At 55.8% G+C, this 57,671-nt stretch carries 53 protein-coding genes (1 of these 53 running past the window's edge); 13 read left to right on the top strand and 40 right to left on the bottom strand.

Going from position 1 to position 57,671, the window contains the following annotated elements; all coding sequences use genetic code 11:
* The 3 genes from F556_RS35325 to F556_RS35320 form a co-directional block, all read right to left on the bottom strand.
* On the bottom strand, positions 1–1,140 hold the 5' portion of the coding sequence (locus F556_RS35325) for an N-acetylglucosamine-6-phosphate deacetylase (protein WP_020620059.1). 45 nt of this gene lie to the left of the window's left edge; the window shows 1,140 of its 1,185 coding nt (coding positions 1–1,140); its start codon is at positions 1,138–1,140; its stop codon lies off the left edge, out of view.
* Positions 1,133–1,924, bottom strand: coding sequence for a glucosamine-6-phosphate deaminase (locus F556_RS0126610; RefSeq protein WP_020620058.1), 792 nt, complete (start codon positions 1,922–1,924; stop codon positions 1,133–1,135). Before F556_RS0126610 ends, F556_RS35325 begins: the two co-directional genes overlap by 8 nt.
* A gap of 99 nt (positions 1,925–2,023) precedes the next feature.
* Positions 2,024–2,881, bottom strand: coding sequence for an AraC family transcriptional regulator (locus tag F556_RS35320; protein WP_020620057.1), 858 nt, complete (start codon positions 2,879–2,881; stop codon positions 2,024–2,026).
* Between the two features lie 297 nt (positions 2,882–3,178).
* On the opposite strand from F556_RS35320, the gene F556_RS0126600 reads away from it, so the two are divergent.
* From F556_RS0126600 to F556_RS0126590, 3 genes are read left to right on the top strand one after another with little or no spacing between them, the layout of a single operon-like run.
* Positions 3,179–3,550 carry a GntR family transcriptional regulator gene (locus F556_RS0126600; RefSeq protein WP_020620056.1) on the top strand — a complete coding sequence of 124 codons (372 nt, stop codon included), beginning with the start codon at positions 3,179–3,181 and terminating at the stop codon, positions 3,548–3,550.
* Positions 3,547–4,443, top strand: a complete 897-nt coding sequence (locus tag F556_RS0126595; RefSeq protein WP_020620055.1) for an ABC transporter ATP-binding protein — start codon at positions 3,547–3,549, stop codon at positions 4,441–4,443. The genes F556_RS0126600 and F556_RS0126595 overlap by 4 nt, the downstream gene beginning before the upstream one ends.
* Positions 4,440–5,120 (top strand): hypothetical protein, encoded by a 681-nt coding sequence (locus F556_RS0126590; RefSeq protein ID WP_020620054.1) that lies wholly within the window; start codon positions 4,440–4,442, stop codon positions 5,118–5,120. The genes F556_RS0126595 and F556_RS0126590 overlap by 4 nt, the downstream gene beginning before the upstream one ends.
* Positions 5,121–5,189: 69 nt before the next feature.
* Here F556_RS0126590 and F556_RS38445 read toward each other — a convergent pair whose 3' ends face one another.
* A complete protein-coding gene (locus F556_RS38445) occupies positions 5,190–5,360 on the bottom strand; it encodes a hypothetical protein (RefSeq protein ID WP_020620053.1) in 171 nt (56 codons plus the stop codon).
* A gap of 223 nt (positions 5,361–5,583) precedes the next feature.
* Positions 5,584–6,537: an aldo/keto reductase gene (locus tag F556_RS0126580; RefSeq protein WP_020620052.1), complete on the bottom strand. Its 954-nt coding sequence runs from the start codon at positions 6,535–6,537 to the stop codon at positions 5,584–5,586.
* A 384-nt stretch (positions 6,538–6,921) separates the two neighbouring features.
* On the opposite strand from F556_RS0126580, the gene F556_RS0126575 reads away from it, so the two are divergent.
* Positions 6,922–7,974: an EamA family transporter gene (locus F556_RS0126575; protein ID WP_245583142.1), complete on the top strand. Its 1,053-nt coding sequence runs from the start codon at positions 6,922–6,924 to the stop codon at positions 7,972–7,974.
* Between the two features lie 215 nt (positions 7,975–8,189).
* On the opposite strand, the gene F556_RS0126570 is transcribed toward F556_RS0126575, so the two are convergent.
* Together F556_RS0126570 and F556_RS0126565 are read right to left on the bottom strand one after the other, a co-directional pair.
* Positions 8,190–8,663 carry a hypothetical protein gene (locus F556_RS0126570; protein ID WP_020620050.1) on the bottom strand — a complete coding sequence of 158 codons (474 nt, stop codon included), beginning with the start codon at positions 8,661–8,663 and terminating at the stop codon, positions 8,190–8,192.
* A gap of 74 nt (positions 8,664–8,737) precedes the next feature.
* A complete protein-coding gene (locus F556_RS0126565) occupies positions 8,738–10,270 on the bottom strand; it encodes a DUF4153 domain-containing protein (RefSeq protein ID WP_020620049.1) in 1,533 nt (510 codons plus the stop codon).
* A gap of 134 nt (positions 10,271–10,404) precedes the next feature.
* Here F556_RS0126565 and F556_RS0126560 point away from each other — a divergent pair, with 134 nt between their 5' ends.
* Entirely contained in the window at positions 10,405–12,093 is a 1,689-nt protein-coding gene (locus tag F556_RS0126560; RefSeq protein WP_020620048.1) for an ABC transporter substrate-binding protein, read from the top strand.
* Positions 12,094–12,199: 106 nt separating this feature from the next.
* Here F556_RS0126560 and F556_RS0126555 read toward each other — a convergent pair whose 3' ends face one another.
* The 6 genes from F556_RS0126555 to F556_RS0126530 form a co-directional block, all read right to left on the bottom strand.
* The gene (locus F556_RS0126555) at positions 12,200–13,090 is read right to left on the bottom strand and encodes a DMT family transporter (protein ID WP_020620047.1); all 891 of its coding nucleotides are present in this window, start codon (positions 13,088–13,090) and stop codon (positions 12,200–12,202) included.
* Between the two features lie 73 nt (positions 13,091–13,163).
* Complete coding sequence (locus F556_RS0126550; RefSeq protein WP_020620046.1) at positions 13,164–14,453, bottom strand: DUF6080 domain-containing protein; 1,290 nt, start codon at positions 14,451–14,453, stop codon at positions 13,164–13,166.
* A 28-nt stretch (positions 14,454–14,481) separates the two neighbouring features.
* Positions 14,482–14,799, bottom strand: a complete 318-nt coding sequence (locus F556_RS0126545; RefSeq protein WP_020620045.1) for a hypothetical protein — start codon at positions 14,797–14,799, stop codon at positions 14,482–14,484.
* Positions 14,789–15,121: an EamA family transporter gene (locus tag F556_RS0126540; RefSeq protein WP_020620044.1), complete on the bottom strand. Its 333-nt coding sequence runs from the start codon at positions 15,119–15,121 to the stop codon at positions 14,789–14,791. The genes F556_RS0126545 and F556_RS0126540 overlap by 11 nt, the downstream gene beginning before the upstream one ends.
* 51 nt (positions 15,122–15,172) lie before the next feature.
* On the bottom strand, positions 15,173–16,057 hold the full coding sequence (locus F556_RS0126535; RefSeq protein WP_040718508.1) for a decaprenyl-phosphate phosphoribosyltransferase: 885 nt from the start codon (positions 16,055–16,057) through the stop codon (positions 15,173–15,175).
* 845 nt (positions 16,058–16,902) lie between these two features.
* Entirely contained in the window at positions 16,903–17,463 is a 561-nt protein-coding gene (locus tag F556_RS0126530) for a GNAT family N-acetyltransferase (protein ID WP_020620042.1), read from the bottom strand.
* Positions 17,464–17,704: 241 nt separating this feature from the next.
* Here F556_RS0126530 and F556_RS0126525 point away from each other — a divergent pair, with 241 nt between their 5' ends.
* The 3 genes from F556_RS0126525 (at position 17,705) to F556_RS0126515 (ending at position 19,888) form a co-directional block, all read left to right on the top strand.
* A complete protein-coding gene (locus F556_RS0126525) occupies positions 17,705–18,535 on the top strand; it encodes a hypothetical protein (protein ID WP_020620041.1) in 831 nt (276 codons plus the stop codon).
* Between the two features lie 107 nt (positions 18,536–18,642).
* The gene (locus tag F556_RS0126520) at positions 18,643–19,065 is read left to right on the top strand and encodes a hypothetical protein (protein WP_020620040.1); all 423 of its coding nucleotides are present in this window, start codon (positions 18,643–18,645) and stop codon (positions 19,063–19,065) included.
* A gap of 154 nt (positions 19,066–19,219) precedes the next feature.
* Positions 19,220–19,888, top strand: coding sequence for a peptidylprolyl isomerase (locus tag F556_RS0126515; RefSeq protein ID WP_020620039.1), 669 nt, complete (start codon positions 19,220–19,222; stop codon positions 19,886–19,888).
* Positions 19,889–19,990: 102 nt separating this feature from the next.
* Here the strand turns inward: F556_RS0126515 and F556_RS0126510 are convergent, their stop codons facing one another.
* Positions 19,991–20,779: a helix-turn-helix domain-containing protein gene (locus F556_RS0126510; RefSeq protein WP_020620038.1), complete on the bottom strand. Its 789-nt coding sequence runs from the start codon at positions 20,777–20,779 to the stop codon at positions 19,991–19,993.
* A 124-nt stretch (positions 20,780–20,903) separates the two neighbouring features.
* Between F556_RS0126510 and pyk the strand changes: the two genes are divergently transcribed.
* Positions 20,904–22,319, top strand: a complete 1,416-nt coding sequence (gene pyk, locus F556_RS0126505) for a pyruvate kinase (RefSeq protein WP_020620037.1) — start codon at positions 20,904–20,906, stop codon at positions 22,317–22,319.
* 73 nt (positions 22,320–22,392) lie between these two features.
* Entirely contained in the window at positions 22,393–23,136 is a 744-nt protein-coding gene (locus F556_RS0126500) for a sulfite exporter TauE/SafE family protein (protein ID WP_020620036.1), read from the top strand.
* 52 nt (positions 23,137–23,188) lie between these two features.
* On the opposite strand, the gene F556_RS0126495 is transcribed toward F556_RS0126500, so the two are convergent.
* Both F556_RS0126495 and F556_RS0126490 read right to left on the bottom strand, forming a co-directional pair.
* Positions 23,189–24,175: a cell wall hydrolase gene (locus F556_RS0126495; RefSeq protein WP_020620035.1), complete on the bottom strand. Its 987-nt coding sequence runs from the start codon at positions 24,173–24,175 to the stop codon at positions 23,189–23,191.
* A gap of 225 nt (positions 24,176–24,400) precedes the next feature.
* Positions 24,401–24,697, bottom strand: coding sequence for a hypothetical protein (locus F556_RS0126490; protein WP_020620034.1), 297 nt, complete (start codon positions 24,695–24,697; stop codon positions 24,401–24,403).
* Positions 24,698–24,871: 174 nt separating this feature from the next.
* On the opposite strand from F556_RS0126490, the gene F556_RS0126485 reads away from it, so the two are divergent.
* The gene (locus F556_RS0126485; protein WP_020620033.1) at positions 24,872–26,260 is read left to right on the top strand and encodes an MFS transporter; all 1,389 of its coding nucleotides are present in this window, start codon (positions 24,872–24,874) and stop codon (positions 26,258–26,260) included.
* An 88-nt stretch (positions 26,261–26,348) separates the two neighbouring features.
* Here F556_RS0126485 and F556_RS0126480 read toward each other — a convergent pair whose 3' ends face one another.
* Positions 26,349–26,672, bottom strand: coding sequence for a thioredoxin family protein (locus F556_RS0126480; RefSeq protein ID WP_020620032.1), 324 nt, complete (start codon positions 26,670–26,672; stop codon positions 26,349–26,351).
* A 40-nt stretch (positions 26,673–26,712) separates the two neighbouring features.
* A complete protein-coding gene (msrA, locus tag F556_RS0126475; RefSeq protein ID WP_020620031.1) occupies positions 26,713–27,381 on the bottom strand; it encodes a peptide-methionine (S)-S-oxide reductase MsrA in 669 nt (222 codons plus the stop codon).
* Between the two features lie 118 nt (positions 27,382–27,499).
* Here msrA and F556_RS0126470 point away from each other — a divergent pair, with 118 nt between their 5' ends.
* Positions 27,500–28,159 (top strand): DUF2306 domain-containing protein, encoded by a 660-nt coding sequence (locus tag F556_RS0126470; RefSeq protein ID WP_020620030.1) that lies wholly within the window; start codon positions 27,500–27,502, stop codon positions 28,157–28,159.
* An 82-nt stretch (positions 28,160–28,241) separates the two neighbouring features.
* Here F556_RS0126470 and F556_RS0126465 read toward each other — a convergent pair whose 3' ends face one another.
* The 6 genes from F556_RS0126465 to F556_RS0126440 form a co-directional block, all read right to left on the bottom strand.
* Positions 28,242–28,631, bottom strand: coding sequence for an OsmC family protein (locus tag F556_RS0126465; protein WP_020620029.1), 390 nt, complete (start codon positions 28,629–28,631; stop codon positions 28,242–28,244).
* A 39-nt stretch (positions 28,632–28,670) separates the two neighbouring features.
* Positions 28,671–29,726: an ABC transporter ATP-binding protein gene (locus F556_RS35315; RefSeq protein ID WP_281167923.1), complete on the bottom strand. Its 1,056-nt coding sequence runs from the start codon at positions 29,724–29,726 to the stop codon at positions 28,671–28,673.
* The gene (locus tag F556_RS0126455; RefSeq protein ID WP_020620027.1) at positions 29,662–30,693 is read right to left on the bottom strand and encodes an ABC transporter ATP-binding protein; all 1,032 of its coding nucleotides are present in this window, start codon (positions 30,691–30,693) and stop codon (positions 29,662–29,664) included. Before F556_RS0126455 ends, F556_RS35315 begins: the two co-directional genes overlap by 65 nt.
* Before the next feature lie 16 nt (positions 30,694–30,709).
* Entirely contained in the window at positions 30,710–31,624 is a 915-nt protein-coding gene (locus tag F556_RS0126450; protein ID WP_020620026.1) for an ABC transporter permease, read from the bottom strand.
* Between the two features lie 13 nt (positions 31,625–31,637).
* Positions 31,638–32,588: an ABC transporter permease gene (locus F556_RS0126445; RefSeq protein WP_020620025.1), complete on the bottom strand. Its 951-nt coding sequence runs from the start codon at positions 32,586–32,588 to the stop codon at positions 31,638–31,640.
* Between the two features lie 163 nt (positions 32,589–32,751).
* Positions 32,752–34,356 (bottom strand): ABC transporter substrate-binding protein, encoded by a 1,605-nt coding sequence (locus F556_RS0126440; RefSeq protein WP_020620024.1) that lies wholly within the window; start codon positions 34,354–34,356, stop codon positions 32,752–32,754.
* 286 nt (positions 34,357–34,642) lie between these two features.
* Here F556_RS0126440 and F556_RS38640 point away from each other — a divergent pair, with 286 nt between their 5' ends.
* Positions 34,643–35,224 (top strand): hypothetical protein, encoded by a 582-nt coding sequence (locus F556_RS38640; RefSeq protein ID WP_157272971.1) that lies wholly within the window; start codon positions 34,643–34,645, stop codon positions 35,222–35,224.
* A 92-nt stretch (positions 35,225–35,316) separates the two neighbouring features.
* On the opposite strand, the gene F556_RS0126435 is transcribed toward F556_RS38640, so the two are convergent.
* The 16 genes from F556_RS0126435 to F556_RS35300 all read right to left on the bottom strand — a co-directional run bounded on the left by F556_RS0126435 (position 35,317) and on the right by F556_RS35300 (position 57,477).
* Positions 35,317–36,237 carry an aldo/keto reductase gene (locus F556_RS0126435; protein WP_020620023.1) on the bottom strand — a complete coding sequence of 307 codons (921 nt, stop codon included), beginning with the start codon at positions 36,235–36,237 and terminating at the stop codon, positions 35,317–35,319.
* A 530-nt stretch (positions 36,238–36,767) separates the two neighbouring features.
* On the bottom strand, positions 36,768–37,907 hold the full coding sequence (locus tag F556_RS0126430) for a toxic anion resistance protein (RefSeq protein WP_020620022.1): 1,140 nt from the start codon (positions 37,905–37,907) through the stop codon (positions 36,768–36,770).
* A gap of 111 nt (positions 37,908–38,018) precedes the next feature.
* Positions 38,019–39,707, bottom strand: coding sequence for a vWA domain-containing protein (locus F556_RS0126425; RefSeq protein ID WP_020620021.1), 1,689 nt, complete (start codon positions 39,705–39,707; stop codon positions 38,019–38,021).
* Positions 39,708–39,748: 41 nt separating this feature from the next.
* A complete protein-coding gene (locus F556_RS0126420) occupies positions 39,749–40,501 on the bottom strand; it encodes a hypothetical protein (RefSeq protein ID WP_020620020.1) in 753 nt (250 codons plus the stop codon).
* A 440-nt stretch (positions 40,502–40,941) separates the two neighbouring features.
* Positions 40,942–43,665 (bottom strand): cation-transporting P-type ATPase, encoded by a 2,724-nt coding sequence (locus F556_RS0126415; RefSeq protein ID WP_020620019.1) that lies wholly within the window; start codon positions 43,663–43,665, stop codon positions 40,942–40,944.
* 347 nt (positions 43,666–44,012) lie between these two features.
* A complete protein-coding gene (locus F556_RS0126410; RefSeq protein WP_026297509.1) occupies positions 44,013–45,095 on the bottom strand; it encodes an AbrB family transcriptional regulator in 1,083 nt (360 codons plus the stop codon).
* A gap of 55 nt (positions 45,096–45,150) precedes the next feature.
* On the bottom strand, positions 45,151–45,777 hold the full coding sequence (locus F556_RS35310; protein ID WP_020620017.1) for a hypothetical protein: 627 nt from the start codon (positions 45,775–45,777) through the stop codon (positions 45,151–45,153).
* 83 nt (positions 45,778–45,860) lie between these two features.
* Complete coding sequence (locus F556_RS0126400; protein WP_020620016.1) at positions 45,861–46,868, bottom strand: Gfo/Idh/MocA family protein; 1,008 nt, start codon at positions 46,866–46,868, stop codon at positions 45,861–45,863.
* Between the two features lie 25 nt (positions 46,869–46,893).
* Positions 46,894–48,936, bottom strand: coding sequence for an alpha-amylase family protein (locus tag F556_RS0126395; RefSeq protein WP_020620015.1), 2,043 nt, complete (start codon positions 48,934–48,936; stop codon positions 46,894–46,896).
* Positions 48,937–49,001: 65 nt separating this feature from the next.
* On the bottom strand, positions 49,002–51,164 hold the full coding sequence (locus F556_RS35305) for an alpha-amylase family protein (RefSeq protein ID WP_020620014.1): 2,163 nt from the start codon (positions 51,162–51,164) through the stop codon (positions 49,002–49,004).
* Positions 51,165–51,711: 547 nt separating this feature from the next.
* Entirely contained in the window at positions 51,712–53,043 is a 1,332-nt protein-coding gene (locus F556_RS0126385; protein ID WP_020620013.1) for an LLM class flavin-dependent oxidoreductase, read from the bottom strand.
* Between the two features lie 54 nt (positions 53,044–53,097).
* Positions 53,098–53,901, bottom strand: coding sequence for an ABC transporter permease (locus F556_RS0126380; protein WP_020620012.1), 804 nt, complete (start codon positions 53,899–53,901; stop codon positions 53,098–53,100).
* Entirely contained in the window at positions 53,901–54,746 is an 846-nt protein-coding gene (locus F556_RS0126375; protein WP_020620011.1) for an ABC transporter permease, read from the bottom strand. The genes F556_RS0126380 and F556_RS0126375 overlap by 1 nt, the downstream gene beginning before the upstream one ends.
* Positions 54,747–54,768: 22 nt before the next feature.
* Positions 54,769–55,776 (bottom strand): aliphatic sulfonate ABC transporter substrate-binding protein, encoded by a 1,008-nt coding sequence (locus F556_RS0126370; protein WP_020620010.1) that lies wholly within the window; start codon positions 55,774–55,776, stop codon positions 54,769–54,771.
* Between the two features lie 85 nt (positions 55,777–55,861).
* Positions 55,862–56,638: an ABC transporter ATP-binding protein gene (locus F556_RS0126365; RefSeq protein WP_020620009.1), complete on the bottom strand. Its 777-nt coding sequence runs from the start codon at positions 56,636–56,638 to the stop codon at positions 55,862–55,864.
* Between the two features lie 191 nt (positions 56,639–56,829).
* Positions 56,830–57,477: a TetR/AcrR family transcriptional regulator gene (locus F556_RS35300; protein WP_020620008.1), complete on the bottom strand. Its 648-nt coding sequence runs from the start codon at positions 57,475–57,477 to the stop codon at positions 56,830–56,832.
* Between the last annotated feature and the right edge of the window lie 194 nt (positions 57,478–57,671).

The raw sequence follows: 57,671 nt of genomic DNA, 5'->3' as shown, positions 1-57,671 counted from the left end.
GATTGTCTCTTGCACCCGGTAGCGACCACCCAGGGATGCGAGCAGGACCAGATCGGCCGGGGCCCCGGGTGAGAGTGCTTGGGCTTGCGGGAGGTTCAGCTCTCTGGCCGGATGGATCGAAGCCATATCCCAGGCCTCGCCCAGCTCGGCGATACCACGCTGAACAATATGATTCAGACCGTGGAGGAGCGGCGCTGCCGCTCCAGCCAGCAGCCGCTCATCGTCCCGCAGATGCAGACGCCCCGCCTCCGTCAGGACGACATCGCCTCCTACTGGCATCCGGTAGGCACCGGGAGCCATGCCACATAGCTGTACGGCGTCACTCACCAGAATCATCTTGTCGCCCTTCACGCGGTAGACTACCTGCAACAACGCATCCGGGATGTGATGCCCATCGGCGATGACGCAGCAAGCCAGCCGGTCATCAGCCAGCTGTGTCCACAAGGCGTTGGGGTGACGCGGCAGCAGCGGCGCAATGCCGTTGCCGAAATGCGTAACCATCGAGGCACCAGCCGCTGCGGCAGCTTCAAGGCTCTCGGCCCCCGCTGCCGTGTGTCCGAGCGATACGGCAATACCTGCATCTCTACAGGCATGGATAAAATCCACACTGCCCTCCCATTCCGGAGCCAGCGTCACGATTCGGATGCGTCCGCCGCTCATGTCATTCCACTGTGCGAACCGCTCCCAATCCGGAGCCTGCACATACTCGGCAGGATGTGCCCCCTTGGCCCCCGGCTCCCCGGAGATGAAGGGCCCTTCCAAATGGATTCCCACCATCGAGGCCCCCAAGGGACCGGCTTGGCCAGCAGCTGAACCAATCAGACGCAGGGAGTGCTCGATCAGCTCTGGCGCGTTGGTAATAACGGTCGGGCAATAGGCCGTGACCCCTTCTTCCCATAGGGCTCTCGTAATCTGTTCCGCTGATGATGCCTGGGCCTCCGCCCCGTTAAAGTCGTACCCGGCCATTCCGTTCACCTGGAGATCGACGAAGCCCGGGCCAATTATAGGCAGCTCAGCCAGCTCCCCGACAGGCCCCGCCGCTTTTACTTCCGCAATCACGCCATCCCGGCAGACCACCTGTATCGCCTCACCTGAACGGTAATGTCTACCGATTACGATCTGTTCTGCGTGATCAGCCATGGTCCGACTCCCACAACTCGTGGTCAAAGGAATCCCCATCAACGTACAACGTGCACTGCGGGTGGCGTCTAAGAATGGTGGAAGGGCAAGACTCCTCAATGGGTCCCTGAAGGGTTCGCATGACTGCGCGCCGCTTGGTCGGACCCGGCACGCTGCAGAACAGAGCACCTCCCGAGAAGAGTGCCGGAATCGTCAGTGTCATGGCATGCGTCGGCACATTTTCCAGGCGATCAAAGCACCCATCATTCACCTGCTGCTCTCGGCATTCCCGATCCAGTTCCACGATCTTCACGGGCAGAGGATCATTGAAGTCGGCAACGGGTGGATCGTTAAAGGCAATATGACCATTTTCACCGATACCCAGACACACCATATCGATCGGTGCCTCCTTCAGCAATTCCCCGTAACGGACGCACGCCTCCGCCGGATCCTCCCCGCCATCCAGATAGTGCACCTGACGAAATCCAACCTGCTCGAACAGATGACGCTTTAGAAACTGGCCGAAGCGCTGCTCTGCTTCTCTTGGCAGTCCGATATACTCATCCATATGAAAAGCCGTCACGCGCGACCAGTCGATACCCGGGTGCGCCACAAGACCCTGCAGCATTTCGGTCTGCGACGGAGCTGCGGCGAATACCATCCGCACCTCCTCCTGCGTCTCTAGTAACCGGATCAAATGTTCCGTGGCTTCCTCTGCAGCTGTGCGTCCCAGCTCGACTCGATCCCCGGCAACTGCCACCTCCAGCGAATCCACACGAAATCGGCGTTGTATCCCTTGCTTCATTGGACTAACCTCCTGCCCCGCTCCCCAGGAGCGCGGATAATCATTACCTCCTTAGCATAACGCGGCCGCTACAGGCGTTCATGCCTGGGAATGTCCGTTTTACCGTTCCGCATGACTGTCGTTGCCCGCTCGCAGCAACAGCCGCCGGTACTGCTCCGGCGATAATCCGGTATGCTTTTTGAAGGTCCGGGAGAAATGGGAAGCATCCTTGAAGCCCGTACGATGGCATACATCGGTCACGGAATGGCCCGGATTGCTGTGGAAATGCACCTTGGCCTCGGCTATTCTTCGTTTGGTGACATAATCGAATACTGTTTCTTTGGTGTACCGCTTGAACAGCTTCATCAGATAAAACTTGCTGACGTGCATCTGCTCCGCGATACCCTCTCCGCTCAGCTCCTCGGCAAAATGACGGTCAATGTACGATAGCACCCGGTGTATTAGTTGTTCCTGCTCGCTGGGCGCTGATGTAAGTCCATCCGCATGCTCCTCGAAACGGGCATAGATGAACAGCAAGATCTCGTAGAACTTCAGACTCCTCCGGTTAAGCGCAACGGCCGAGTTCCCCTCTTGCAGTCCATTGAGCTGCTGCAGGAGCAGCTCAAACTCGTCCTTTAGCGCCCCTTGCAGGTTCCAACGGTAACTGGTCTCCACCTGGAAGGGCTTGCTCAGATCGACCATCCCCGGCACCAGAGCAAAGTTGCGCAACGCCTCCCGCTCAAACATCATCGTCGAACGGATATAGCGCATGCTGTTATCCATAATCGGCCCATGCTCCCGGATGCCATTCATGACCACAAGATCCCCAGGTATCAGATCAACCAACTCACCACCGAGCAGGTACTGGCATTTGCCACTGTGAAAATAATAAATTTCATTAGCCGTATGGGAATGAATATACGGCTTCATATTCGAATCGAGCCGATAGTTGAAGGTGTCGTACTCCTGCATCAGCATATCTTCCTGCCCCCCATGCCCGAATCCTTGAAAAGCAGCCTACGGCCACGGATCGATCTTCCGATCGCTGTTGTCCCCAGATTTCTTGATTTTCTAACCGCTTTAGCGGATGAAATCCGGGGACAAAGGCGAGCGCTTCGCTTCTCCAGATTCGATTCCGTGCCTCTTCGGCCTTTTTTCAATTATACGACAAACTGGGCATGGCCTCTTGCCTTTTATCAGAAAAGAGATTGACAACAGAGTTCGTTGGTTGTATGGTTAGTTACAAGAGTAATTAACCAATACGGTGGTGAAGCGATGAGTTCTTTAATAAATGATGACCGTCCGATCTTCGCCCAGATTGCGGAGCGGATCGAAAACGACATCATTGACGATGTGCTGCCTGAAGAATCGCAGGTGCCTTCGACCAATCAGTTTGCGGCATACTACAAGATTAATCCGGCGACAGCCGCCAAGGGTGTCAATTTGCTAGTCGATCAAGGCATTTTGTATAAGAAACGGGGGATTGGCATGTTCGTAGCCGAAGGCGCACGCTCCAGATTGCTGGAAGCGCGCAAGGAACAGTTCTATGAGCAATATATCATCAGCATGCTGTCGGAGGCCCAGAAGCTGGGGATCACCGAAGCGCAGCTGACGCAAATGATCAAACGGGGAGCGATGCTGAAATGACCACCATTGTAGAAGTCAAGGGACTGACCAAACAATACAAGGATGTCACAGCCGTCAATAACGTTAGCTTCACGCTGGAGGAGCACAAAATTTATGGTCTGCTGGGCCGCAACGGTGCCGGTAAAACCACAGTGATGCACATGCTCACAGCCCAGGCCTTCGCAACGAGCGGGGACATTCGTGTCTTCGGAGAGCATCCATTCGAGAACAGCCGGGTCCTGAGCCAGATCTGCTTCGTGAAAGAAAGCCAGCGCTATCCGGATGTCTTCCGGGTATGTGACGCCCTGGCGGTCGCTGCTTCCATGTACCCGCAGTGGGATGCGGCATTCGCTAATGATCTGTTAGACCGCTTTGCGTTGCCGCCCAAGCGCAACATCAAGAAGCTCTCCCGCGGGATGCTCTCTGCAGTCGGCATTATCATCGGCTTGGCCAGCCGGGCGCCGTTGACCATCTTCGACGAGCCCTATCTCGGTCTCGATGCGGTAGCCCGGGAGATGTTCTACGAGCTGCTGCTGGAGGATTACGCCGCACATCCGCGAACGATCGTACTCTCTACCCATCTGATCGATGAAGTGAGTCGGATGCTGGAGCACGTCCTGGTCATCGATAAAGGCCAGCTGATTATTAATGAGGATACGGATACGCTGCGCAGCTACGCCTATACCTTGGCCGGACCGGCAGCCAAGGTCGAGCCTTTCCTGGAAGGCAGACAAGTGACACGCCGCGAACCGCTGGGCAGCTTCATGACGGCGAGTGTAATCGGTGAACTGTCCCGTGCCGACCGGGAGAAAGCGCAGGCAGAGGGACTGGAGTTGCTGCCTGTTTCCCTGCAGCAGCTGATTGTTCAATTGACCCATAACCAAGGCTCTTCCAAGGAGGCTGGCATCCGATGAACCGTTCAGCTAAAATCATTTCCCTGCATTTACGAAATCCGTTTCTCTTGTTGGCGCTGCCGTGGGTCATTGTATTTTCGAGTTTTCTCATTAACTTAGTCATCAGTGGGTTTCTGGATGAACCTTTATATACCGGAGGTCTTGCCTCCATATTCATCATTATCTTTGTCACCGGCATTACACTAGTACCGCAGACCTTCCCACTAGCCCTTGGCTTGGGTGCTACAAGGCGCGAGTATTACACAGGCACTGTCCTTACCGGGCTCATGATGGGTGTATTCTCGGCGGTTGTCATTACGCTGCTTGGATGGTTGGAGCAAGTCAGCGGCTCCTGGGGAACAGGGCTGCACTTTTTCCATCTGCCTTATGTTCACGATGGCTCGCTGTTGGAACAACTGATTCTGTCCATCTTGCTGTTCATGTTCTTCTTCTTCTGCGGCCTGACAATTGCCGCCATCTATCGTGGCTTCGGTCGTGCCAGCCTCTTGATTACCCTGCTTGGCGCACTGCTCATCGGGACGCTGCTCTCGTTCTTCATTACACAGTACGGTTGGTGGATGGATATCTTCGGCTGGTTCGCTCGGTATACGGCTTTCGAATTGTCGCTGTGGACGCTTCCGCTTTCCTTGGTTATGGCGCTCATGTGCTATGTTCTGATTCGCAGGTCCGTCGTCTAATCCTCCCCACGCAGAAAGAGGCGGTGCAGGAATCTACCCTGCACCGCCTCTATTGTCATGGAAATCGTATTATTTGGCTGAATTTAATTCATGTTCATTCTGATGGAGTTCTTTGATCATGCGTTGCATCAGGTAGCCTTCTTGGTCCCCCAGATTGTTCCGATTGTCGCGTACGATCATGCGTCCAATGTTCCGTTTCAGAATTTCGCTTCTTCTTGTCAGTAACTCATTGTAAGTCACAATCTCTCAACTCCCGGTTGTTTTGGTCTTTTATATATCTGCCATGTTGTGGCACATCTATAAGTATAAAAGACTTGGGGTCAAAAGGAAAATCCCTTCACGCTGGCTCAGAAGGTCCTGTTCCTGCTCTCGTGGATTCTCGCTGTCTGAGCGGAAGCAAACGGAAAGATCCTCCCGCATCCTCCGGATTGTGACATAAGATGTAGGATTATAGCGTTAAAAATCAGTCTGGCTTGCCAATTGCGCGGATTTCCTGCAGCGTCTCTTCATCCAGCACCACATCAACGGCCGGAAGTACGCCCAGGATGTGATCCGGCTTGCGCACGCCTACAATCGCACTGGTTACTGCCGGGTGTGCCAGGTCATAGGCGACCGCCAGCTGAGGGACTGTAATGTCGTAGCGGGCTGCGATTCCCTTGAGCTGCTCTACCCGGTCCACATTACGCTTCAAGCCTTCGCCGGTATGTGCTGCCGAGCGAGAGCGCCAGTCGCCGTCCTCAAACTTCGTTTCGTACGTATACTTGCCCGAGAGCAGTCCCGATGTCAGTGGGCTATAGGCCACGACGCCGATTCCCTGTTCCAGGCAGAACGGGAGCAGCTCCTGTTCGGCATTGGGACGAAGGATGGAATACGGAGGCTGCAGAGCATCTACGTGCCTCACCTTCAGCGATTCCTCCAGAAGAGGGAGCGTGTAGTTGCTCACGCCGACATAGCGCACCTTGCCATCTTGGACCAGTCGGTCCAGTGCCCGCATCGTTTCTTCTGCCGGGGCGTTCTGGTCGGTATCCGGCCAATGCATCTGGTACAGATCAATGTAATCGGTTCCCAGTCTGCGCAGGGAGGCTTCCGCTTCTTGCAGTACCGAGTTGTAGGTACCGTTCTTGGACACCTTGCCCTGCTCGTCCCAGACGAGGCCGCACTTGGTTGCCAGCACGACGCGCTCGCGGTCGCTGCCGAGCGCTTTGCCGATGATTTCTTCTGAATAGCCCAATCCATAGATAGCTGCCGTGTCGAAGAAGGTAATGCCCGCATCCAATGCCGCCCTCACGCTGTCGTGGGACAACTGGTCGTCCTGATCGCCCCAACTGCTGGCCCAACCCGCACCTCCGATAGCCCACGCGCCAAAACCGATGGCCGAGATTTCCGGGCCGTTTTTGCCTAGCTTGCGATATTGCATGACTTCATCTCCCTTCTGGTATTCGATCTCTCTTATTATAGACGTATGGGGAGGCAGATTTCAAAGCCGGGCCAGATCCGGCGCTTGACGAGGGGTCCAATGACCCGTAGGATTAGGGATGCTATGCATGAATATCATGCTGTTGAAATGGAAGCCTACAGTCACGGATCGATCTTCCGATCGCTGTTGTCCCCAGATTTCTTTGATTTTTTCACCCCCATAAGGGGAGAAATCCGGGGACAAAGGCGAGCGCTTCGCTTCTCCAGATCGATTCCGTGCCTCTCCGGCCGTCTTTCAACGGTTTTAAATATAATACAAGTTCAAAAAGTTGGTGTTCAGCACCGAGAAGGTTGGAGGCAGGAGGAAATGAGGAGCGGAGCGTAGGTGAACCTACGTGAGCACCGGAATTTCCGACTGCATTCAAGATTCGATGTCGAATCCGCTTCTCTGAATTACTTCGTGATCAACGCCAACCTTTTTGAACAACCTATAAAGGAAGTGCAAATGATGTGGCTCGTCCTTTCTCTATTGGCCGCTGTCAGCTTCGGGCTGCGCGGCATCCTGTACCACGCCGCCTCGCAGCGGCGACTGAACCGCAGCCTGATGCTCTGCGGCGTTTTCTGCACCGGCGCTGTCCTTAGTCTGGCCGGCATCCTGGCCTACAACCAGGTCTGGAGCACCGCCGCGCTGACAGGTATGATGATGGGGCTGTTCTCTTACGGGGCCAATGCCTGCATGTTCAAGGGCTTTGCCGTAGGCAAGCCGTCCCTTATAGCTATTCTAACCGCGCTGCCTCCGGTGGTGGTCGTCGTGCTTGCTTACCTGCTGTGGGGAGAGACGCTGAGCGCAGGGCAGCTGCTTTCCTTTATCGTCATTGTAGGCGGCATCCTGCTCGTCCGCTATTCGAATGATCTGACGCTCGGCAATCTGCAAGGCGCGGGATGGGGATTGCTGGCGACGCTTTTCTTTGGCTTCAATGATGTGACGGCCAAGCTCTCCACTCTGCTGGGGGCCGATACGTTTCCGACCTTGTTCTTCATGTTCATTACGGGAACAACTGCCTTCGGACTGACCTGGCTGGTTGAACGGCGTCAAGCCTCCGTCATGCTCCGTGCTGCCGCCACAGCTGGTGGACTACAGAGCCAAGCCGCCTCCGCCGAAGCGGCTGCTGCAGAGCAGCGGGGACGCATCCGGTGGACGCCGCGTAATACCTTTCTCGCCGGCCTCGTAGTCGGTCTGACCAACATCACCGGAATGGTATTCATTCTATCGGCCTTTGAGACCGGCATTACGTCCCTGGTCTCGGCTGTTATTGCCCTCAATGTCCTAATTATTCTGCTGTATACCCGGATCTACCTGCGCGAGAAATTCACCCCACTCGAGCTTACAGGGATGGCGACCGCCTTTATCGGCATTGTCATGCTGCGGCTATTCTGAACTCAAGCGGCTGCGCCTTCCCTCTAGAACGGCAAGCTTGTTCACTTCCTTGCGCTAACGGCCACTGGTGTCCGGTTAGCAGGTTCCCCCTTGGGGTCGCCTAATTAATCGACACTCTCCTAGTGTCCGTTACAGCCGGAGCTGTAGTTCAAGTCAAAGAGGCTTCGCCAACTTGCACTCTCCGGTGCAAAACTGGCGAAGCCTTTTCCGATCATTCAGCTTTCTTTGGATTGAATATCCTGCTGGGTGATTTCTCCGTTGTCATTGGTGAGGATCCAGTCGCATTGATGCCCTCGGAAGGTTTTGCGGATCGGGCCGTCCTCGAAATACGTAACGATCGTACGGCCTTTGGAATTGTAATAGTCCAGCGACACGCGAAGCAGCCCCAGTTCACTTACCGAGACCTCCAGCATCTCTGCATCAAAGGGAATCATCGACGAGAACAGCTCTCCATCATAGAGCTTCACATCCGATTGAGGCTGCTCGATGGGCGTATGGGTCTTCACCAGTTCAAATACCTTGGCCCTGTTCTCCTGCTCGAGCTCTATGGAGACGAGCTCATGGTCCGCCTGGACGCAGCCTGCCAGGGAGGGGTTCTCTGATGTCGTACCCTGGCGCATCGCAAAGAAGCTAATCACTCCCGCCAAGATCACTATTGCGCCCACAACAGCCAAGAATCGATAGATCATCTACTAGCCTCCAGAATCCTGTCATGTCTGTAGATGATTATACTGAAGGTAGTAGCGAAACTCAATCATCAGCCTCACTTCTTCGGCTCAGCATACGACTTATTCAGCGCCTTGGCCGCCCGATGCCACGACCAATTAAATGACTGCCAGCTGCGATCTTGATGATCGAGAGCCTGCCAATTCCGGTGCTCCTCCAGCCGGAGCTGAGGATAGTCCATATTCCGGAAATGCACCAGCAGCGGCGTGGCATCCGTGGACAAGTTTAATAGATAATTCTCATCCAGCTTGCCACTCTTCGTATAGCGCTCGATATTCCCCGCCGCGATCCGCTCGTCCATCTGTGCGTAGTTCAGTGCAATGTATGCCACCAGACTGACGATGATGAAGCATCGTCCCAGGGGCAGGCGCCTCAGGATAGCCCGCAAGCCCGCAAGCAGCAACAACGCCCCTACATACAGCATGAAAGCCTGCGCGAAGAAACGGGCATAGGTGTAACCGTAGGCTGCCTCATACAATTGCAACCGGGAGAAGGCAGAGCTCAGCATGACGCCCGTACAGCCGACAATAACGAGCAGCAGGCTCCGAATGAGCTGACCCAGACCACTGCCCTCTTCCCTAACCAGATACAAGGTGCCCAGCAGCAGAACCAGGTTAATGCCACTCACGGTCATTAACTCCGCGAAGCCTTGTCTTGCGTAGTCCGCATACGTGAAGCCTGCCGGGAGGATGCCTTCCCAGGCGCCAAACAGATACGACAGCTGCACGCCAACGTACACGACATATACGACGCTGATCGAAATCAGTACCGTAACGGCAATAAGCGGATCAATTCTCGTCTGGGCCTTCTTCACAGGCGCCAGCTCGCCCTCTGCGGCGAGCGTCCGTTCCCAATCGTAGACCGCGCTGTCTCTGAACCCCCAGACATAGGTGAAAAATAGCAGCATCATAAATGCAGCCCATACGATGCGCCAAAACCACGTGTTCATGGAAATACTGCCTAGCCAATCCGGCACAGCGGCAAGCACGTAATGAAAAACACCGTCCGCAGCAGACAGCAAGCTGAGGATCACGATGAGCAGCGGCGCTGCAACCGCCAGACCAATGATGATTCTTGTCGCTTGGGTCCGTTGATGACTCGGCTCCGTGTTCTCTCCGCGGGCTGCTAATCGGCTGATCGTCTGCACGGTCGTCGGCCAGTGGCGCACACTCTGCGGTACGAGATGATCTAATGTATCCGCCAGCACGCGACGGTCCCAGTAACTGAAGCGCCGGCGACTGAGCAGCAGCGTGAACTGCAGGAAGACCAGCAGCGGTATGCCCAGCGTATTGAGTGCTCGCAGCACCGGATTATTGAATAGCACAAACGTCAAGGACAGCAGCGCGATTGCCCCCGCCAGCAGCCAATCAAGCGCCCGCATCGGCCGCAGCACGGGGCGTCCAAAGGCAAGCATGTACCCGTAAAATAAAACGAGAAATAACGGATGCGAAATGCCAAACGAATGACCAAAAAATAAATACTGATGCACAACCGCCAGCCCAAGCGCCGCCGCCAGAGCCGCTCCCGCGCCCCTGGTCAAGGCAGCTGTAGACGATGTTTGCTCCTCCATGATGAATCCCCCTTTAGGATTTGCCTCTTCTACTTCTTTATTCTAGGCTGTAAAATAAGAAAATAAAGAGAAATGAATTCGGGATATTTTCATATTTTAGAGAATGAGACACCAGAAAGGAGACAACAACCGCTATGAAGCTCAATCTGCAATACTTGCAGCTGCACCGACGTTACGCCGAGGGAGACAGTGCAGAGGTGACACTTGCCGAAATCGCTGAAGAGCTGGATTGCACGCATCGCAGCGCGGTTACATTGATAGGCAAGCTGACCGGGCTCGGCTGGATCGAATGGACGGCTCGCCGCGGGCGCGGGCGGCGGTCGACGCTGCGCTTTCTGGCAGAGCCACGTGCGATTGCCCGCGCTTCCGTGCGCCAGGCCATGAACACCGGTCAACTGCGCCGCTCGCTGGAGCAGCTCACCCATCATGCCGCCCCCGAGGCAGAGGCTCCTCTGGAGGAATGGCTCGCCTCCTATTTTGGTCACCATGCCGAGATTCGCCAGAACCGTCAAATCGATATTCTGAGACTGCCGATCCGGGAGCAGCTTCATTCGATTGATCCACTGGCCATGAATTTGCTGGCAGAGTCGTTTGTATCCAGCCATGTCTTCGATGGCCTAGTCCGCCGCTCGTTCCCAGATGGAGCGATTCTCCCCAACCTGGCCCATGCCTGGGAATCGGATGACAGCCGCACACGTTGGACCTTTCACCTGCGCAAGGGCGTCGCCTTCCATGATGGACGGCTACTGACGGCCGACGATGTCGTGTACTCGCTGGAACGGTTGATTCACTCCAAGCGCACCCTGTACGGCAGCCTGTTTCGTCAGATCCAATCCGTTCGCGCCTGGACCTCCGCCACCGTCGTGGTGGAGCTGAACCACCCCAATGAACTGATGCTGCCTCTGCTCTGTACCAGCCGTGCGGCCATCGTACCCGCCGGTACGTATGAAGCCTCCCAATCGGGTAGCGATCTACCGGTGGGGACTGGTCCGTTCAAGCTGCTCCAGTTGGGCCCGCAGCTGTGTGTGCTGGAAGCCTATCCCCACTACCACCTCGGCCGGGCTCAGCTGGATCGGGTCGAGATCGTGCATGTGCCCTGGCGTAACGAGCACGAGCCAGCGGACCCCCATGCCCCTTTTCACATCATGCACCATGCGGGCGAACCCGATACGGGCTGGAGCCGGATCTCTTCGGAAACGGTGGTCCGCAAGTTCATTACCTGTAACACTCGCAGGGAGGGACCACTAGCCAATCCAGGGATACGAGCGGATATCATGGGCGCTCTGGCTGGTCAGACCGAGCCATATGAGTCCCAGGCGCAACAGCACGGCCAGGTTGTCTCTCCGCTGCGCATAACGACGATTGAGCATTATCGACAAGACGCAGAACAGGTGGCAGACCGGTTGAGGGCTGCCGGTTACCGGTGCGAGGTGACGACCAGCAGCCCCGATTCCTTCAAGGACGAGCGGCGTCTCCGCGCTGATCTGATCCTGTTCTCCCTGCTCCGGGACCAGGATGTCCAGCTTCGGTTGTACGATCTCTACGCCACCATGCAGTCTCACCTGGACGAGCCGACAGCGGCTCGGGTTGACCATACGCTGACTGCCGTGTCCACGGAAGCCGACGCCCAGCGACGGATGGCTTGGCTACGCGTGCTGGAGGCGGAGCTGATCGATGGACATCAGCTTCATATTCTGTATGAGAAGCCGGTTCAGGCAGCGTATCTGCCTTCCGTGCGCGGCGTGAGCTTCAACGCCCAAGGGTGGATGGACCTCCGCAAGCTCTGGTTCCCTCCTGTTCAGGAGGAGCTGCCCGACGTCTGATAAGCCGCTGGTATAGGATACGCGTACGTCAATAAGCCCCGGGCACCGCTGGTTGCGGCAGACCCGAGGCTTATTCAACGTACTGTCGGTATTAGAATCGCCATACTTACGCTTGCTCTTGAACCGCCTTGGTCTTGGCTCGCATCAGCGGCAGGTTAAGCAACATCAGTCCCAGGAAGAATAGGATCGTTCCCCCGATAATATAGGCTGTGATTGGCTCACCGAGGAACAGGAATGACCAGAGAATGGTGAACAGTACCATACTGTTGCTGACGATGATGATCATCGGGAACGGGACCCGGCGTACCGCCTCGGAGAACCATACGAAGCTAAGGCCCGTAATCAGGCCCAGTGCCGCGAGCGCCAGCCATGCCCATCCGCTCATCGGTCCAATGAAGCCCTCGGATTGTACCGGCAGCGGCAGCGCCGTCAGGACACTGCACCAGAAGAACACGGAAAAGTTCATATTGCCGTTATCCATCGATTGGATAAGCTGCTTCTGGCTGAGTACATGCAGTGCAGAACCTACTGCAGAGATGGCAAATAGCACGGTAATCCACCCGCTGCCGCCAAGCAGATCGTCCATGGGCTGCCCGTTCCAGCTAATCGCCAGCACCCCGGCCATACAGCACGCGGCGGCAATCCAGCCTTTGCCCGAGACATGCTCCTTGAACAGAAACGCCGACACCAGCAGCAGGACGACCGTCTGAATCGGTGGAACCAGAATATTGCCGTAGGCGTAGCCCATGGAAATCGCAATATTTTCAAAAATATAGTTAATCGACTTGCCCGCCGCGCCCAGCCAAATCCACTTGAGATTGCTCCGCAGCTGGATTCGCCCATTCTTAATCAGCAGGAAGAGTCCAAGAAAAACAATGCCGAGGCTGAATCTTGCAAACGTAATCGCTGAAGCGTCCACCATCGTCGATGCGGTCTTGACCAGCAACCCGACAAAGCTCCAGGCCAGCGTGGCCAGGAGCAGATAGATATAACCCACTTTCCATCCACCTTCTGTCTGTTCTATGCGTACATTGGGCTATTGTAGCACACGCGGGACAAGAAGGGGATGGTTATTGCAGGTAGGCCGCACGCACAGTATCCAGCGCCGCCGCATGAAAAACGATGTTATGGACCAGCGTTACACCTGCGCAGACCATAACGAGTCCGAGCAGCACCTGGCGCAAGCGCGAACGGTGCAGACGGATAAGAAAGCCTGCTCCGAGCAAGAACAGAGCAAACAGCGAATGACCGGCATACAGATACATATCATACTGGAATGTCCCCAGACCAAAGCCTATCACCAGATGCAGCAATACGGCAAAGCCTATGTATATCGCCGGAATCCAGGCCTCTCTGCTCCTTCTGCCTTGAACAAGACCGAGCAAAGCCAGCACGATCAGCCCCCCGCCCACCAGGTGGACATGCAGGGGATACGGGTGGGAGAGATCGGTGACAAAAGCCGCCAGATTCGGATCGATGAAGGCTAACGCAGGCGTCAGCACCGGGCTGACAAAAAGCATATAGAAGGCCTGCCAGTGATGTACCCAGGAGAACGGCGCTACATAGCTGAAGCCGCCTTCGCTAAGGCCTTGGCGCCAGCTCGTCAGCCAGGTCTCACCACCAAAAAGCAGCCACTGCAGCAGGGTCAGCAACAGCACAATCAGCAGGGCCACCGCGCCAATTAGAAGAACCCTGGTGAGAACCGCCCGCCTGCTGCGTTTGCCATCAATCAAGTTCACGCCAACACTCGCCATGAACGTCGCCACATTCGTAGATGTCAGCGCAAAATTGGCTGCCCCGAGCACCGACTGCGGCCACACCTTGCCCTCTCCTGCGGCAGCCGTGCGGACGTACAAGAGATAGACAACGGAGAACAGAATCATAACTTGGACATACGGGTATGAATCCGGAATCAGTGCGGTGAACAGACTGTAGGAACTGACCCCGAAGAACAGCGCCCAGACGGCCGACAGCAGCATCCCGCCGCCGCTGCGACGAAGATAATAGAACAGCAGAGCAGCGCTAAGCGCATTTATAAGGGACTGCACAATCAGGAAGAACAGGTTCCCACCCATATGCGCTGCACCCAGGGCTAGCGGAACCGCCAGCAGATCTTTGAGCGGGTGGATGATGGTCGGCGCTCCCTCCGCATAGTACATAGACGGGTCGAAGTTGAATAGATTTAGTGTGAACGGCGCTCCGTAGAACGGACTTCGTGCTTGCAGCAGCTCGGCCTGCTCCTCCATAAACTGTACAAAAGGCAGATTCATTACAAAATAGAAGCTTCCGAGCAGGAGAGTCAGCATCAACGCCGCACCGTTGTCGATTCGGCTGCGCAGGAGATACCTCCAAAACCCCATCTTCCTTCCCCCTCCCATCATCCCTTCCTCAGGCGAGCAGCAGAATGACACCCGAGACAATGCAAGCCATACCAGCCAGCTTGAACATGCCTACGCTCTCCTTAAAGACCCATCTCGCCAGCAGCAAGGCCCAAATGAACGTGAGGGCATTGGCTGGCATGACGAGGGTATAGGGAAGGTAGGCGAGCAACAGAATATTTAGCCCTGCGCCCGCGCCATAAGCTACTAGACCCGCCAGCAGGATGAGCTTGCGGCGGGAGCTGGTGAAGGATTTGAACAGTACGCTGCCAAGCGCACCACACCAGGTCATGACGAGGAGCAGCAGCAACAGCCAACTAGCGCTCATAGGATGTCAACGTAACGCCTGTGCCGATTAGCAATACAGCTGACGCCTTGCCCCAGGTCAGACCCTCGCCAAGCAGAAGCTCGCCGTAGATGAGTGCGAACACGTAGCTCAGGCACAGCAACGGATACGCGACGGAGAGCTGCTCACGCGCATACGATTGGAGCATGAAGAATGCCCCCGCCCCGTAACAGAGGAAGCCAGCGCCCATGTAGAACAGATTGTGATGTCCCCACTTCCAGAACAGCTGCCCCGTCGCTGTGAGGAAAGCAGCAGTCACCATGAAGAGCTTGCCGCCCTGCCGGCGACCGCCGCTCATCTTCATCACTTAACCCCCTCCCATCCCTCCACTCTGCCTAAGAGCCACCGCTGTGAGCTATTCCAGCCAGGTCAGAATGCAGAACACGCTAATAACATAGAGAATAACCGTGATGAGCAGCGGTTTGTCCTCCAGCAGCACCCGGTCCGGTGCGCCCCCTTTGCCCGCCATATGGATCAGGTACAAATACCGAAAGATGCCATACAGCACCAGGGGAATCGTCCACATCAGGTGAATCGTACGCTCGGAGGTAAACGTAAACAGTGAATAGGTCATAATGGTCGCCGTCGTGACAATACTCGTCAGTTGGTCCAACAGCGGCAGCGAGTAATGGGCGAGGACCTCCCGATGAGAGCCCACTCCATCTCCCAACAGCACCAACTCGTGACGCCGCTTGCCGATCGCCAGGAATAACGACAGCAGCAGCGTACACAGCAGAAACCAAGGCGTAAACGGTACACGAATGACGAGGCCGCCAGCAATGGCGCGCAGCACAAAACCAGCCGCGATCGTCATGATGTCGAGGATGACCATATGCTTTAGTTTGAACGAGTACGATACGTTGAGTGCAAAATAAACCAGCAGCAGCACCATAAACAGTGGGTTGATCCAGTAAGCCGCCGCAAGCGAGGTAGTCAGGAGCACTGCGCCAAAGCCAAGAGCTGTCGCGGGTCGGAGCGCCCCCGAGGCGATGGGGCGCATCCGTTTGGCAGGGTGATGCCGGTCTGCCTCCCGATCGGCGACGTCATTAAGGATATAGACACACCCTGCTACGAAGCTGAATAGAAAGAAGCCAGCCACCGAAGCAACCGCCGTCTCCCATGCAATCCGTTCGAACGAGAAAAGAAGGGCCGCGAATAGCAGCAGGTTTTTGGTCCATTGCTTGGGCCGGAGCTGACGCAGCAGCAGCATCGGCAGCGCCGTCCGTACCGCCTCGCTCATCAATCGCCGGCTCTCGTTAGGAATGCCTACCGCCAATTTCGCTCACCCTTCCTTTCAAGTTGTGTCCTCTCATTCTTATCAAATCAGACCCAACTTAAACTTCTAACCACAAAATATCCCCATAAAGTGGAGCCTTTTCTTCGAAGCTTAATTCTTACGAACAAATTCATCCTGCGGATGATTCGAATGATAGGGATTCCGACCGTTACGCACCTTACCCCCAAAAGACGAAAAGGCGACCTTGGAGCACACCAAACGGCCCATTCCCTCACGCTAAGGGAAGAATGTTCCCTTGGAGCTATTGGCTGGACGCAACATCCGTTATAACCTTGCCCCAGATTTCTGAAAGAATAAAAAAGGGGATGTCCAATAAGTCCCCACACAAAAAGGTTGGACGAGAAACCGTTAGGTATCCCGCCCAACCTTTTTTGTTTTGAAAATCAACGGAACGAACTGCGCTGGAATTCTAGTGGACGCCATGAGCGTGTCGATTAATTGCTGACCCCAAGTGGGAAAATGCTAACGGCCACCACAGCCGCTATTTCGCCCAAATCGAGTCACTTTGAATTCTAACGGCCACCAGCGCAGTTATTGGAGGTTTTTTGAGGCTCCAGCGGTCTGTTTGGCCAGAATAGGCGCATATATGGCCGTTAGAAATGATGAGCTACCTTTTCAGGGCAAATAAGCGTATATATGGCCGTTAGCCGGGAGGGCAGTAAGACGCGTAGGGTAGGCAATACCTAGAAGTAGGTCGGCTGCTGTCTATAAGTTCTATAAAAAGTAAGGGGCCTTCCATCGGTCAGCTTTCACTGACTTATTGGACAGCCCCCTTCTACTAAAGCTAACTAACTTTTAGCACCTGTGCTCTCCTGCCAGCTCAGCACATCCTCGGGTACAACGACTGGTTTGCCGTAGTACCGCTTGGCGCGGAAATTATGGATTTCCTTGCAAGCCAAGGCCATATGCTCCATCACCTGCTTTTGGGTAAAACGCTCCTCCTCCGGGTACCAGTAGAGAATGTGCATCTCAAACGGATTCCCTTGCTCATCCTGGCGCTCGTAGATAATCTGGTCCGCATGACGAAAGCCGTTGCGTTCGTAGAATTGCATTCTTCGGCATGTATCGGCATCCTCTTCATCCGGCGGCTCTGCCTCCAGAATCATCATCTTTCCCTTGGCCTTGTAACGATTCAATAGCTCCGTTCCAATACCCTTTCCTCTAACCTTTCCTGTAACGAGAAGATAATCAATGAAGAGGAAAGAAGGAAATTCAGCGTACAGCACAAGATAATTTTCGCTTTCATCCTTATGGTAAATATCTTTGTCCTCGACGAGTCCTTCAAGATGCTCCTGTGCCTTGAGCTCATGGTCAGGGAAGTAGTTGTTAAGCTTGTTGTAAAAGTCCAATAGGCTGCCCCCTCATCAAGTTATTCATTAACATACCCATCACCTTGCCCAATCAAACCCTTCATCCAACTCTTGACAGTTTTGGTCTCTAGGGGTTATAGTGGACGAAACCGAATCCCGAATATTCACTTACGTTGGAAGCACCCGTAAGGAGTGGCGCGCAGGCGCCCTCTTACGGGTGCTTTTTTTTGTGTGCTTGCGGGCCGTGGTTAACTCATAGGATAAAAGGAGGTTTTCATGGATGAAAGTGAAGTTAGGTCTGCGCAGACTCGCAATCTCCTGCCTGGCACTGGCCCTGCTGTTGACCCTTGTCCCCTTGCCCGCTTCTGCCAGCACGTATGAGCTGACTAGTACAAGCAAGACCGCCCTCGCCCAGATGATTACGGCTGCCGACCGATCGACGGCCAGCAAGCTGGATCAGCAATACAAGCAGGTGCAGGCTAACCAGGCCCAGGAAGCGCAATGGGATGAGCGCATCCGGACGCTCCACTTCGCCAACGAGGAGCAGATTGCGAAGTTGCGGACAGCGATCCGTCAGATCGACGACCGCAAGATTGCACAGCTCGAGCAGCAGCTTCAGCAGACGAAGAACAGATACAAGCCCGTTCTAGACATGAACGCTGCGCTCAACAAGCAGATCGCTGCTGCGAAACCGCTCAAAAACAAAGATCTGAATGCCCGGCTCAAAGCGCAGTCGGATCAGCTGAAGTGGGCTGTACAAGTAGCCAGGGACGACATTCGGAGCAAGGAGCAGGCGTTGAAGACCGCTAAGTCGAACAAAGCGAAAACGACAAAAAAGTTGCGCGATATGCTTGCTGCTATCGATCCGGTGAAAGTCCAGGTCCGTTCAGCCAAAAGTACCATTAGCGCGACTAAGAAACACGCGGCTACCGCATGGAAGCATGCCAATCAAGCCGTCCGCAAAAAGGATGCCAACGATTCACTGAAAGCATTAGGTACGCTCGTCACCGTCTCTAGGCAGCTGGTCACCGAAAAGCAAAAGCAGCATGGGCTGGAAGTGAAGATTAGTGAAATCGTTGCCAAGGTTACGCGGGAAATGCCGCGCAATTAATCAAAATTAACGTTTATGTCCGCGTGCCTCTGGTTAATCATAGAAGGGCAGTGTACAGACTGACCCGATATACAATGGATGGAACCCAAGAAAAGAGGACACCAGGCATGAACCCGAAACAATTTATGATCGCAGGCACGATGGCCTTTGCGGTTACTATACGAAGCGTAATGGGACGAGAGCAGCACGGAGAACGCTATCCGGATTGCGCCCCTCTCAAAGGCTTGAACTGCAAAAGATCGGCTGATATGACCCATTTGCTGGGCGTATCGTCTGAGAAAATAAAAGACCGATTGTACGCAGGAGATTCACTGGCAGATATTGCCGTACAGCAGCACGCCGATATCGAGGAGCTCATCGATCTACAGGTCCAGGAGATGACGGAACTGATGAAGCAACGTGTACGCAATGGCTCGTTATCCTCAAGCGCCTATCGGATGCAATGCGCGGAAATCCGCGACATTCTAAGGCAGAGCGCCTATCGCCGGCTGGAGGAATCACGCAGCTCTGAGCCGCAAGCTGTCGTTTAATTTGTTCGATTTGATCCGCCGACAGGGATGCTTCTGGGTCTGAAACAGGCCCGAGCAGCCCTGTTTTTGCGCGCCTGGTCTACATTTGATGTAGATTTATTGAAGGGGCCTGTGCTATTATACGAATGTACATCAGACTAGGGGGATATTAAGCATGATTAGAAACACCCGAACTCATGTCTCGTTTCTTCTAATATTGGCACTTAGCGTCGTCTTGCTCGCCGGTTGCGGCAACCGCGCCAACAATGCTGAAGAAACAACAACTGGAAACCCGAATGAGACTGCGGAGAATCCCGTCGTGACCATCGAGATGGAGGACGAGAAGCTCATCCGCGTAGAACTATATCCGGACATCGCACCTAATACCGTCAACAATTTCATTTCGCTTGTTCAACAGGGCGCCTATGACGGAACCATCTTTCATCGCGTCATTGAAGGCTTCATGATTCAGGGCGGGGATCCCGAGGGCAACGGCCTGGGAGGCCCCGGCTACAGCATCAAGGGAGAATTCGACAGTAATGGATTCTCTAACTCGCTGAACCATACACGCGGCGTGATTTCCATGGCCCGTTCTGAAGGAGAGGATACTGCTGGCTCGCAGTTCTTCATCATGCATGCTGATTATCCAAGCCTGGATGGCAAGTATGCTGCGTTTGGCGAAGTCATCGAAGGTATGGACGTCATTGACGAGATCGTCCAGCTGCCCGTTGGCATGCAGGATCGGCCGCAAGAGCCGCCTGTTATGGAGAAGGTTACGGTTGAGTTGTTCGGTGCAACTTACCCCGAGCCGGAAATCATCGAAGATGAAATTCCGAGTTCGTAGTTCGTATTAAGGATGCGCACGTGCCAGTGCTCAAGAATAGAAAAAGCTCCTCCATGCCGTTTCGGCACTTGGAGGAGCTTTTTTCGATTCGCGTTTATACCATTACGGTGCCGGCGGCCGCTCCTGGAGATACGCGGACGGGGTAGCCCCGGTAATCCGCTTGAACACGCGGTGAAAATACGATGGATCATTATAGCCCACATATTCTGCAATTTCATGAATGGTCAGCAGGGAATCGGTCAGCATATAGATAGCCGTCTTCATGCGCTGACGATGCACGTAATCGCTAATCGTCTGGCCAGTGACCGTTCGGAAGAGGCTGGCGGCATAGTTCGGCGTAATGCCTACTGCCTCAGCCAGGCAGGATTTGTTGACGGCTTCCCGGTAATGACTCTGGATGTACTGCTTCATGCTCTCTGCCATCCGCCGCTTGCGGTCGGGCAGACGTCCGCGGTCTGCTTCGCGGCTCAAGTAGACGAGGATCTCCGTTAACTGAGCCCCGGCCATCAGTCGATAATAGTCTGAGCGCTCTTGCCATTGCTCTGCCATCTGCTTCAACCGCTCTACGACCAGTTCGTAACAGCCTGGTGTCTGACGCCATGGCACAGACGGCGCCAGGAGCGGCAGAACCTCAGAGGCAGCATGCCATGCAAAGCGGACAACATACTTGGTATGAAGCACCGTTGGCACACTTTTGCCATAATAACGGGTTCCGGGCGGAATCAACAGCAGTTCCCCCTTCTCCATGATCTGCTTATCTCCGTCCAGCCAATACACACATCGGCCGTAAGTGACCAGGATGAGCTGATACGCCTCCCGTTCCTTGGGCTCTATATGCTCTTCGAACCAGTCAACTCCCCGGTCGTGACGCACCTCCTCAATCGTCAGCATGACACCACTCCGTTCGTACTATAGTAAATTCAGTATACTATAGTTCATGTCATCTTTCGACATCTCGCGTTACAATATGGACAGAGAACAATTACGATAGCTTTCCATTCGAGGAGGATTCAACATGTTGAAAACCAAGATTATTTGTACCATGGGACCTGCCTGCGACTCCATCGAGACGCTGAAGGATATGATTACAGCTGGTATGACCGTTGCTCGTCTGAATATGGCACATGGCGAGCTGGAGGATCATATTCAGCGGATTCGCAATGTTCGTCAAGCGGCTAGCGAGCTCGGTGCACGTATTCCGATTATGATGGATATCAAAGGACCGGAGGTGCGTATCGGCCGCTTGCGTGAAGCCTATTGTGAGCTAATTGCAGGAGAAACGCTTGTGCTCACCACGGAGGAGGTGCTCGGCGATGCCGGACGTATCTCGGTGAACTATCCTGCACTGCCTGGAGACGTAAAGGCGGGCGACCGCATCCTGATCGATGACGGTCTGGTCGATCTGACCGTTCTGGAGGTTAAGGGCACGGAAATCAGCTGTCACATCGTCAGCGGCGGCAAGCTTAAGCCTCGCAAAGGCGTGAATCTGCCTGGCATCCAGACGACCCTGCCAGGTGTCACCGAACGGGATATCGCTCATATCGCCTTCGGCGTCGAGCAAGGTGTGGAGATGATCGCAGCTTCCTTCGTACGCAAAGCTGAGGACATCTATGAGATTCGCCGCCTGCTCGAAGAGAAGCAATCGGAGCATGTCCAGATCATCTCCAAGATTGAAAATGAAGAAGGCGTTCTGAACCTAGAAGCGATCATCGAGGCATCCGATGGCATCATGGTGGCCCGTGGCGATCTGGGTGTTGAAATTCCAATTGAGGATGTCCCTCTCATGCAGCAACGCATGATCGAGCAATGCAACCTGGCCGGCAAACCGGTTATTGTCGCAACGCACATGCTGGAATCCATGCAGTACAACCCTCGTCCAACACGTGCCGAGGTAAGTGACGTGGCCAATGCCGTCCTGCAAGGCGCAGACGTAGTTATGCTATCCGGCGAGTCGGCTGCTGGCAGCTACCCGGTTCAATCGGTGCAGACGATGGCATCTATTTCACGCAAGGCTGAGGCCATGACCGATTACCGTGAACAGTTCAAGCGCAAGCGGGAACAGCAAGGCACCAATATTACCGAAGTCATCAGCCAGAGCGCCGTTAGCGCATCGCTGGAGCTGGGTGCAACAGCTATCGTTACCTCTACGGAGAGCGGCTATACGGCCCGGATGATCTCCAAGTACCGTCCAAGTGCGCCAATCATTGCCATCTCGCATAATGAGCATACACTGCCGAAGATCTGCCTGCTCTCGGGTGTAATCCCCGTGCTCGGCGATGTCATCACGACCACAGACGATATGTTTGATTCGGCGGTTCGCGGCGCAGTAGGCACAGGTCTGGTTAGCGAGGGCGACACCATCGTCATCTCGGCAGGCGTACCCATCGGCAAGGCCGGCACCACCAATCTGATCAAGATTCTGGAGGTCTAAGCGCGATTCATCGTCGTCAGCCCAAGCTTCTTCATGCTATACTGTGGTCAAATGACTACGTGAAGGAGCAGCCATGGATATCACCCCTCTGCAGCTTGGGATCCTGATTCTATGTGCCGTGATGGTTGGATTTACGAAGACCGGCGTACCCACGCTTGGTATCTTTGTCGCCGCAATCATGGCCTCTGTGTTCCCGGCTCGGGAATCGGTCGGACTGTTGACGCCGATTCTAATTACTGGCGACATCATTGCCATTTTGTATTACCGACATGCCGTTGTATGGAAGCATCTCTGGACCTTGCTCCCCTGGGTTCTTGGAGGATTGTTGATTGGGTTTTGGGTACTTGGCGAGATTAGCAATGCGTGGCTATCGCTGGTCATTGGTAGCCTGGTGCTGCTGTTGATCGCCTTGCACCTTGCCAAGGACCGGCTGGAGCGTTCGCTGCAGTTTGCCTTCAGTCAATCGCCGCCCTTTCACGCCCTGCTGGGGGTTCTGGCCGGATTTACAACGATGATCGGCAATGCGGCTGGCAGCATTATGTCGATCTATCTCCTGTCCAAGGGGATGAACAAGACAACCTTTGTCGGCACTAACGCGTTTTTCTTCTTCATCATCAATGTAATCAAGGTGCCGTTCACCATCCACCTCGGTCTGATCAATGCAGATTCACTGGTGTGGAACGCCTGGATGATTCCGGCTGTATGCGCTGGAGCCTTTATAGGCTTCAAGGTGCTGCCGAAGATTCCACAGAAGCTGTTCCAAGCGCTCATTCTTGGATTTGCCGCGCTAGGCGGACTGTATCTCATTATTTTTTAAGCAAGGATCAAAAAAGGCGTTTCGGGTATGAGCCCGTAACGCCTCTTTTTATCTATTTTGAAAACCGATGATTGCCAATGTTCGCGACGGTCTGCAGCCCGCTCCAGAATGCCCCACGGGTCACTCTCGGATTGTGGAAGTAAATCGCGCCGCCGACATTGTTCTTGCCGTTCAGGGCATCCTTGACCGCACGCTGGACGCTCGCGTTAGGGACACTTCGGTCCAACTTGCCGTTGTGCGCAGGCGGGAACTGTCTGCCCGAGTAAATGACGTCACGAATGGAATTCGGAAACTGGGCATGCTTCACCCGGTTCAAGATAACATTGGCGACTGCCAACTGGCCTTCATACGATTCGTAACCTGATTCCACTTGCGTGATCTTCGCCAGCAGTTGGAAATCCTGCTCCGTATAGGGCTCCGCCTTATTGTTAAAAATTGAAGGGACAACGACGAGCAACTCCGTGCCTTCCTTAACCTGCTCAGCTTGCAACCCGTTGCGCATCAAGAGCTGCGCGCTGCTGCTGCCGAATTGGGCACTAATCTCTGGCAGTCCGTATCCTGTCTCAACCACCACAGGCTCCTGTACCGTGAAAATTGCTTGGAGCTGATCGGCATCCCAATGCACATTGGCATGCAACAGCTCGGCTACATGACGCAGCGGCACATACATCCGACCGCTTGTAACGAACGGAGCAGCGTCCATCCGGTACCGCTCATCATTAAAGTATACAACCGGCACTCCATTACCCAAGACGATCGTGTCTTGCGTTGACGTAACAATCGTCGCCTCTTGGTGCGAAGCCTTCCACTTAATTTGACTCACGTCGAACAGCTCTGCCACCCGGCTCACCGGTACGAATAACCGACCTTCCCGCATCCGGGCAGGTTCAGCTAATGTCTTCTCCTTACCATCCACCATAATCGTCACGCCATGGACGACTTGGGCCGACGCAGCCGCTGGCGTCGCCGCCAGAGCTACAATGCTGAGCAGCACAGCTGCCGCAAGCAATACCCACATACGATTAACATTGCTAACCATAACAACCTCCAAAATTATGTAAAATTCCATCTGCTTAATCCGTGTTCACACTTGCAATGGATATCCTCTAAAAGGATGACTTCCGCTGTGTAGTATACCATAGCCTTTTGCCCCTATAGGATTAGCGTTTTCACAGAATTCCCAGAAAAACAGGGATTTTTTCTCAGAAAAATCTCTTCTACAATAAAAAAACGCCTTTCCGGTTCTACCCGGTCGGCGTCTTCTTTATAATACAGGGTCCGGCTTTTGAAAGGCGGCTGCGAGTTGCTCGGCATCGCGGTCCCTTGTGTTCACATAATAATCCTCCAAGACATCAATCATATAGTCATTGCCGCCCCGGCGGCCTTCGAAGATGACGCGACGCTCGTCGACAAGGATGACCTCGTGACCGCATTCCCGCAGACACTGTGCAAATTGGGCGATGGTCGGCTCTTTCCCGGGCTCCAGCCGGATGAGGCCGCGCAGTTTTTTAACTTCTCCATCCCGAATCACCTTAAAGTGTACGATATGTTCCTGTTTCATGGCGCTCTTCCCCTTTCATCACCTGGTGTACTTTAAGTATAGGATATGTCGCTTCAGGAAGCTGTGATTTTAATCACAATCTTTTCCTGAATTCGGGGATTGATGTTCCCAGGCGGTTCTGCTATAGTTCTTTGATACTTACAAAATAACTGAAACTAAAGTGAGGAAAGTTACATGTCGACACTATCATCACCCGCCTCCGCACCAGGCGACGAACGGACGATTACATTAAACGAAGGTTCGGTCACGCTGCTGCTGGGTGTATCCATAGTTCTGGTCATTATGAATACCATGATGTTCAATTTGGCCCTCCCGGATGTCTCTGCCTTATTTGATATGTCTCCTGCAGGCACCTCTTGGATTGTCACTGGCTACTCCATCGTATTCGCCATTGCGACCATTACGTATAGCCGCCTGTCTGATTTTGTACCGATCCGCACGTTGTATCTGACAGCCATCACCTTGCTCGGCACAGCCTCCTTCATTGGACTGTTCAGTGACAGCTTCCTTGTGCTGCTGGCCGCGCGCATCATCCAGGCGGCCGGTGCTGGGGCAATGCCTGCCCTCTCCATCGTTCTGGTAACCCGCTATATCCCCTTGGGACGTCGGGGCAAGGCGATGTCCACCGTGATGGCAGCAGCCTCACTTGGCTTGGGATTGGGACCAGTGGCTGGCGGCTTCATCGTGCAGTTGCTGGGCTGGCGTTATCTTTTTGCCGTGACGGCTCTGAGTCTGCTGCTGCTGCCCTTCTTCGTCCGTCTAATTCCGCGCGAGCAGCGAGGAGACGGAAGCTTCGATGCAGCAGGTGCCCTGCTGATTGGCGTTGGCACGACGGGGCTGCTGCTGCTCTTGACCTACCCGAGCTGGCCTGCCTTGGCCGCTGGGGCAGGTGGACTGCTGCTATTCGCTCTCCGCATCCGACAAGCGAAGGACCCGTTTGTGCAGCCGTCGCTGTTCCGCAATCGTACGTATCTCATGTTAAGCGCTGTGGGCATCTCCGCCTATCTATGCAGCTTCGCTACCCTGTTCCTTATGCCACAGATTCTGATTGGCACCTTCGATCTGAGCGCGATTCAGGCGGGTCTGGTCATCTTCCCGGGCTCCCTGCTGGCGATGCTGCTATCCCGCAGAGTAGGCGCGCTCATCGACGGGTACGGCAATGGCGTGGTCCTGCGTTACGCGCCGCTCCTGCTGCTTGCGTCCGTTGTCTTGTTTGCGCTGCTGGCAGGGCAGTCATTCCTGGCAATTCTGTTTATCTATATGCTATTGAGCGTTGGCTTCACCGCCCTCTCCAGCAGCGTGTCTAATGAGCTCTCACGCATCCTGCCTGCTACGCAGATCGGCTCGGGACTGGGTCTGTTCCAGCTGCTTCAGTTCTTTAGCGGCGCGTTTGCCGTTGCCGCTGCGGCTGCAGCCATGGAGTGGCAGCACGATCTGCCAGCATCCACCGCCTACGGCAATATCTACTGGGGTCTCACGGTGCTGGTTTTGCTGGCGATCGGCTGTGCGTCCCTCTACCTGCGACGTGCACCCGCAGCCGGGCTGGAGCGTCAACCCTCCTGACCAACCGCCACCTCGCACAAAAAGCTTCCTATGCGTTCACCGCACAGGAAGCTTTTTGTGATTGTCAGTGTTACCCAGCTCAGCGCTCCTACCCTTCGCGATCTCCTTTAAGCAGAGCAAACAGGTGATCCACCGAGCGCATGGCGTACGTCATGTGCACCGGCTCCCCATTTTCCACCAGTACCAGACAAGGGACGCTTGTGATTTGCCAGGCTTCCCTCAGCTTGCCTGCGTAGTTGATATTGATCTTGTACAGTGGTGTAGGCACACCCGCCGCATCCACGATCTCCAGCATCCGCAGCGCCACCTTGCATGTCCCACAGAACGGCGAGTAGAACATAATCGCATCCCGACCGCCGCCGATCCGCTTCAACTTCAGCCATTCTGCTTCCTTTATCTCAATGATTGCCACGCGCGATCCTTTCCTTTCGTGAAGCTCAGTTGCTGGCCAGCTACCAACGGATGCTCGCTAGGAGGTGAATGAGCCGCTCCCGCAGCTCTCCCTCGACTGGCCAATCCTTTATTTCCGTGCGCACCCGCTCGCCAGACGAGAACCCCTTGGCAATCCCGTTCAAGCGGGCAGCCAGCGTGCTGTTGAGCAGCTCAGCCCTATCCCGATACAGCTCCTGAGCCTTGGCCAGTGCATCAGGGTATCGCTGCAGGTAATATTTCTGATGTCGCTCCTCTGCCCTGTACCATGCCTGGCAAGGAGCAACTGACGTCGCATCGACAGAGCGTCCCTGATCTGCCAATCGTCGGATGTACTGCCGGATCGCGTCCTGTTGCCCCTCGTCATGGAACAGGATCAGCGAGCGGTACTGGTTGCCCTTGTAGTCCAACAGGTTATTCGGATTATGCCGATCCCAGAACAAGGCGAGCAGCTGCTCGTAGCTGATTTTCTGCGGCTCGTAATCCACCTGCACCGTCTCCGTATGATCCCCCATCTCGCGATAGGTCGGGTTGGGCGCGGTGCCGCCCGCATAGCCTACCCTCGTCCGAATGACGCCTGGGAGATGGCCAAAATACGCCTCCGGACTCCAGAAGCAGCCGAGCCCGAAGGTCGCTGTCTCTTGACCGCCCTTTTGCCAAGGCTCCGCCTCGTCCTGTCTCATCTTGTCCATAGCTACACCTCAGATCGTATTGATATGCAGGCTTGCTCATCTCTTCTCATTTAACCAGCTTGGCCTTATAATCAACAAAAGAGACCCGAACCGGAAAACCAGAGAAACGAGGACAGCAATGACCAGCAGACAGCAAGGCTACCTTGGACTGATCCTTCTCATGTCCCTCTTTATCTTCTATGTGCTATACATGTATTTCATTTATGATCCACAGGCAGCCGCATTTCTTGGGCACAAAGAGGACCTGAAGCGTCCGCTCCAGGAATCCCTCTGGCTGAACATTATGGCGGGGCACATTATCGTCGCCTGCGTCGCTATGATTGCCGGAGCCATCGGCTTCTCCGAGCGGCTGCGTCGTCGCCGTCCCGACATCCATCGGATCGTCGGTTATCTCTATGTGGGTGCGGTCATGCTGGTCGTGCTGAGCTCGGGCTACATGGCTCCCTATGCCACAGGCGGCAAAATGAATAGCGTCGCCTTTAACATGATGAATCTGTTCTGGCCGGCCATGACCGTGTGGGCGGTACTGCAGATCCGCAAGAAGCGTCTCGCCAGCCACCGCCGCTGGAATATCCGCAGCTATGCCTTCTGCTATACCAACCTGTCCATTCATCTGATTACGACCGCCGCCTACAAAGGGCTGAGCCTCCCGTATGTCCTCAGCTACACGATCGGCATTTATGCAACGGTGCCGCTACTCTTGCTCGTGGCCGAGGTCATCATTCGGACGCTATACCCGGTCGCAGGGGGAAGCACAGACCCCCATGCACATGCTTAACCGGCGTCTGCTCCAGCCTCTCGAAGCCCCCACAGCAGACAGCATGCCCGCTCGATTCCTGTTGATGCCTTGGAACGGCCGATTACTTGGCCTCCGACGTCGTCACGACCGCGTTATGCGCCAGCGTATTGCTGATCGTGCAGGTCTTCTCCACAACGGACAGCAGATGCTGCTTGTAGCCGGGGTCCAATTGCTTGGGCAGCGTCAGCTCCACCTGGAACTGGTCAAAATAATTGCCTCCATCCGCAGGCTTGGCCGAGCTCACTTCGACCACCAGCTCCGACTTGTCATAGTCGACGCCATCCACATCCATAACCTTCTGCAGCGAGATGGAAATGCACAGTCCAAGCGAAGCCTCGAGCAGCTCGCGGGGCGACAGCCCCTGCAGACCAGGTCCTCGTGTTCCCGCCACTTGCAGGCCAGCTCCATTATAGATATTTTCCTGCCCTTCCTCTGTCCGTATAATCGTCATCTTGTATCGACTCCTTCTCTCTGGATGATGGGGTCCTGCTTATGGCGCAAGGGATGGCTCATTCTTATCCGCTTGCTCTTCAACCAGATGGCAGGCCACCCGGTGTTGCGGCCGCACCTCGCGCATCTGCGGGATTTCGCGTTTGCAGCGATCCACTGCCCATGGGCAGCGCGTATGGAAGACACAGCCGGCTGGCGGATTTAGCGGCGAGGGAATCTCGCCCTGCAGCGGCTTGCGGCGCTCCAGCTTGCCACGGGTGAAATCCGGCACAGCAGAGAACAAGGCCTGCGTGTAGGGATGCAGCGGCTCGCTGAACAGTCCGTCCGTTGGCGCTTCTTCGACCAGACGACCAAGGTACATCACGCCGATCCGATCCGAGATATGCCGTACCACGCTGAGGTCATGCGTAATGAAGAGCAGCGTCAGCTTCATGTCGCGCTGTAGATCCTTAAGCAGGTTAAGAATCTGCGATTGAATCGAGACATCGAGCGCCGAGACCGGCTCGTCACAGACGATAATACGTGGACTGATGATTAGCGCCCGCGCCAGGCCCAGCCGCTGCCGCTGTCCCCCCGAGAATTCATGCGGATACCGAAAATAATGCTCCGGCCGCAAGCCGACGATCTCCAGAATGCGGAACACCTGCTGCTTGCGTTCAGCGGCATCGCCCAGACCGTGGATCTCGAGCGGCTCCTCCAGAATGGTGCCAATCCGCTTGCGGGGGTTCAGGGATGAATACGGGTCCTGAAAGACCATCTGGATCTCTTTGCGGAAGGCGCGCCACTCCTCCCGGGAGAGCTTCGTCAGGTTGCGCTTGCCGTACCGGACCTCGCCCTTCGTGGCCGGCGTCAGGCCGAGCAGGGTGCGGGCGGTGGTGCTTTTGCCGGAGCCGGATTCACCCACCAGCCCATACGTCTCGCCTTCCCGGAGTTCGAACGAGACGTCTGTTACCGCCTGCACCCGGGCACGTACACCCGATAACCTGCCGAACGGTCCATAGACCGGAAACTGCTTGTGCAGACCCTTCACATCAAGAATCGGCTCTCTGTCCGGTACCGTCATGCGCGTCCACTCCTTCCTCAAAGATGCGTTCATGATGCCAGCATTTCACGCCATGATCGTCTTGCACTCGCTCCATTGGCGGCTCCTCAGTGCGGCACAGCTCATCCGCATACGGACACCGTGTGGCAAAACGGCAGCCTGGCGGTACATCCGTCAGCGACGGTACCGTGCCTTCAATCACATGCAGCTTCTCCCCGCGGTTGCCATCCATTCGTGGAATCGATCGAATTAGTCCTTGTGTATACGGATGCCGTGGCGCCGTAAACAACCGCTCGGTCGACATTTCTTCAACGATCTGGCCGAGGTACATCACCTTGACGCCCGAGCAGATCTCCGCCACCACTCCCAGGTCATGCGTAATAAACAGGACGCCCATCCCCAGCTTGCGGTTGAGCTCGGCAATCAGATCGAGAATCTGCGCCTGAATGGTGACATCCAGGGCCGTCGTTGGCTCATCCGCGATCAGCAATCGCGGCTCGCAGGCCAGCGCAATGGCAATCATGGCCCGCTGCTGCATACCGCCGGAGAGCTCATGCGGATAGTCATGCACCCGCCGCTCAGGCGAAGGGATGCCGGTCAGACGCAGCATGTCGACCGCCTTGACCATCGCCGCCTTGCGGGAGAGCTTCTGATGCAGGCGCAGCGCCTCCGCAATCTGTTCACCGACGGTATAGACGGGATTCAGCGAGGTGAGCGGGTCCTGGAAAATAATCGAGATGTCATTGCCTCGGATCTGCCTTAGCTTCGCATAGGGCAGCTGCAGCAGATCCTTGTTATCAAACAATACTTCACCATCGTACGAGATAGCATCGGAGTGATCGAGCAGCCTCACAATCGACTGGGACATCACACTCTTGCCACAGCCCGACTCGCCGACAATGCCGATGATCTCTCCCTTCTGCATCGAGAAGGTGACGCCGTTCACCGCCGTTATCCGGCCGCGCTCGGTATGAAAATGGGTCTTCAAATTGTTTACTTGCAGCAGCGGCTTCTCCGTCATTGCGCCACCTCCTCCTTTACTTGCGTGACCATAATCTCTTTACCTTTTGCTTCACACGAGGATCCAGCAGATCGCGCAGTCCGTCGCCCAGCAGATTGAGGCTTAACACCGAGAGGATGATCATAATTCCCGGAAACACCGCAACCCACCAGGCCTTGTAAATAACCAGCTTGCCAGCCTGGAGGATACTGCCCCAGCTCGGCACATCCACAGGCACGCCCGCTCCGAGAAAGCTGAGCGCCGCTTCGGAAATAATGGCTTCCGCGAAGACGAAGGTGGCTTGGACGAGCAGGGGCGACAACGTATTGGGCACAATGTGACGCCAGATAATCCGGGTGTCGCTGGCGCCTTGTGCATGCATTGCCTCAATATAGGTCTGCTCGCGGACGACCAGCGCTGTTGAGCGGACGACGCGGGCGATCCCGGGCGTGAACACAATGGTTAGCGCAATAATGACATTCCATACTGAAGCGCCCAGTGCGGCCATCAGGGCAATAGCAAGCAAGATCCCGGGGATGGCGATCAGACCGTCACAGATCCGCATCAGGATGTGGTCCAATGCCTTGTAGTAGGCCGAGTAGATGCCGATGACCAGCCCCAACGCAGAGGAGATCAGTGCGACCGCCAGGCCGACACCCATCGATACCTGGGCACCATAGATAATCCGGGTCAACAGATCCCGTCCGAATTCGTCGGTTCCGAGCCAATGCGTGCCGCTTGGTGCGAGAAAGCGGTTGATCACCGTCATTCCCGTCAGATTATAAGGGGATAAGAGCGGACCCAGCAGCGCCAGGGCTATAATGAACAGCAGCAGCACCCCGCCGATCAGCAGACCATAGCTGGAGCGCACGCGGCGCAGGAGGAGCGAACGCTGCTCCTGCCGCAGCCGTTTGCTGAGCTGGTTGATTTCTTCACTATTGATGGCAGCCATACGCGTCTCCTTCCTATTTGCGGTCCAGACGGACCCGCGGATCGATGATGCCATACAGCAGATCGACCAGCAGATTCAGCCCGACATAGATGAGCGTGACGACAAGGACAATGCCCTGGATGACCGGGAAATCCCGGCGATCAATGGAATTCAGGATGAGCTGACCCAGTCCCGGAATGGTGAAGATCGTCTCCACCACCACTGCGCCGGTAATGAGCGTTCCGAACGTCTGCCCAATCACCGTGAGGATGGGCAGGAAGGCATTGCGAAAGGCATGCTTGAGCAGCACCGTGGTTTCGCGGAGACCCTTGGAACGCGCCGTCTTGATGAAGTTGAGGCTTAGCACCTCCAGCATCGAGGAACGGGTCATCCGAGTAATCAGTGCGGCTTGAATCATGCCGAGCGAGATTCCCGGCAATATGAGATACTTCAGGTGCTCTGTCAATCCGCTGCTGAGCGGCTGATAGCCGGAATTCGGCAGCCAGCGCAGCTCAACACCAACAACCAGCATCAGTATTAAACCGAGCATAAAGCTTGGAACCGCCATTCCTGCCAAGGCGATGCCGGAGAGCGTCACATCGGCCAGGCTCCCCCGCTTGTAAGCCGCAATAATACCGAAAGGTATGGCCATCAAAATGGCGATAATCTGTGCCACCAAGGCCAGTGAAAGCGTGGGGCCGATATGGCCGGCAATCGCCTCGCCCACCGTCTGGCGCATGAAGATCGAGTCCCCCAGATCCCCGCGGACGGCATGGCTGACCCAGTTCCAATACTGCTCGTAGATGGGAAGATTGTAGCCCATTTCTTGGTTGAGCGCGTCGATCTCCTCCTGCGAGGCCTCCATTCCGAGAATGGTCGCAGCCGGCTTGCCGGGCGTCAAATGGATAATAGAAAAAATAGCAATGGAAACAATAATTAAAACGGGAATAGCCGACAGCAGTCGTTTGATGATATAGGCGAACACCGCAACCCCTCATTCTTACAAAGACATAATAGCAGGTCTTCAAAAGCAACCCTCTGAAAAATTATACTGGGCCTGTCCGTAAATGAAAAGGATGCTCACAAAGTTACCGGGTAACTTGTAAACATCCTTGACGTTTTTGTGAGTGAGAAAAATTGGCGGACAATTACTCCGGCAGCTTGGCGTTCCAGAGCACCGGCGCTTCGAACATTTCGAAGCCTTCCAACTTATTGTTGGTCGCTACAATACCATTGTAGTGGCCGATGACTGTAGAGGAAGCAATTTCATAGAGGTAGCCTTGCAGCGTCTCCCACTCGGCCTTGGCTGCTTCCGGTGTAGCTGCGCCACGGATTGCAGTCAGCGCTTGTTTGACCGTATCATCATTCAGTCCGGCCCAGTCCGGTGTAACAGCAAGCAATTGTGGAGGCGTCAGCTGGTACCCCGTGCTGGCGACGAAAATGTCCCATTTGCTGCGGTCACCCTTTGTTTCCAGGAACGTAGGGAAATCGAAGTTTTCGACTTTGACATTCATGCCAATCTGACGCAATTGTTCCTGAATGACCAGGGTGGCGGTATACATTTCGTTATAGTCACGGGTAGTGAGTAGAGTAATTTCTTCTCCATTGTATCCTGCTTCGGCCAGCAGCTGCTCAGCCTTGTCTGGATCGGCCTGGTTGTAGTACTCAGAGCCGGCATCCGTCGTCCATTGAACCTGACTGGTATTCAGATAACCTGGAGCCAGTGAATACAACTCTGGGTTGCCAAAGCTTGCCAGCAAAATATCCTCGTTATTAAACGCGGCCAGGATAGCTTGACGGATTTTGACGTCCGAGAGCAGTCCTTCCGTTGTATTGAAGAAAGCAGTAAGCGCACCAGCAGGTAGCGAGTATAACTCAATGTTGTCATCTGCAGCCAGTTCATCATAGTTCTCGGTAGGAATCGAATCGGCTACGTCATATTGACCAGTCTTTATCCCGTTGATGCGCGTGGAATGATCGGTCACAAAATGGAAGTACAGGTTGGCCGTCGGTGCTTCCTTGCGTCCGTCAAAGCCGCTTGGATCCTTGTCTACCGATTGGTATTCGTCATAACGAACCAGGTGAATATACTGATCCTGTTTCCATTCCTGGAACTTGTATGGTCCAGTGCCGATATATTCGTTGATGCCATCGGCTGGAGCATTATCAATGATTTCCTTTGGCATGATTGCCGGGAACTGGGCCTGCGAAGAGAGCAGGATCAGCACGTCGGAAGTTGCTTGCGGCACAGTCAATGCCACAGTGTACGGATCAACCTCAGTGAACTCCGCCCCAACGAGCAGCGACTTCGCACGAGAGGACGTAACCAGCCAACGATTCATGGACGCTACTACATCATCTGCCGTCAGTTCTTCGCCATTGTGGAACTTCACACCTTGGCGCAGCGGAAAAGTATAGGTCAGCCCATCTTCGCTGATTTCAACAGATTCTGCCAGAGCCGGAACTGGCTCATAATCGCTATTCAGCGTGTAGAGCGTCTCAAAAATATTCTGTGCTGTATCCAGTGCGACAGCCGAAACTGTCAACTGCGCATCCAGTGTCGGCGGCTGTGCGGTCAACGCAACATTCAACTCGTCCTTATAGTTTTCTGTCTCAGCCGCAGGCTCATTGCCACTGGCGTTATTACCGGTATTGCTACCTGTATTTTGAGGCTCATTACTGTTCGAGCAAGCCGCTAGCACCAACAGCAACAGCAGTGTTGAAGCAAATAATCCGAGTGTTCTAGCTCTCATGGTTATGCAATCCCCCAGCATAATTTTAGTTTGTCTTTCCTACCCGTTTGCTAATAGCAGCCGAATACTCACTACCACCTAATACCAAGTAAACAGGTAGAATTAATATGTAATATGAATCATATCGACTTTTACCGTTCCTGTCAACCTGTTTATCTCATTATACCTATAGGATATGAAGGAGGGAATGAGATTCCCCCTCTTCCGCCCGGAATAATAGCGTTCTCATGCAAAAGTTTTTAAATTCGACAAACTTCGATACGCTCGTTCTTCACATCGGCGCTTGATGGGACGTGAACGTCCCCATTGCCCGCCGCTTCCCCAGATCGACCGCTGCAACACACCTTTCTTCCTCTATTTGCTCGCATCCCCAGCTTCCGCCTACTGCAACACACTTTTCTTCCTCTATTTACTCTCAACCCCGCCTTCCGACCGCTGTAACACACCTTTCTTCCTCTATTTGCTCGCATCCCCAGCTTCCGACCGCTGTAGCACACCTTTCTTCCTCTATTTGCTCGCATCCCTGCCTTCCGACCGCTGTAGCACACCTTTCTTCCTCTATTTACTCTCAACCCCGCCTTCCGACCGCTGTAACACACCTTTCTTCCTCTATTTGCTCGCATCCCCAACTTCCGCCTACTGCAACATACTTTTCTTCCTCTATTTGCTCGCATCCCCAGCTTCCGCCTACTGCAACACACCTTTCTTCCTCTATTTGCTCGCATCCCCACCTTCCGACCGCTGTAACACACTTTTCTTCCTCTATTTACTCTTAACCCCAACCTCCGCCTACTGCAACACACCTTTCTTCCTCTATTTGCTCGCATCCCCAGCTTCCGACCACTGCAACAGACTTTTCTTCTGCTGATGCACGACAAAGACGGCCCTGGGGGCCGCCCTTGTTGTTGGAAAACTATATATACTTCCCTAAAAGCCTGAACTCCTCGCACCATCCGTCCCTTACAGTTGCACGTCCTGCTTGTGCGCTTCGGTGACTAGCTCGACGGCTCGGGCATTGGCTGCTACCTGCTCCGGGTCTTTGCAGCCTGGGATGACGGCGGTGACGGCAGGGTGCCGCAGACACCAGGCTAAGGCCCAGCTCGCCATGTCCACACCTTCTGGCACTTCCTCGCGCGCGATCCGCTCGACTTCTTCGAGCTTGCGGCGGGTTGCCTCGGCATCATGTCGGTGACGGACATCGTCGCTGCCGAATACGGCGCCAGGCTTGTACTTGCCGCTCAAGTAGCCGCTTGCCAGTGGAACCCGCGCCAATACGCCCAAATCCTGCTGCTCGCATGACGGGAAGACCCGCTCCTCCGGCTGACGGTCAAGGCGGTTATAGACGACCTGAATCGCGCGGCTGTTCACCTTGGTGGACTGCTCCGTCTGATGCAAGTTGTCGTTGCTGCCGATGGACGTGCCCAAGTAGCGGATTTTGCCTGCCTGCACCTGCTTATCTAATACGTTCCACAATTCATCACTGTCGAAGGCCGCATCCGGTCCCGAATGGAATTGGTACAGATCGATATAGTCTGTCTTGAGCGCAGCCAACGAAGCGTCCAATTGAGCCACAATCTTGTCCGCATCGAACACATCCGTGCGCGTGAAGCGCTCATGGAACTGATGGCCGAACTTGGTGGCGACGATCCAATCCTCGCGCCGGCCACGGCTCAGATAATCGCCAATGAGCGACTCCGACAGATGGTCGCCGTAGCATTCCGCGGTATCAATCAGGTTGATGCCGAGCTCCCGGCCTTTTTCCAGAATGGCGTCTGCTTCTTGCTGCGTATAATCCCGGCCCCATTCGCCGCCAAACTGCCAGGTGCCGATGCCAACCACCGATACGTTGAGCTCTGTACTGCCTAGTCTCCTGTATTTCAACCGTCCCACTCTCCTCAATTGGAATGTGTTTATACGCTTTCATTATACAGCAGACATGCACACAAACAAACACGCCTAAAATGTTCATCCCTAAGCGGGTAGATCCCGTTCGCTGGCCAAGGCCTCACACGAAGTGGCGCATTTATTCCGCTATTCTGCCCCCGGACCTTCGTTCGCTGCTCATAGGGCGTTTATTTTCCGTTATTCCTAAGCTAACCATTGGTTAGTATTGAAAAAGTCACGAATAGCGGAAAATAAGCGGCGCTTCCTCGCAAACCAGGTCCAAATCCGCAGGTTAACGGAAAATTTGCACCCTAATTCAAGCAGGCCACAAGCTCACCCCTGGCACTAATAGGATCCCTTCCTCCTTCAGAGTCCCCCCTGCTGCTATAGCCACAACAAAAGGCCTCACACTACCCGAAGGTATGGAGGCCCCATTTGTTACTGTAACTGTACAATCTCTGCTTCCGCCCCTAGTCGAGATAGACATCTGGGCTTCGCCGTTGTCAGTCAGCTACCGTCGCCTTACCTTACAACCCCAGCTTCTGCCCCTTCTCCAGGCGGACAATCTGGGCTTCACCGTTGTCGGCCAGCTCGCGGAACTGGGTGATGGTCTCGCGCATGCGCGGCAGCGCCTCCTGCTTGTAGGCACTGATGGCGTCCAGCGCAGACAATACGTCGGTGAACGACTGCTTCAGCGTGTCAACGGAGATACTCGTCTCCAGCGACTGCTTGTGGATCGCCGCCCCTTGGTCCTTCAGCATACGGGAGGTGCCGCTGATCAGCTGATCGGTCGTCCGGTTCAACATCTCGATCTTCTTCAGCACGACCTGCTGATTGTACAACGCACTGGCAACCGTCACCGCGATGCGCAGGGCAGATACCGTCACATTGCGCGCCCGGTCAACGCCGCGGATCAGCTCCTTGTTGTTGCGGATCACGACCTCCATAGCCATGACCCCCTGCTGATTGACGACCAGCATCTGCTGCAGGTCCATGACCCGCTGCCGCAGCGGGAACAGCACTTCCTCAGTGATGAAGCGAATCCGATCCTCGGACTCCTGACGCAGCTTCGCCGCTTCAATCTGCCGCTCAATCTCCTCGTCCATGAGCATGCCGAGCTGGATCTCCTTCTTCAGGCGCTTGGTCAGGTCGCGGAGCACCTGCTGTTCAATCTCCAGCGTCGTGTTGTCGTTACGCAGCACCGTCTTGCCACGATCCAGCGAGACAATGATGTCGGCGATCACAGTGTCCGCCTTCTCGAACTTGGTAAAATAAGCACGCAGCGGGTTGAATAGCCGTCCCAACAGACCGCTCTTGGCAAAATCAATCGCACTCGGATCGAGATCCTTGAGCTGAAGGTTCAGCTCCGTCAGCCCTTTGGCAACCTCGCCGCCCTCGTCCCCGGCCTTCGCCAGATTGCCGACGGACACTTGCAGCAGCGCGTTTTTCTCGGAAGAGGAACGCATCGTCTGCAAGCCAAACTTGTCGATCGACTGCAGGATCTCCCGCCGCTTCTCCAGCGATTCGATATCCATCTCCAGAATCGTGCCGACATTGCCCTCCGCCAGCTCTCTTAGCTGTCTGACCTCCTCCGGCTCCGGCTCCACTTGCTCCTCCAGCGCTGACTTCAACTTCTCCTCATCGATAACTTCCATCGAAAATGACATGTGTTCCCCTCCCATAGTGATCCATGATTAGCTTACTAGTGAAGCCTGGAGCAGTGCGACTCCCCCGCTGGCAGCAGCTCACAGCCCTGCACCGCGACTGCGACTGCGTCGTTACATCTGTACGTTGAGTAGGTTACCGATCTTGTAGACGACATCCTCGGTATCCGCATTGATGCTCGCGGCTTCATTAATGCTAGAGATGCTCTCCAGCGCCTGGATGTTGGCATTGTAGCCAATCGTATAAATCGGGATCTGATATGACTGAATCAGCCCCCGGACATCCTTCAGCGAGTGTCCCTCGTTGAACTCTCCGTCACTAAGGACGAAGATCAACGGCCGTAGATTCGGATTGACAGCCATCTCCTCCTGCAGCATTTTCATCGCTACCGCGATGCCGTCGAAGGTAGCTGTGCCACCGCCAGCCTGCAGACTGTTCACCGCGCCGACGAACAGCGACTGCTGGTTCGTATCATATTTGCCGATTGGCAAGTTGATCTCGACCTTGCTCGCATAGGAGACGAAGCCTATACTGTTGTCCTGGCCCAGGTACTTCTGGCCCTGCAACAGCGATTCCTTCAGCTTGTTCAGCGGCTCTCCGTTCATACTGCCGGAGACATCAGCGACGAAGACCGCAGCAATCGGCTTGTGGGCATCCTTTTTCTCTTTCCACAGCTTCTGCGCGGCAATCAGTACCGTACCTTCAACTGGCTCCATCTCGGACGCATAGTCAGGCAAACCGCCAAAACCCTTCTCCTCCGCCAGACTCTGGTTCGCTGCCTGCCCGGTGTATTCAGCGAAGGCACGCAGAATATCCTTCTTGCCCTGCGGCAGATCGCCAAGCGCATACAGCGGACTGTCATGGCGTACGCCGAACGGCGTAAACACGGTGCCGGCCTGAAGATCAGGCGCATTCACATAGGTCTGGTACTCCAGGACAAAAGCGTCGAGCGCACCCGATTTGGCGGCCTCACGCATCTGCAGCGTCGTCGAAGCAATAAACGGTACATTGGCCTGGAAGCTCTCGAATCCCTGTACCGCGGTCTCGCCCAGCAGATTCGAGCTATCGAAGGCGCCGAGCGCCGTCACCAGGAAATTCAGACCCGTCGAGCTGGCAAACGGATCCGTGTAGCCCATCGACAGCTCGCCCGCCGCAATCGCATCGGTGACCGTCTTCACGTTCAGTGCCCCGTATTTCTCAATCAGCTCATCATACTTGGCTTTCGTTGTCACAATACCAGTGACATTGCCAACCAGCCGCTTCTCGATCAATTCCGCCGATACGCCCGAGGCTTTGACCATCTCGCCCCACAGCTCATTGGACGGGGTGAAGGCATCTGGCACGTACTTGCCGGAACGGATATAGTCCGCCGCGGTACCAGAGGCGATATTGCGGATCTTCACCGATACCTGCTGCCCGTTCACTGTCGCGCCCGAGCGGTTGAACGCCTCGCCAACCTCTGCCAGCCAACCGTCCACACCGCTGCCCGACTTCTCGGTGGATGAGAAAATCTCGACGTAAGTCGAGGTCGTCGGCTCTACCGTAACCGCGAACTTCTCGATGTCCGGCAGCGCGTCGGCGATGGAAACCGGATCGAGATCGATCTGCCCTTTGATGGGCTGTGCGGTCGTGACGTTGATTTTCTTGTAGATCTTATCCAGCTTCTTCTCTGCATCCTGCGCGGAAATCTCCGTCTCCGTCTTGCCAAGATTGGCCGTGTACGTAATCCCCAGATAGACCAGGACGAATACGATGGCGCCGATGACCACCAATGAGATTAGCGCTTTGCCCTTACTGGCCATGTTGTTCTCCCCTTTCAAATCGTGCTTGCACTCTCCATTGCCTACACCTTGTACAGCTTGGTCTGCCGGATCAAGGTTTCGATCTCCTGCATGCCAGGCAGCTCTTCCACATTGCGATAGTCACTGCTCGAAAGCCGGGAGATTTCCAGCAGCAGCCGATCCAGCTTCAGCAGAATCTCCTCATTGGCCTCCAGATACCCCGAGATAGCCGCCATGTATTCACGGTAGAGTCCCGTCTTCTCCTGAACCAGCCGGGTGGAGAAGGAGGCATCCTTGTGCCGCTTGGCAAAATTGCGGAAGTCCGCAGCATCGAATACTCTCAGCTTGTTCAGCATACCGCGAATATTGAGATAAAAGAGTCGTTCCACCTCGTTGATGACGCCCATAAATTTGCCGTAGCTCAGCTCGGTCGGCTCAAACCGCTCCGCCAGCACATCCCGGAGCGAGTGTCCCCGCCGCGGCATCCGTTGCAGCTGATCCTGGGCATGCTCCAGTTCCCGCTGCAACCCGTCAATCGACCGGTACCCGTTAAGGGCGGCTACGTAATCCTCATGCGTCCACACTTCCTTTGTCGTCCGAACCACCGGTGCCGGCTCTGCCTTCAGCAGCAGCTGATAGGTGCCCCCGAGCAGGACCAGGCCGCTCATGATCAGTACGGTGATCCCCCCTGCCCGCTCCAGCGCGCTGCCACCCGTAATATCCACGCCCAGCAATCCCGGTGAGAGGACGACAACGCAGAGGGCAGCCACGCCCAACACCAGCATTGCGAGCTTCAGCATCTTGTTGCTACGCATCGTTCTCCCCCATTTCCGTCCTGTCCATCATATGGACTCCATGCGTATATCATCTAATACGTCCAAGAAATTAAAATGATGCATAATGTTAACACCCTAAAATATATTCGGTGGCGCCCGCCTTACTCCCTGCCCGTCCTGACAAATTTTATAATCACGTGACATTTTCCCCACCAAAAAAAGACGACTCCGTATCGACATCGCATCACTGCGGGTTGTCGCGGAATCGTCTTTTATTAATCAGGCTATTAAATAAAGAAAGCCTATAGTCACGGATCGATCTTCCGATCGCTGTTGTCCCCAGATTTCTTTGATTCTTCCCCCTTATAAGGGTGAAATCCGGGGACAAAGGCGAACGCTTCGCTTCTCCAGATTCGATTCCGTGCCTCTCCGGCTTTCTTTAACAGCCTGATAAATAAAGTTATAAATAAGTCGGTTATTTACGCCTCCATGGCCGTATCCTTACTGTTGAAACGCCGCTGGATAATAGTCCGCGTAATCCATTTCTCGATCTCGATGATGATGAAAATCGCCAGACCCATTAGCAGTGGGAACGTCCAGTAGGACAGTTCAATCGGCTCTGTACCGAAGATGGTGTTCATAAACGGCAGGTAGGTAATCGACAGCTGCAACAGAACCAGCAAACCAGATACGATGAAGACTGCACGGTTGGAGAAAAACCCGGTGCCGAACGCCTTACCCAGCTCGCTGCGGCAGTTAAACAAATGAAACATCTGCGCGACCACGATGGTGTTGAGCGTTATCGTATTAACGGCCGCCTGTTCATAGCCCTGATCCAGCAGACTGAGATTCATCGCCAGCGTGCCACCACCCAGAATAATGGAGACAAATAAGATCCTAAAGATATAATACCCGCTAAGCAGCGGTGTCTTTGGATTGCGCGGCGGGCGGTCCATCGCCTGCGGCTCCATTCGTTCAAAGGCCAGAGCCAGGGATACGGTAACCGAGCTCACCATATTAACCCAGAGAATCTGCACTGGCGTCAGCGGCATCATCGTACCGAGCAGAATACTGGCCATAATCAGGAAGCTCTCTGCGCCGTTGGTCGGAAGGATGAACAGAATCGTCTTCTTGAGGTTGTCAAACACCCGGCGACCTTCCTTAACCGCCTTAACAATCGTCGCGAAGTTGTCATCTGCCAGCACCATCTCCGAAGCATCCTTCGAGACCTCGGTGCCCTTGATGCCCATCGCTACGCCCACGTCAGCACGCTTCAGCGCTGGCGCATCATTGACCCCGTCACCGGTCATGGCGCAAATCTTGCCTTTGCTCTGTAGTGCTTCAACGAGCTGCAGCTTGTTCTGGGGACTTGTGCGGGCGAAGATATGGTACTTCTGCGCCGCCTCCACCAGCTCCTCTTGGGACATGGCATCGATGTCCTTGCCCTCCAGGCCAGCTTCACCGTCGCCGATACCGAGCTGCTTGCCGATTGCCATCGCCGTCTCCTTGTGATCACCCGTGATCATCTTGACCTGGATACCGGCGGAAATACATTCCTTGATCGCTTCGACCGCTTCCTCGCGCGGTGGATCGACGATGCCTGCCAGACCGAGGAAGGCCATGCCGCTCTTCAGGTCGTCGTGATCCAGATCGCCGATGTCTTCTCCGTCAGCGAGCTCTTTCATCGCAACGCCGATGACGCGTTCACCCTGCCGGGCGTGATCGCGCATGCGCTCCTCCCACTGCTCCTGCTCGAACGGCACCGTGCCATCGGCACCGACCTGATGCTCTGCCATATCGAAGAGGCGGTCCGGCGCACCTTTGACATAGATGACCTTGCGTCCATCGCGCTCCACCAGCACAGCCATATACTTGTAGTCCGAGTCAAAAGGAATCTTCGATTTCACTTCCAGCTCCGGAACCTCCGTATTGGCCTTGGCCGCCAGTGTGATCAGGCAGCCCTCGGTCGGGTCGCCCTGGATGATCCAGTGGCCGTCCTCATCCTTGCGCAGGGAGGCGTCATTACACGTTTTGACGCAGAGCAGGAACTCTTCGAGAATCGCGTCCTTCTCCACGTCCACCTCTTCGTCATCGACCTGGATTTCGCCCTCCGGCGAATACCCGGTACCCGTCACGTTGTATTCCTGATCATGCATCATAATCGAGGTGACCGTCATTTCGTTTTTGGTCAGTGTGCCTGTTTTGTCAGAGCAAATCACCGATACCGCGCCCAGCGTCTCGACGGACGGCAGATTGCGCACAATTGCATTGCGTCCCGCCATATTCTGAACGCCGATGGCCAGAATAATCGAGAGAATCGCAGGCAGGCCTTCAGGGATCGCCGCTACCGCAAGTCCGATAACAGACAACAGCAGCTCGCCCGCCTCGTAATCACGCACCAGGTAACCGAAGACAAACATGAGTGCTGCCAGTACGACAATCACGATTGATACCATTTTGCCAAAGCGGGCCGTTTGCTTCAGCAGCGGCGTCTGCATCTCCTCAACATCGGAAATGGACTTGTTGATCTTCCCGATCTCGGTGTGATGACCCGTTGCTACGACGATGCCGCGCCCGGTACCCGAAGCTACTGTCGTGCCGGAGAAGACCATATTGGTCCGATCTGCCAGCACGGCATCAGCTTCCAGCGTATCTGTCCGCTTCTCGACAGAGGTGGACTCCCCCGTCAGGGCTGACTCCTCCACATTGAGGTTGCTGGCCTTCAGCAGCCGCAGATCAGCCGGAATTTTGTCCCCTGCCTTCAGCAGGACGAGATCGCCCGGCACCACATCTGCTGCCTCGACCTCCAGCGTTTCGCCGCCACGGCGGACGTTAGCCTCCAGCGACAGCATATTTTTTATCCCTTCCAAGGCCTTCTCCGCCTTGTTCTCCTGGACGAAGCCAATCGTCGCATTGACGATAGCCACCACCACGATAACCGCCGTGTCCAGCCAGTGACCCAGAATCGCTGTCACGACCGCCGCCGCCAAGAGAATGTAGATCAACACATCGTGAAAATGTTTAAAAAATTTCAAAATGACGCTTTGCTGCTCGCCCTCGGGCAGCTCATTGCTGCCATACTCCTCCAGACGGCTGGCCGCTTCCTCGCTGCTTAGTCCCTCGGAGCTGTTCGAGCCCAGTTCCTCAAGCAATCGCTCTTCGTCCAGTGCGTGCCATTGTTGCTGCTCCTGCTCAGTCGCCAAATGTCAGTCGCCCCTTTCTGTAATGGATTGGGACAGGCGGCTCTGCATGGTTCGATCGACCACGGCGATCGTCTTATCTCTCCGTTCTAAATGGTTATGCCTGGATGCCGTTCTCCAACTGAGAACGGAGTGCCAGAATTTAGCCGCCCAACCCCTGGCCCTTGTCCAGCGCCAACATGACGCCGCAAGAGCCGCATACGGGTGAAAGTTACACTTCCTTACTCTTTAAACGAGAACAAGGGGCGATTAAACCGCGAAACCAAAGTCGGGTGCTGGGAATAATAAGGTGTGGCGAAAATGTGAGAGCGGGGGACCTGGAGGTCCCCCATAGAATGGGTCTGATACGATTAAGAGCTCTTCATCCGCGAGCCGTAAACCCGGCGGAAGAGAAGCTGGAGCAGAGGGGAAATCACGAAGAAGACGAAAAACAAGCGGAACAGCTGGTAGGCGGAAACAATGGACAAGTCGGCATCCACTTCGTGAGCAATAATACTCATCTGATCCATGCCGCCCGGCGCCATCGCCAGGAAGCCCGTAATATGATCGAGGCCGTGCATCATCCCGACCACCTCGCTGAGGCCCAGACTGCCGCCAATCAACAGCAGGCTCGTCAGTATTGCAGTCAATAGCAAACGCAGTTTTTTCTGCGCCTGGGACGGCTTGAGCAGCAGCCCGACATAGACACCAATCAATAGCTGCGCAATCTGCAGCACCGGTGTTGAGGGCTCGGGCCCCGCTACCCCGAGTTGAACCAGCAGCGCCGTGCTCAGGATCGGCCCCACCATATACGCGTTGGGCATCCGGATCCGCAGCCCGAGTGCGATCATCAGCACCCCACAGAGAATGAAAAGGCCCAGCACGGGACTGAGTCCAACAGGTACCGCTCCCGGAAGCTCTGAGCCCCCTCCCGCCGCAGTGCTGAACAAGGGGCTAACCACCAGCAGCGGCACCAGCAATACAATGAGCAGAACCCGCACCACCTGGAAGACCGTGACTGTCGTCAGATTGACGCCGCGCATTTCCTCGGCCAAGGTTACCATCTGGGATAGCCCGCCAGGCACGCTGCTGAGCATCGCTGTTGGCAGATCGATGCGGGCCAACCTCATGCTCAGCAAGGCGAGCAGCATACAGAGTCCCATCAGCAGAATGGACAATACAATCATCGTCGGCAGCTGCCGGACAATCTGGATGAGCGCTTCCCTCGTGAATGAGAGTCCGATCGCATACCCGACAATTATCATGCCGGTATTGCGCAGGCTTGGCAACCAGTGCGGCCGGGCCTGCTCGCTGCGAATCAATAGAGACGCTACGAAGACCGACGACATCGGACCAAGCAGCCAGGGCACGGGGATGTGAAGATATTGGAACAGCAGACCGCCACAGACGGCGATGGCTGCCGTAAGCAAGGTTCGTAGTAGGGACTGTTGCATGTTGCCTCCTGTGGTTATCATTTGCTTGCTTAGCAGGGCTAAGAAGTTAGAGCTGTTAAAGCCCGAACAGCTGATACACGCTCAGCGGAGCCAAGCAGCCGAGCAGACTGCCTGCACAGATCTGGCCAATGGTGTGTGCGCGCACCTTCCACCGGGCCCAGCCGATGACCGCCAGCAGGACAAAGGAAAGGGACAGTACGGGCTCAATTACAACGGCCATCGTCGTCAGCGCTCCTGAGAGACCAATCAGGTGCAGGCTTATTTTCCAGCGGGCCCACTGGGTAATCGCTAACGCCGCAAGCAGCGTGACGATCATCGCAGTAACCGTCGCCAACAGCTCTATCGGCGCCTGCAGGAAGAAGAGCAGTACAAGCACGATGACCATGCAGAGGACGGTGAACACAAACGGCACAAACCGCTGCTCCCTCCGGCTGACATGAACATTGGAATAAGTGCCCTGCCGCACCCCGCGGCGGATGAAAAGAATCGGCACAACGGAGATACCAATGCCGATCACCGCTGACCAAACCAGTCCTACCCACAAACTCGGCGCGGTGAGGACCGCCACGATTAGAAATAACGGAGGCGCAACATACAGAGGATTGGATAACCGTGAGATTAGTTGTGCGAGCCAAAGACGCTTTCCTTCATAGGGGGTCTGCCCGGCCATTTTCTCTTCCATGCGCTTCACCTCCGGTTTTGGTTGTACTCCATATTGTAAACGTAAAAAAAACCGCCCGCAACGCGAGCGATTCGTCTTCAGGTCTATTTCTCTCGGGCAAAAGCCTCCAGTTCGATTCTCCGGCCCTGCCGCACGCTCTCCATTGCACCGAGCATCATGGCCACGCTGAGGCGGTTATCCAGAATGTCCGTCTCCGAACGGCGGCCGCTTGCCAGCGCCTCCAGCATTTCATTCAAGCAGGCGTCCCGGCGCTCGGGTCCCTGCCAATGAAGCTCACCCTGCCGATCCTCGCCACCGTCCGCTGTCCGGTACAGCGCCGTCGAATCGCCGTTCCACAGGGCTGAGCCGGCCGTCCCGCCAATGCGCCAACTGCCTTCCCAGGAGGTGGTATGTCCAAGCGCGCTCCAGCTCCCGTTATATTGGAATACCGCCCCACCCTCGAATTCGAAGATACAGACGGCTGTGGAGTCACCTTTGTACCATGAACCATGCGGGTTGAAGCTGTGGCAGTACACGGATAACGGCTTCGTACCGATCAGATAGCGGGCCGCATCAAACGTATGAATCGCCATATCGAGCAGCAGTGGATCATCCATCTCCTCCCGGAACCCGCCAAAGTGCGGACCCAGGAAAAAATCCGCCGTCAGCAGCACAGGCTTGCCAATAATCCCCGTATCCAGATCCTGCTTGAGCGAACGGATCTCCTTGGTATAGCGCCTGTTCTGCATAACGGCGCAGAACCGCCCTGTCCGCTCGGCCACAGCGGCCAACTCATTGGCCTGCGCCATCGTGACGGCCAGCGGTTTCTCCATGATGACATCGCACCCACTCGCCATGGCCGTCATCGCATTGGGCGCATGGGCCTCGGGGATCGACGTGTCCAGCAGCAGCTCCGCCTGCACCGCAGGCACTGCCTCTGCCACCGACGTATAGACCGGCAGCGATAAGCCCTGCCGTTCATTCAGCGCCTGGGCGCTTTCTGGGCGCACATCCACCAGCCCGACCAGCTCCAGGTCATTCCGGCCCCTTGCATAGTCCAGCCAACGGGAGCCCATGCTCCCGCAGCCGGCAAGGATCGTTCTCCGTGTCATGATTTCGCCTCCTTTACCTTCATGCTCATCTGCTCCCTCCGGTTAGCTTCTGTTCCGAATCCACCTGCACCGCTTCCCATACCTCAAGTCGCGGCAGCGTAATGACCAGATCCTCCCCTTCGGTCCACAGCTCCAGCGGCCCGTTCTCCAGCAGCCCTACCGCCGATGGGGCTGCTGGCACCAGGCGCCGCGGCAGCCGGACTTCAATCCCGTGCAGCGGCACCGCCTCTGACAGCGGCCGGCGGCCTGTGCCATTCACGACATGCAGCATAACACCCGAGCCGTTCCGGTACAGGCTGGCTTGGAGTCCGATGATTCGCGTCACCGAGAGCAGCTTGCGCTGCGGATCGCCCAGGTCCAGCAGATTGTCCAGCAGCCGGTAATGCTCCCCGAGCCGGTATTCGTCCAGAAGCTCGCTGAATGCGAACGGGAGATACAGCACGCCGCCCTGGCCAAGCGGATGGTGCACCGCTAGCGGCAGGTCAGTCCGCTCCACTGGCAGCGATGCCCGCTCGGGCGGCGCCCCCACGCTCTCCGGCGGCGAGAAGGGCGGCACCAGCGTCGCGAGTGCCTTCGCGCCAGGCAAGAGCTTGCAATAAGCAACCACTCCGCCAAAAGCAATCAGCTCCGTCTCCTCCATACCGCGCTGCAGCGGGTTATCTGTGCCCTCGAAGCGCAGGTAGCTGGCATGTAGCGGCTCGCTCATCGTCACCAATGGCTCGATACCGAGCAACTCGGCCGCACCTTCTCCCTGCAGTCGGCCCTCAACGATCAGCAGGCCGCCCCGCTCCGCATAGCCGCGCCAACGGGCAATGGCTGCACTGTCTGCGGAATGCCCGGCAGGCACAATGAGCGCGCGGTAACGGTCCAGCGCGGCGCTGTCTTGATCGTCCGTTAGCAGATCGAAGGGAATCTGCCGGTTCACCAGCCCGTCGGCCCAGCCCTCAACCGCTCGGCCGGAGCCCCACAGCAGCGCCGTATCCGCCAGCGGCTCCGCCCCGCGCATCGGTTCAGCCACGATGGCCTCGCGCCGGTTATGCTCCGTCACGATGCGGAGAATCCGCTTGTCGCGGATCGTATCTGGCACGCCGGTCAGCGAGTGCCAGATCTGGCCGCCGTAGGCAGGCACTTGGGCCAGCCAGAAGGCATATTCCGCTGGCGGCAATCCCGTATGGCGCCAATCCATGCCAGGGCAGGAGTGGACAATGCCGAGCGGCGGGGCAGACGCCGAGCGCGAGCGCCCGAGCTTCACACTGAGCGCCGGCTTCCAGAACTCCGGTATCCGCTGATGGCCCAGCGACAGCACATTCTGCGGCTCCGTGCAGAGCAGATCGCTGCCAGCCTTACGATCCTCCAGACGCTCGTTAAACAGATTGTAGTAGCCAAGCACCGGCGCCTCAGGTCGCACCCGCTTCACCGTGCCTTGGAGCAGCTCCATGTTGCGGCGCAGACAGACGGAGAACCAGGCTCGCTCCACCTCACTCCGCTGCTCCGGCAGCGGCTTGTCATACAATGCCTGGTAGCCTTCGCGACAGCGCTCACAGCGACAGAAGATCGTGCCTGGATTGTTGAAGAACACGCCGTCAATATAATAGGCGGAGAGTGACTCCTCCAGCACCGGCACAGCCAGCTCCTCGTTGCGGTAGCCCGTATTAATGCAGGTCGCCATCAGCAGCGACCAGTTGCCCGGCCGCTTCGCCCCGATGATCTGCGGCTCCCCGCCCGCCTCGCGCACGAACCAATCCGGCCGCTGGTAATAGACGGCATCGTCAGCCTTGCTGAAATCATACCGTGCGACGAATCGCAGCCCTTCCTTGTGAAGCTCGGTTATCATTTCCTGCAGTAAATCACCCTGATTCTGTGCTGGCAAGTATTCATTCACGTGGTGGTGCGGAACCTTCGACGGATACCAGGCATAGATGCCCCCGACATTAAACACGATCGTATTCGCCCCCATCTCCTTGAGCTGGCGGGCCAGCTTGGGCGGGTCGATACGATGCGTGTCCTTCACCTGCATATTGGGCTGAATGATGCGCAGCGGCTCATGCCACCACAGCGAGTTAGACATTGGCTTCCTCTCCTTTGTCGTATCTTCTGTCGTGTCTTCGTGGCGGCTGAGCCGCCCTGCTCCTGCTACGTCGTAAGATGATATGCGGCATACACGCCTAGCGACGGAATCTCCAGCGTTAGCAAGCCGTCTGCTCCCGGCTGCAAGACCGGTGCCGAGTCGTCCTCGACAGGCACTCCTTCACCGTGCAGAGCGGCTTTGGCCGTCTCCAGACCCGAGCTCTGCACCCCCAGGGAGACCTCCCTTTCTGTTCCAGCTCCAGCCTGCTTCGCTTCCCGCTGCAGCTGCCGGACCCTGATGCCTCCGACTTCACCAGCCGATCCGGTCGACGCGGTCGTGAGGCCTCCGCTTGCACCGGTCCAACCAAGCAGATCGACCGTGAGGTTGCGCTGCTCCAAGGGCTCCTCGTACGTCGTCCCGTTAAAGCCCGAGCCATTGAGCAGCTGCAGCAGCTGCGAGCCGTCCGGGAGTTGATACAAGGACATCTGCACGCTTGGGTGAGCGTTTGTGCGAAGGGAGAGTTGATTGCCTAGCAGTTTTCGGATGGCGCCCGCCACAAGGTGACGGTGATCCGCGAAGCCTTGCGCATAATATAACTCGCCAACGTTCCAGCCGATGTAGCCACTGCCGCCCGCGCCCTCAGCGGACGGCGGCGTCAGCCCCAGACCACAGCGTTCCGACTCGACATGGCCGTAGGCACGCTCCGGCGGGCCAAAGGAGGACGGCGCAATATACGGTAGCTTTCGCTCCGTCTCCGTCCCGAACGTGACCGCCGTGAACGGACCGTCCACAATGACCCAATCCCGCTCGGTCAGCTCCGGGGCCAACTCCTTATCATCCACCCGTACATAGGAAGCCAGCGTGTCCTCCAGCACCGCATCCGGCGTCGCACCGAACAGCTGCTGCAGCGCCTCCGCCTGTCCGAACAACGCCCCGCCGGTGGCGAGCAGCTGCATTCCCCGCCGCTGCGCCGCTGTCAGCTGCGCTAGCTCGGTATTGGTGAGCGCGGCAATTCCCGGCAGCAGCACTAGCCCGGCGCCGCTCTCTTCCAGGCGCTCCAGGCGGCTCTGATCGATGACTTCGAAGAGCAGATGGCTCTCCTTGAGCATTTTGAATAGCCCCAGATATTCCCGATGCCGCGCCAGCGGACCGGGCGCAGGCTTGACCAGGACGACATCGACGACAGGGCGCCCCTTGCCGTACAACTGCTCATTGGCCTGATGCAGAGCAAAAACTGAGGATACGGCGGTGTAATTCTCCCGGTCCGGATAGTCCTCAAATACGCCGATGATGCAGAAGTCTAGACCCGAGCCGCTCAGCAGACTTTCATACAGCCGCTGCTCCGTCTCATAGCGGGAAACGCCAGTGAACCGGTACGTCAAATCGATAGCATTAATGGAGCAATTGCTCGACAGCTTGCCCTCGTAGCCGCCCGCCACCGGCATGATATTCACAGCTGCCGTGTATTGCCATCTGGGGTGAGGTGCGCGCAGCGACGTGTTCGATTCGTGACGGACGATATCGACCTTGTGTGTATGATACGTGCTGATAGCTGCTTCTGGACGCAGCCGCTTGATGTGCGCATGAATGCGGTCCAGCATATCAACGGCCGTCTCCCGCTGAAATGCGAGGTAAGCAAGCTGCCGCTCCGTCCCCCGTTCTGCACTTGGCGGCAGCTCCATCCCATGCAGCTCCATGAAGCGGCGGCGACAGCTGGCGCAGTGGCAGAGGCCGTAATAATTGCCGCTGTAGTCCCAATTCTGATACCCGAACATATTGAAGAACACCCCATCGGGCTCGTACAGGGTCAGCGCTTCGTCCAGAATCTCCATGGCGTACTGCTGCTGGTAGCCGCCGTTGAGGCAGGTATGAACAATCCCGCCGTAATTGACGATTTTGCCCTCCTCCGAGCGGTAGAACCATTCCGGCCGCTGCCGGTAGATGGACTCATGGGCTTTGCTGAAGTCGAACCGGGCGATCAACCGCAGGCCCGCAGCCCGTGCCTTCTCAATCATCTCGCCCAGCAGATCGCCCTTCAGATATGGCGTCACGTGATGATAACGCAGCTTGGACGGATAAAAGGCGAAGATCCCCCCAGCATTGACCATCAAGGTATTCGCGCCGAATGCCTTCACCTGTGCGATCAGCCGGTCCACGTCCATAGCGGCGTCGATCTCCCGAAGATTGTTCTGAATCAACCGTAGATTATTGTCCTTCCACCAAGTCATGCTACTCGCCCCTTCCTGTTTCTCGTGTCAGATTTGGACCGAGACTGCGGTTGCGGTAAATGCTGCGGTGTCAGTCCATAACGTAAGCGTTATCATTTTGCTATGCAAAAGTGGAACTCCCATTAACCCCATTTCTCAGGCTGTTGAAAAACGGCCGGAGAGGCACGGAATCGAATCTGGTCAACGCTTTCGGAAAGAAAGCGACTTCGGGAGCATATGCTGCGAAGCGCTCGCCTGAAAGCTTTTCGCAGAAAAGCTGGCTTCGAAAGCATACGCTGTCCCCGAATTTCAACCGCTAGAGCGGTTAAAAATTAAGAAATCTGGGGACAACAGCGATCGGAAGATCGATCCGTGACTGTAGGCTTTCTTTTTTCAACAACCTGATTTCTCCCGTTAATTTTATCATGTTTGCCAAAAATCTTTAGTGCGGTATTTTTATGATGTAACCCTACTAGAGGGGAAAAACCGATGACTACAAACGTCTGCTCCCACGCAAAAAAACCACGCTAGACCTTCATCCAGCGCGGTTCTTACTAATATAAAACGATCAGGCGGAGACAAAGCTCCCTGCCGCTGGCCGGGCCAAGCCCAGATGCTCTCGCAGGGTGGTGCCGCTATACTCCTGGCGGAACAAGCCGCGCTGCTGCAGGATTGGCACGACATGGTCGACGAACTCATCCAGACCACCGGGCAACACCGGCGGCATAATGTTGAAGCCGTCGCAGCCGTAGCCCTGGAACCACTGCTCCATCAGGTCGGCCAGTTGCTCCGGGGTGCCTACGAATTGCAGGTGCCCGCGCGCGCCCAGCACACGCCGTCCCAGCTCCAGCATGGATAGACGCTCACGGCGCGCCATCTCCATGACCAGCTGCACGCGGCTCTTCATACCGTTGGAGGCGGAGACTGGATCGGGGATGTCAGGCAGCTCCTCGTCGAGCGAGTAATCGCTGAGATCCACATGGAGAAACGCCGATAGAAACGCACGGATATCCTCATGCGGAATCAGCTCCTGCAGCTCGGCATAAGCCTGCTGCGCCTCCGCTTCGGTCGAGCCCAGTACCGGCGAGAGACCCGGCATGATCTTGAGGCTCCCCGGCTGCCGCCCACCGGCTGCTAACCGCTCATGCAGCCGGCTGTAGAACGACTGCGCGGTGGCTAGCGATTGCTGCGCCGTGAACACCACTTCTCCTGCATGCGCGGCGAAGTCCATTCCCGGCTCCGATGAGCCTGCTTGAATCAGGACAGGATAGCCCTGTGGCGGCCGGGGCACATTGAGCGGCCCCTTCGTCTTGTACCATTGCCCCTGATAGTCGGCTGGCTTGACCTTAGCCGCATCAGCAAACCGTCCCTGCCCGCGATCAAGCACAAGCGCATCATCCGCCCAGCTATCCCACAGCCGGGTGACGGCCTCGACGAATTCGCGGGCCATCTCATAACGGAGCCCGTGCTCAGGATGGACTTCGCGGCCATAGTTGTGGGCCTCAATATCCAGCTGCGAGGTGACGATATTCCAGCCGGCCCGGCCACCGCTGATATGATCGAGAGTAGCGAACTTGCGGGCCACGTTAAACGGTTCGTTGTAGGTCGTCGATACGGTAGCGGTTAAGCCGATTCGCTCGGTCGCTGCCGACAACGCAGATAACAGCGTAATCGGCTCCAGCATGCCTGTCGCCGCCTGTTCTACGTTGGTTGCATAGAGGAGATCCGCAAAGAAGATCATGTCCAGCTTGCCACGCTCGGCTGTCTTGGCCAGATTGCGGTATAACCCGATGTCGAACATCGACTCTGCTGCCGAGGCGGGGTGTCGCCATCCGGCATGGTGATGCCCGGCATAGTAGATAAAGGCTCCCAAATGAAGCTGCTCGTGCCGTTTGGTCATTTTGAAACCTCCTGATTAGTTGGATGAAGCCTGCTTGGGCACCGGTGCGTACTCTTAGCCCTTATAAGTGTCCCGCCAGCGCAGCCAGCGCCGTTCCAGCCTGCGTACCGCAGAGTCGGACAGTTTGCCCACCAGAGCAAACAGAATGATACCAACGAAGACCACCTCTGTCTCGGAGTAAGCTCGCGCGTCTTGAATCATGTAACCTACTCCCGCGCTTGTGCCCATCATCTCCGCCACGACAAGCAGCAGCCAAGAGACCCCGAGCGAGAGCCGTACGCCCAGCAGAATATTGGGCAAGGCAGCAGGCAGGATCAGCCCCGTGATCTGCTGCAGCCGCGTGTACTCTAGAATTCGGGATACCTGATAGAGCTTGACGTCGACACTCCGAATGCCCAGAAACGTATTGAGGTAGACCGGGAAAAAGGTACCGACCGAAATCAGCAGCACCTTGGAAAACTCGCCGATCCCAAACCATAGAATGAACAATGGAATAACGGCTAGCAGCGGCACCGTGCGCAGCATCTGCAGCGTCGGGTCCAGTGTCTTCTCCACCAGCTTGCCGAGACCGCTGGAGAGGCCGAGCAACAGCCCGAGCGTACCGCCCAGCAAGAAGCCGAGCATGGCCCGGTAGATACTGATCCCCAGATGGCGCACCAGCTCCCCGCTGCCGATTAGAGACGCAAAGGATTGCAGGATCTGCAGTGGCGACGGCAGCAGGGTATCCGACAGCACATTCGCGCTGCTGAAGCCTTGCCAGAGCAGCAGGATGAAGACTGGTACCAGCCAGCCGTGGAGCCCATGCGGAATACGGTCCAGCCAATCTCTTCGGGCGGCTTGGGTCAACGGTCTGCGCATCACAAGTCGCCTCCTTTATAACTGTCCTGCCACCGCAGCATCCGGCGCTCCAGCAGCTTCACCAGTGAATCTGTCAGCTTGCCAAAGGCTGCGAACACAAGGATCCCGACAAATACCACAGAGGTGATGGAGAAATATCTTGCATCGTTGATGAGGTAACCGATGCCTGAGCTGGAGCCCATCATCTCGGCAACCACCAAACCCAGCCAGGCCACGCCAATCGACAATCGCAAGCCGAGGAATAGATTCGGCAGCGCTCCGGGCAGCATCAGCTTGGTCATCAGCTGCCAGCGGCTGAACTGCAGCGCCTCCGCCACATCGAACAGCTTGTTATCGACTGAGCGGATGCCCAGAAACGTATTGACGTACATGGGGAAGAATGCGCCTTTGGCTATGAGCAGCACCTTGGAAGTCTCGTCGAACCCGAACCACAGAATGAAGAGCGGCGCCACCGCCAGATGGGGCAGCGTCCGCAGCATCTGCAGCGACGGATCGACCAGCCGCTCGGCTTTGTACGAGAACCCGACCCATAGGCCTGCCGCCAAGCCCAGCCCTCCGCCTAGCAGGAACCCAAGCAGCGCCCGCCAGCTGGAGATCCGCAGATGGGCCAGCAGCTCGCCGGAACGGGTCAGATCGATGAACTCTTGCAAGATGACAGCCGGCGTCGGCAGCAGCGTAGGATTCAGCAGACCAAGCATCCCCGCGCCCTGCCACACGATCAGCACGGTTACCGGCAGCAACAGGCTGAGCAGCACATTGACGGTTCGCAGCGAGAGACGGATGCTGCGGCCGATTTGTTTTTTGGGTTTGGCTGATATGGCGCTCCTGGTTTCGACTTGCTGCATGGCCTACGCCCCGTTTCTCTGCTTAGTTTTGAACTGCCTCAATATACTGGTTGTCGAACACCTCGGACACATCAATCTGCTTGCGGATCGACTCTATTTCATATTGGAAATCCGCCGTCAGCTGATGCTGCGCGATGATTTCATCCGATACAGGAATACTGATGGATTTGGATCTTGCGAAGACGGCCTCGATAACCGCAGGCGGGACATTACGTTCCGCAGCATACCGCTCAATGGCTTCCTGATGGTTATCGTTTTCCCAGGCCAGTGCTTTGTCCAGCACCTTCAGATAGATCTTCACCAGCTCCGGATAGTCATCGGCGAAGGCTTTGCGAGCAATGTAAAAAGATGGGGACAGTACGCCTAATTGCTCGCCGTCGGCCAGCACACGTCCTTTGTCCTGCAGTACGTTCAAGGTAATATTGGGATCCCAGGTGGCCCAAGCATCTACCCGGCCCGTCTCGAAGGCAGGCTGAGCTTCATCCGGCTGCAGCTGAATGATCTCCAGCTCGGAAGCGTCCACGCCTGCTTTGTCGAGTCCAAGATACAGGAAGTTATAGGCGTTGCTGCCTTTGGCTACGGCCACCTTCTTGCCGCGCAGTTCCTCTACCGACTGGATATCGCTGTCCTTAGGTACGATTATGGCTACGTTATTCTTGCCGTCCAACGCTTGCGAGATGACCGTGAACTCAATCCCCGCCGCTTGGGCTGCAATGATCGGCATGTTGCCCAGCCCCGCAAAATCCAGACGATTCGAAGCCATGGCCTCTGTCATTGGCGGTCCACTCTGGAACTCCGCGTACTCCACCGTAACTCCGAGCTTGTCGTACTCTTCTTCAAACCATTTTTCCTCAATAATTTTGCCGTACAGTCCACCACTGCCCTGATAGCCGATCCGCACTGTCACACCTTCATAATCCACTTCGCCGTCAGCCCCTGCTGTCTCCTTCGCATTGCCCGAGGCGCATCCGCTGATCGCTACACTTAATGCCACTAATCCTACCAACGTCATCCATCGCCAGCTCTTCATCTCTGATCTCTCCTTGTTATGTGCGCTTCAGGCTGTCCGTGCCTTTACGGCCACTCTTTAACAGCCTGAATCTTTATGTTTTTTACTAAATGCCTGCTCCCGCATCAACGACGGGGCCTTCGACTTTCTCGAATTCGCTCAGCACGATGCGCCGCATCTCCTGAAAGGACGATGATGTCCGCTTGCGCGGGAAAGGCAGGTCGATCGTCTGAATGCTGCTAATCTGGCCGGGGCGCGGGTTCATGACCACAACCCGTTCACCGAGAAACACCGCTTCGTCGAGATCATGCGTGACCAGCAGCATCGTCGTTCCGTTCTGCTGCCAGATGTCCAGCAAGACCTCTTGCATATGGGCCCGCGTGAAGGCGTCCAATGCCCCGAACGGCTCATCCAGTAGGAGCACAGCAGGGTTTCGGAGCAGCGCACGCGCAATGGCCACCCGCTGGGCCATTCCGCCGGAGAGCTCGCGGGGGTAGGCCTTCTCGAACCCCTTCAGACGGACCAGCTCAATCAATTCATCCACCCGCTGGCGTACATCGGGTCGGCGCAATGGCAAGTTGGCCGCAATATTCTTCTCCACCGTCAGCCAGGGAAACAATCTTGGCTCTTGGAAGATCACACCCTTCTCGATACTCGGTCCGGTGATGGGCGTCCCGTTCAGGAGCACCTGCCCTTCATAGCTGGTATCCAGACCGGCAATGATCTTCAGCAGCGTGCTTTTGCCACAGCCGCTCGGTCCGATAATCGTCACTAGCTGGCCTTCGCTCACTCGCAGATCGATATTGCGCAGCGCAACAATGTCACCCGATGGCGCCGGGAATACGCGGTTGACGCCTTGGACAAGCAGCCATTCCTGGCTCATATAAACGCCCCCTTCACATAAACTTATAATACAAACCTGAATACTTGGTTTATAGGGTAAAATAAAAAGACTTAACGTGGGTTATCACGTTAAATCTCCAGCGGTCTGGTCGATTTGAGACGTTAGATTCACAAATTGAATGTCTATTCAGTTTGTTATGAAGCTTATTTTGCAACATTCATCACAGGTTGTCAATCTCTTTTTTTGGTATTTGCAGATGACCGTTTGTTCACACGCTTGGTCGTCCCCTTCGCCTCGAACAGCCGGAGCAGTACCTCGATATCCATCTCGATCGGCACTTCATACGACGGCGGACGCTGCATCGTCAGACCCTGGATGAGACTGACAAAGTAAAAGGCCAGTTGCATCGGTTCCTCATCGACAACCGACCCCTCCTCGATGCCCTGACGCATAATACCTGCCACAGGTTCGAGATTCGCCGTAAAACGATCCGTGATGGCCCGCTTGATCTCCGGTGGCGTCGATTCGGACAGCCTCGCCGTGTGCATCAGAATAGTGAAGGCCCAATTGACGCGAATCGACAGCCAGGACGAGGCAATCGCGCGCAGCTTGGCCATCGCGTCGATGTTCATCATTTCCACTTCCCTGACATAGAGACCGTATTTGGTCTGGCCGGACCGGAGCACTTCGCTGAAGATTTCTTCCTTCGAAGAAAAATAATGATAAATGTTACCGACGCTGACACCAGCCTCTGCCGCGATATGCTGGATGCTCGTCAGTTGAAAGCCATGTATAGCCATCACTTTGAGTGCGCTGTCGAGAATCTGCTGTTTTTTCCGCTCCCGCAGCTGCTTGTCCTTCTCTACGTTTCTCGGCATAATCCACCCTCCCTCGTTGATGAGTATACGGATTATCGATGGAAAAAGGAAGGCTGGACGCGCCCCTCTCGCTCCAGCGTGGGGCTGTAGCGAAAGAAACTTGCCTTAGAGGCAGCGAGTGACGCGCGTTCGGCGCTGCAACGAAAGTTTCTTGCCTTAGAGGTAGCGAGTGACACGCGTTCGGCGCTGCAACG

The sequence above is a fragment of the Paenibacillus daejeonensis DSM 15491 genome, assembly GCF_000378385.1.
GTDB classification, from domain to species: domain Bacteria; phylum Bacillota; class Bacilli; order Paenibacillales; family Paenibacillaceae; genus Paenibacillus_D; species Paenibacillus_D daejeonensis.
The sequence above is the reverse complement of the archived record's forward strand: the minus strand, read 5'-3'. Positions and strand labels throughout refer to the sequence as shown.

Bases quoted from the DNA above. Each gene is read 5' to 3' on its own strand.
- F556_RS0126515 (WP_020620039.1), top strand. From the start codon at position 19,220: ATGATTAGAAACACCCGAACTCATGTCTCGTTTCTTCTAATATTGGCA.
- F556_RS0126595 (WP_020620055.1), top strand. From the start codon at position 3,547: ATGACCACCATTGTAGAAGTCAAGGGACTGACCAAACAATACAAGGAT.
- F556_RS0126535 (WP_040718508.1), bottom strand. From the start codon at position 16,057: ATGAGCGAGGCGGTACGGACGGCGCTGCCGATGCTGCTGCTGCGTCAG.
- F556_RS35315 (WP_281167923.1), bottom strand. From the start codon at position 29,726: ATGAACGCATCTTTGAGGAAGGAGTGGACGCGCATGACGGTACCGGAC.
- F556_RS0126455 (WP_020620027.1), bottom strand. From the start codon at position 30,693: ATGACGGAGAAGCCGCTGCTGCAAGTAAACAATTTGAAGACCCATTTT.
- F556_RS0126545 (WP_020620045.1), bottom strand. From the start codon at position 14,799: ATGAGCGCTAGTTGGCTGTTGCTGCTGCTCCTCGTCATGACCTGGTGT.
- F556_RS0126550 (WP_020620046.1), bottom strand. From the start codon at position 14,453: ATGGGGTTTTGGAGGTATCTCCTGCGCAGCCGAATCGACAACGGTGCG.
- pyk (WP_020620037.1), top strand. From the start codon at position 20,904: ATGTTGAAAACCAAGATTATTTGTACCATGGGACCTGCCTGCGACTCC.
- F556_RS0126565 (WP_020620049.1), bottom strand. From the start codon at position 10,270: ATGGAGGAGCAAACATCGTCTACAGCTGCCTTGACCAGGGGCGCGGGA.
- F556_RS0126495 (WP_020620035.1), bottom strand. From the start codon at position 24,175: ATGGTTAGCAATGTTAATCGTATGTGGGTATTGCTTGCGGCAGCTGTG.
- F556_RS35320 (WP_020620057.1), bottom strand. From the start codon at position 2,881: ATGCTGATGCAGGAGTACGACACCTTCAACTATCGGCTCGATTCGAAT.
- F556_RS0126570 (WP_020620050.1), bottom strand. From the start codon at position 8,663: ATGATCTATCGATTCTTGGCTGTTGTGGGCGCAATAGTGATCTTGGCG.
- F556_RS0126470 (WP_020620030.1), top strand. From the start codon at position 27,500: ATGACCAGCAGACAGCAAGGCTACCTTGGACTGATCCTTCTCATGTCC.
- F556_RS0126465 (WP_020620029.1), bottom strand. From the start codon at position 28,631: ATGACGATTATACGGACAGAGGAAGGGCAGGAAAATATCTATAATGGA.
- F556_RS0126365 (WP_020620009.1), bottom strand. From the start codon at position 56,638: ATGAGCCAGGAATGGCTGCTTGTCCAAGGCGTCAACCGCGTATTCCCG.
- F556_RS0126525 (WP_020620041.1), top strand. From the start codon at position 17,705: ATGAAAGTGAAGTTAGGTCTGCGCAGACTCGCAATCTCCTGCCTGGCA.
- F556_RS0126610 (WP_020620058.1), bottom strand. From the start codon at position 1,924: ATGAAGCAAGGGATACAACGCCGATTTCGTGTGGATTCGCTGGAGGTG.
- F556_RS0126385 (WP_020620013.1), bottom strand. From the start codon at position 53,043: ATGACCAAACGGCACGAGCAGCTTCATTTGGGAGCCTTTATCTACTAT.
- F556_RS0126520 (WP_020620040.1), top strand. From the start codon at position 18,643: ATGAACCCGAAACAATTTATGATCGCAGGCACGATGGCCTTTGCGGTT.
- F556_RS0126380 (WP_020620012.1), bottom strand. From the start codon at position 53,901: ATGCGCAGACCGTTGACCCAAGCCGCCCGAAGAGATTGGCTGGACCGT.
- F556_RS0126430 (WP_020620022.1), bottom strand. From the start codon at position 37,907: ATGTCATTTTCGATGGAAGTTATCGATGAGGAGAAGTTGAAGTCAGCG.
- F556_RS0126510 (WP_020620038.1), bottom strand. From the start codon at position 20,779: ATGCTGACGATTGAGGAGGTGCGTCACGACCGGGGAGTTGACTGGTTC.
- F556_RS0126395 (WP_020620015.1), bottom strand. From the start codon at position 48,936: ATGTCTAACTCGCTGTGGTGGCATGAGCCGCTGCGCATCATTCAGCCC.
- F556_RS35310 (WP_020620017.1), bottom strand. From the start codon at position 45,777: ATGGAAGAGAAAATGGCCGGGCAGACCCCCTATGAAGGAAAGCGTCTT.
- F556_RS0126370 (WP_020620010.1), bottom strand. From the start codon at position 55,776: ATGAAGAGCTGGCGATGGATGACGTTGGTAGGATTAGTGGCATTAAGT.
- msrA (WP_020620031.1), bottom strand. From the start codon at position 27,381: ATGGACAAGATGAGACAGGACGAGGCGGAGCCTTGGCAAAAGGGCGGT.
- F556_RS0126400 (WP_020620016.1), bottom strand. From the start codon at position 46,868: ATGACACGGAGAACGATCCTTGCCGGCTGCGGGAGCATGGGCTCCCGT.
- F556_RS0126420 (WP_020620020.1), bottom strand. From the start codon at position 40,501: ATGCGTAGCAACAAGATGCTGAAGCTCGCAATGCTGGTGTTGGGCGTG.
- F556_RS0126500 (WP_020620036.1), top strand. From the start codon at position 22,393: ATGGATATCACCCCTCTGCAGCTTGGGATCCTGATTCTATGTGCCGTG.
- F556_RS0126540 (WP_020620044.1), bottom strand. From the start codon at position 15,121: ATGAAGATGAGCGGCGGTCGCCGGCAGGGCGGCAAGCTCTTCATGGTG.
- F556_RS0126440 (WP_020620024.1), bottom strand. From the start codon at position 34,356: ATGAGAGCTAGAACACTCGGATTATTTGCTTCAACACTGCTGTTGCTG.
- F556_RS38640 (WP_157272971.1), top strand. From the start codon at position 34,643: ATGGGACGTGAACGTCCCCATTGCCCGCCGCTTCCCCAGATCGACCGC.
- F556_RS0126410 (WP_026297509.1), bottom strand. From the start codon at position 45,095: ATGCAACAGTCCCTACTACGAACCTTGCTTACGGCAGCCATCGCCGTC.
- F556_RS0126425 (WP_020620021.1), bottom strand. From the start codon at position 39,707: ATGGCCAGTAAGGGCAAAGCGCTAATCTCATTGGTGGTCATCGGCGCC.
- F556_RS0126580 (WP_020620052.1), bottom strand. From the start codon at position 6,537: ATGCAATATCGCAAGCTAGGCAAAAACGGCCCGGAAATCTCGGCCATC.
- F556_RS0126375 (WP_020620011.1), bottom strand. From the start codon at position 54,746: ATGCAGCAAGTCGAAACCAGGAGCGCCATATCAGCCAAACCCAAAAAA.
- F556_RS0126485 (WP_020620033.1), top strand. From the start codon at position 24,872: ATGTCGACACTATCATCACCCGCCTCCGCACCAGGCGACGAACGGACG.
- F556_RS0126590 (WP_020620054.1), top strand. From the start codon at position 4,440: ATGAACCGTTCAGCTAAAATCATTTCCCTGCATTTACGAAATCCGTTT.
- F556_RS0126600 (WP_020620056.1), top strand. From the start codon at position 3,179: ATGAGTTCTTTAATAAATGATGACCGTCCGATCTTCGCCCAGATTGCG.
- F556_RS0126560 (WP_020620048.1), top strand. From the start codon at position 10,405: ATGAAGCTCAATCTGCAATACTTGCAGCTGCACCGACGTTACGCCGAG.
- F556_RS35300 (WP_020620008.1), bottom strand. From the start codon at position 57,477: ATGCCGAGAAACGTAGAGAAGGACAAGCAGCTGCGGGAGCGGAAAAAA.
- F556_RS0126450 (WP_020620026.1), bottom strand. From the start codon at position 31,624: ATGGCTGCCATCAATAGTGAAGAAATCAACCAGCTCAGCAAACGGCTG.
- F556_RS0126490 (WP_020620034.1), bottom strand. From the start codon at position 24,697: ATGAAACAGGAACATATCGTACACTTTAAGGTGATTCGGGATGGAGAA.
- F556_RS35305 (WP_020620014.1), bottom strand. From the start codon at position 51,164: ATGACTTGGTGGAAGGACAATAATCTACGGTTGATTCAGAACAATCTT.